This window comes from Hominimerdicola alba 8 (genome assembly GCF_000178155.2).
In the GTDB taxonomy this organism is placed as follows: Bacteria; Bacillota; Clostridia; order Oscillospirales; family Ruminococcaceae; genus Hominimerdicola; species Hominimerdicola alba_C.
Genome location: NZ_ADKM02000066.1, coordinates 1 through 57,671, shown reverse-complemented (window position 1 = coordinate 57,671; position 57,671 = coordinate 1). Strand labels below are relative to the sequence as shown.

The 57,671-nt window shown below is 50.7% G+C and carries 43 protein-coding genes and 1 tRNA gene (1 of these 44 running past the window's edge); 7 read left to right on the top strand and 37 right to left on the bottom strand.

What is annotated here, in order from left to right; translation table 11 throughout:
• The 3 genes from CUS_RS06855 to CUS_RS06845 all read left to right on the top strand — a co-directional run.
• Positions 1 to 282: the 3' end of an SGNH/GDSL hydrolase family protein gene (locus tag CUS_RS06855; protein WP_080559529.1), read on the top strand. 912 nt of this gene lie to the left of the window's left edge; 282 of the gene's 1,194 nt are visible here — the last part of the coding sequence; the start codon falls outside the window, past its left edge; it ends in the stop codon at positions 280 to 282.
• A gap of 4 nt (positions 283 to 286) precedes the next feature.
• On the top strand, positions 287 to 1,114 hold the full coding sequence (locus CUS_RS06850; protein ID WP_002848847.1) for a polysaccharide deacetylase family protein: 828 nt from the start codon (positions 287 to 289) through the stop codon (positions 1,112 to 1,114).
• A 374-nt stretch (positions 1,115 to 1,488) separates the two neighbouring features.
• Positions 1,489 to 2,001 carry a hypothetical protein gene (locus CUS_RS06845; protein WP_002848732.1) on the top strand — a complete coding sequence of 171 codons (513 nt, stop codon included), beginning with the start codon at positions 1,489 to 1,491 and terminating at the stop codon, positions 1,999 to 2,001.
• Between the two features lie 81 nt (positions 2,002 to 2,082).
• On the opposite strand, the gene nadA is transcribed toward CUS_RS06845, so the two are convergent.
• The 4 genes from nadA to CUS_RS06825 all read right to left on the bottom strand — a co-directional run bounded on the left by nadA (position 2,083) and on the right by CUS_RS06825 (position 6,696).
• On the bottom strand, positions 2,083 to 3,015 hold the full coding sequence (gene nadA, locus CUS_RS06840) for a quinolinate synthase NadA (RefSeq protein ID WP_002848776.1): 933 nt from the start codon (positions 3,013 to 3,015) through the stop codon (positions 2,083 to 2,085).
• 47 nt (positions 3,016 to 3,062) lie between these two features.
• Complete coding sequence (locus CUS_RS06835) at positions 3,063 to 4,235, bottom strand: NAD(P)-dependent malic enzyme (protein WP_002848810.1); 1,173 nt, start codon at positions 4,233 to 4,235, stop codon at positions 3,063 to 3,065.
• 368 nt (positions 4,236 to 4,603) lie between these two features.
• On the bottom strand, positions 4,604 to 5,494 hold the full coding sequence (locus tag CUS_RS06830) for a PHP domain-containing protein (RefSeq protein ID WP_002848724.1): 891 nt from the start codon (positions 5,492 to 5,494) through the stop codon (positions 4,604 to 4,606).
• Positions 5,495 to 5,970: 476 nt separating this feature from the next.
• Positions 5,971 to 6,696, bottom strand: coding sequence for a M23 family metallopeptidase (locus tag CUS_RS06825; RefSeq protein WP_002848852.1), 726 nt, complete (start codon positions 6,694 to 6,696; stop codon positions 5,971 to 5,973).
• Positions 6,697 to 7,519: 823 nt separating this feature from the next.
• On the opposite strand from CUS_RS06825, the gene CUS_RS20180 reads away from it, so the two are divergent.
• Positions 7,520 to 9,778, top strand: coding sequence for a dockerin type I domain-containing protein (locus CUS_RS20180; protein WP_002848782.1), 2,259 nt, complete (start codon positions 7,520 to 7,522; stop codon positions 9,776 to 9,778).
• 316 nt (positions 9,779 to 10,094) lie between these two features.
• Here CUS_RS20180 and CUS_RS06815 read toward each other — a convergent pair whose 3' ends face one another.
• Positions 10,095 to 11,156 carry a sensor histidine kinase gene (locus CUS_RS06815; RefSeq protein ID WP_002848752.1) on the bottom strand — a complete coding sequence of 354 codons (1,062 nt, stop codon included), beginning with the start codon at positions 11,154 to 11,156 and terminating at the stop codon, positions 10,095 to 10,097.
• Between the two features lie 323 nt (positions 11,157 to 11,479).
• Between CUS_RS06815 and CUS_RS06810 the strand changes: the two genes are divergently transcribed.
• Positions 11,480 to 12,742: an SGNH/GDSL hydrolase family protein gene (locus tag CUS_RS06810; RefSeq protein ID WP_002848792.1), complete on the top strand. Its 1,263-nt coding sequence runs from the start codon at positions 11,480 to 11,482 to the stop codon at positions 12,740 to 12,742.
• A gap of 182 nt (positions 12,743 to 12,924) precedes the next feature.
• Here CUS_RS06810 and CUS_RS06805 read toward each other — a convergent pair.
• From CUS_RS06805 to CUS_RS06690, 25 genes are all read right to left on the bottom strand, one after another.
• Positions 12,925 to 12,998, bottom strand: a tRNA-Arg gene (locus CUS_RS06805).
• A 30-nt stretch (positions 12,999 to 13,028) separates the two neighbouring features.
• The gene (locus CUS_RS06800) at positions 13,029 to 13,247 is read right to left on the bottom strand and encodes a hypothetical protein (RefSeq protein WP_002848742.1); all 219 of its coding nucleotides are present in this window, start codon (positions 13,245 to 13,247) and stop codon (positions 13,029 to 13,031) included.
• Positions 13,248 to 15,233, bottom strand: a complete 1,986-nt coding sequence (gene metG / locus CUS_RS06795) for a methionine--tRNA ligase (protein WP_415753076.1) — start codon at positions 15,231 to 15,233, stop codon at positions 13,248 to 13,250.
• Between the two features lie 337 nt (positions 15,234 to 15,570).
• On the bottom strand, positions 15,571 to 18,054 hold the full coding sequence (locus CUS_RS06790; RefSeq protein WP_002848762.1) for a GH36-type glycosyl hydrolase domain-containing protein: 2,484 nt from the start codon (positions 18,052 to 18,054) through the stop codon (positions 15,571 to 15,573).
• Between the two features lie 122 nt (positions 18,055 to 18,176).
• Positions 18,177 to 19,001, bottom strand: a complete 825-nt coding sequence (locus CUS_RS06785) for a hypothetical protein (protein WP_002848739.1) — start codon at positions 18,999 to 19,001, stop codon at positions 18,177 to 18,179.
• A complete protein-coding gene (locus tag CUS_RS06780; RefSeq protein ID WP_002848712.1) occupies positions 18,971 to 19,978 on the bottom strand; it encodes an aldose 1-epimerase in 1,008 nt (335 codons plus the stop codon). The genes CUS_RS06785 and CUS_RS06780 overlap by 31 nt, the downstream gene beginning before the upstream one ends.
• Before the next feature lie 357 nt (positions 19,979 to 20,335).
• Complete coding sequence (locus CUS_RS19765) at positions 20,336 to 20,575, bottom strand: hypothetical protein (protein WP_157769505.1); 240 nt, start codon at positions 20,573 to 20,575, stop codon at positions 20,336 to 20,338.
• A gap of 103 nt (positions 20,576 to 20,678) precedes the next feature.
• The gene (locus CUS_RS06775) at positions 20,679 to 21,239 is read right to left on the bottom strand and encodes a FumA C-terminus/TtdB family hydratase beta subunit (RefSeq protein ID WP_002848788.1); all 561 of its coding nucleotides are present in this window, start codon (positions 21,237 to 21,239) and stop codon (positions 20,679 to 20,681) included.
• 1 nt (position 21,240) lies between these two features.
• Complete coding sequence (locus CUS_RS06770; protein WP_002848708.1) at positions 21,241 to 22,200, bottom strand: hypothetical protein; 960 nt, start codon at positions 22,198 to 22,200, stop codon at positions 21,241 to 21,243.
• 402 nt (positions 22,201 to 22,602) lie between these two features.
• Positions 22,603 to 23,784 (bottom strand): cell division protein FtsZ, encoded by a 1,182-nt coding sequence (gene ftsZ / locus CUS_RS06765; protein WP_002848711.1) that lies wholly within the window; start codon positions 23,782 to 23,784, stop codon positions 22,603 to 22,605.
• A 214-nt stretch (positions 23,785 to 23,998) separates the two neighbouring features.
• Entirely contained in the window at positions 23,999 to 25,219 is a 1,221-nt protein-coding gene (locus CUS_RS06760; protein WP_002848833.1) for a cell division protein FtsQ/DivIB, read from the bottom strand.
• 797 nt (positions 25,220 to 26,016) lie between these two features.
• A complete protein-coding gene (gene murA / locus CUS_RS06755) occupies positions 26,017 to 27,273 on the bottom strand; it encodes a UDP-N-acetylglucosamine 1-carboxyvinyltransferase (RefSeq protein ID WP_002848832.1) in 1,257 nt (418 codons plus the stop codon).
• 179 nt (positions 27,274 to 27,452) lie between these two features.
• Positions 27,453 to 28,397 carry a hypothetical protein gene (locus CUS_RS06750; protein WP_002848814.1) on the bottom strand — a complete coding sequence of 315 codons (945 nt, stop codon included), beginning with the start codon at positions 28,395 to 28,397 and terminating at the stop codon, positions 27,453 to 27,455.
• 541 nt (positions 28,398 to 28,938) lie between these two features.
• Positions 28,939 to 30,069 carry a UDP-N-acetylglucosamine--N-acetylmuramyl-(pentapeptide) pyrophosphoryl-undecaprenol N-acetylglucosamine transferase gene (locus tag CUS_RS06745; RefSeq protein ID WP_002848736.1) on the bottom strand — a complete coding sequence of 377 codons (1,131 nt, stop codon included), beginning with the start codon at positions 30,067 to 30,069 and terminating at the stop codon, positions 28,939 to 28,941.
• Between the two features lie 740 nt (positions 30,070 to 30,809).
• Entirely contained in the window at positions 30,810 to 32,030 is a 1,221-nt protein-coding gene (locus tag CUS_RS06740; RefSeq protein WP_002848790.1) for an FtsW/RodA/SpoVE family cell cycle protein, read from the bottom strand.
• Positions 32,031 to 32,187: 157 nt separating this feature from the next.
• A complete protein-coding gene (locus CUS_RS06735; protein WP_002848730.1) occupies positions 32,188 to 33,204 on the bottom strand; it encodes a glycosyltransferase family 4 protein in 1,017 nt (338 codons plus the stop codon).
• A complete protein-coding gene (locus tag CUS_RS06730) occupies positions 33,201 to 34,565 on the bottom strand; it encodes a UDP-N-acetylmuramoyl-tripeptide--D-alanyl-D-alanine ligase (protein WP_002848838.1) in 1,365 nt (454 codons plus the stop codon). Before CUS_RS06730 ends, CUS_RS06735 begins: the two co-directional genes overlap by 4 nt.
• A gap of 60 nt (positions 34,566 to 34,625) precedes the next feature.
• Complete coding sequence (locus CUS_RS06725) at positions 34,626 to 36,062, bottom strand: UDP-N-acetylmuramoyl-L-alanyl-D-glutamate--2,6-diaminopimelate ligase (RefSeq protein ID WP_037276817.1); 1,437 nt, start codon at positions 36,060 to 36,062, stop codon at positions 34,626 to 34,628.
• 93 nt (positions 36,063 to 36,155) lie between these two features.
• The gene (locus tag CUS_RS06720) at positions 36,156 to 38,489 is read right to left on the bottom strand and encodes a penicillin-binding transpeptidase domain-containing protein (protein WP_002848766.1); all 2,334 of its coding nucleotides are present in this window, start codon (positions 38,487 to 38,489) and stop codon (positions 36,156 to 36,158) included.
• 283 nt (positions 38,490 to 38,772) lie between these two features.
• Positions 38,773 to 39,288 carry a hypothetical protein gene (locus tag CUS_RS06715; RefSeq protein WP_002848758.1) on the bottom strand — a complete coding sequence of 172 codons (516 nt, stop codon included), beginning with the start codon at positions 39,286 to 39,288 and terminating at the stop codon, positions 38,773 to 38,775.
• A 97-nt stretch (positions 39,289 to 39,385) separates the two neighbouring features.
• Entirely contained in the window at positions 39,386 to 40,345 is a 960-nt protein-coding gene (gene rsmH / locus CUS_RS06710) for a 16S rRNA (cytosine(1402)-N(4))-methyltransferase RsmH (protein WP_002848734.1), read from the bottom strand.
• Positions 40,345 to 40,770, bottom strand: coding sequence for a division/cell wall cluster transcriptional repressor MraZ (gene mraZ, locus CUS_RS06705; protein WP_002848714.1), 426 nt, complete (start codon positions 40,768 to 40,770; stop codon positions 40,345 to 40,347). The genes rsmH and mraZ overlap by 1 nt, the downstream gene beginning before the upstream one ends.
• A gap of 767 nt (positions 40,771 to 41,537) precedes the next feature.
• On the bottom strand, positions 41,538 to 43,484 hold the full coding sequence (thrS, locus tag CUS_RS06700; RefSeq protein ID WP_002848716.1) for a threonine--tRNA ligase: 1,947 nt from the start codon (positions 43,482 to 43,484) through the stop codon (positions 41,538 to 41,540).
• Positions 43,485 to 44,246: 762 nt separating this feature from the next.
• Positions 44,247 to 44,873 (bottom strand): suppressor of fused domain protein, encoded by a 627-nt coding sequence (locus CUS_RS06695; protein ID WP_002848840.1) that lies wholly within the window; start codon positions 44,871 to 44,873, stop codon positions 44,247 to 44,249.
• Between the two features lie 13 nt (positions 44,874 to 44,886).
• Positions 44,887 to 45,276, bottom strand: coding sequence for a hypothetical protein (locus CUS_RS06690; protein WP_002848827.1), 390 nt, complete (start codon positions 45,274 to 45,276; stop codon positions 44,887 to 44,889).
• 1,056 nt (positions 45,277 to 46,332) lie between these two features.
• Between CUS_RS06690 and rny the strand changes: the two genes are divergently transcribed.
• The gene (gene rny, locus CUS_RS06685) at positions 46,333 to 47,898 is read left to right on the top strand and encodes a ribonuclease Y (RefSeq protein WP_002848764.1); all 1,566 of its coding nucleotides are present in this window, start codon (positions 46,333 to 46,335) and stop codon (positions 47,896 to 47,898) included.
• Positions 47,899 to 48,073: 175 nt separating this feature from the next.
• Positions 48,074 to 49,663, top strand: coding sequence for an O-antigen ligase family protein (locus tag CUS_RS06680; RefSeq protein ID WP_002848755.1), 1,590 nt, complete (start codon positions 48,074 to 48,076; stop codon positions 49,661 to 49,663).
• 341 nt (positions 49,664 to 50,004) lie between these two features.
• Here the strand turns inward: CUS_RS06680 and CUS_RS06675 are convergent, their stop codons facing one another.
• From CUS_RS06675 to CUS_RS06645, 7 genes are all read right to left on the bottom strand, one after another.
• Positions 50,005 to 51,294: a CapA family protein gene (locus CUS_RS06675; RefSeq protein WP_002848772.1), complete on the bottom strand. Its 1,290-nt coding sequence runs from the start codon at positions 51,292 to 51,294 to the stop codon at positions 50,005 to 50,007.
• Between the two features lie 329 nt (positions 51,295 to 51,623).
• On the bottom strand, positions 51,624 to 52,817 hold the full coding sequence (locus CUS_RS06670) for a cation:proton antiporter (protein ID WP_002848870.1): 1,194 nt from the start codon (positions 52,815 to 52,817) through the stop codon (positions 51,624 to 51,626).
• 230 nt (positions 52,818 to 53,047) lie between these two features.
• Positions 53,048 to 53,422: a RidA family protein gene (locus CUS_RS06665; RefSeq protein WP_002848773.1), complete on the bottom strand. Its 375-nt coding sequence runs from the start codon at positions 53,420 to 53,422 to the stop codon at positions 53,048 to 53,050.
• Between the two features lie 172 nt (positions 53,423 to 53,594).
• Complete coding sequence (locus CUS_RS06660; protein WP_002848861.1) at positions 53,595 to 53,999, bottom strand: DUF2809 domain-containing protein; 405 nt, start codon at positions 53,997 to 53,999, stop codon at positions 53,595 to 53,597.
• 120 nt (positions 54,000 to 54,119) lie between these two features.
• Complete coding sequence (gene imm45, locus CUS_RS06655; protein WP_002848740.1) at positions 54,120 to 54,431, bottom strand: Imm45 family immunity protein; 312 nt, start codon at positions 54,429 to 54,431, stop codon at positions 54,120 to 54,122.
• Positions 54,431 to 55,633, bottom strand: coding sequence for a threonine ammonia-lyase (gene ilvA, locus CUS_RS06650; RefSeq protein ID WP_002848883.1), 1,203 nt, complete (start codon positions 55,631 to 55,633; stop codon positions 54,431 to 54,433). The genes imm45 and ilvA overlap by 1 nt, the downstream gene beginning before the upstream one ends.
• Before the next feature lie 761 nt (positions 55,634 to 56,394).
• A partial coding sequence (locus CUS_RS06645) for an ABC transporter substrate-binding protein (protein WP_242831543.1) occupies positions 56,395 to 57,671 on the bottom strand: 1,277 nt, incomplete at its 5' end.

Below are 57,671 nucleotides of genomic sequence, written 5' to 3'. Positions count from 1 at the left end.
GAGGGCTACGCAGAGTTCCTGAAAACAGTGCGCAAGAACAATCCCGATGCGCGCATACTCTGTGTGCTGGGCATAATGGGCGACAGGCTTTACCCTTATGTTGAAGCGGCTGTAGAAAAGTACAGCACCGACACAGGTGACACGAATATCTCGGCTTTCCACCTTGAACCTCAGAACACCGCTGAGGACGGTCTGGTGGCTGACTACCACCCCACCGAAAAGACACACACCAAAGCGTCAGACGCTTTGACCGCCGAGATAAAGCGGATAATGGGGTGGTGATATCATGAGAAGATACGTCAAAGCGGCATTTGCCGCATTTCTGGGAGGTTTGATGTTTATGACAGGCTGCGGCAGTACAGGCGGGAATGATGTCAGCGAAAAGACTTCGGGCGAAAGCGCTGTGACTTCGGCAAAGACCGATACTGCGCCCCCCGAAACAAGCGTGACCCCTGCGGTGACTTCTTTCAAGTCCCCCGAAGAATACGGCAAAGTAATTGCGCTGACCTTTGATGACGGCCCCGATGCGGTCAGCACCAACATGATACTTGATGTTTTTGAAGAAAACAACGCGCGGGCAAGTTTCTTCCTGATAGGCGACAACATCGACTATTCCACCGAAGAAACGGTTAAGCGCGAAGCGGAACTGGGTTTTGAGGTCAACAGCCACTCGCGCACACACTCCTACATGGACAAGATGACGGCTGAAGAGATAAAAGCCGAGATGGACTACACCGATGAGAAGATAAAGGCTCTGACAGGTGTGACACCGAGATTTTTCCGCCCGCCTTATATCGCCGTTAACGACACTATGTTTGAGGCTATAGACAAGCCCTTTATCAACGGCCTTGGCTGTAACGACTGGGACAAGAGCGTATCGGCTGAAACGATAGCCGAAAAAGTTCTTGCGCAGGCTGAGGACGGCGCGATAATACTTCTGCATGACGGCGGGAGCAATTTCCGCACTGCGGAGGCTATAAAGACTATAGTTCCCGAATTGCAGAAGCAGGGATATGAACTGGTGACGGTATCGGAACTTTTCCATGCAAAAGGTATAGAGCCGCAGGAAGACGGCATTCTTTACAGCCGCGCCGAACAGACGAGCATGTACTGAGTGTTCCATAATTATTGGCATAAACACCGTAATGCCGACACAGAACTGCAAAACAGTCATAGCAAACGCCCGCAGGAGGTATTTCTGCGGGCGTTTTTTCATTATGACAGCAAAACATCACCTCCATGACCTTTGTGAAATCTGTTCCGCAGTACCTCGCGCAGGTTGTGCAAAACGCTGAAAAGAGAAAAATCGAACAAACGTTCTTGACAAGAACATATGTTTGATGTATAATATAGTTGCTACCTGATAAGAACATTCGTGCTCATGAAAAGCTAGTGCCAAACTGCCCGCCTGACCAAACGGAAAGTGAGGTATAGCATCGCCGCGCAAACGCGCCCATGTCAAAGCGGCAGAAAATTCGGGAGGGACATATGGAACGAAATAAACACAAAGACATTCTTGACACGATGGAAATTTATGCCTATCTTGCAGAGATAATGCGCATACCGCTGGGCAGACCGTCAGAACGGTATAATGGTGAAGAGAGCGGCGAGCGCGACCATGCCTGCACGATAGCCAGGGAGTTTGGCAGTTACCGCAGTCTATGCCTGCGTGAGAACAGCGTTCGCCGCCGTATCGAGCGAATGCTGGCTGAGTGCATCATAGCGGAAAAAACGATGTCGCCGCAGCTGCCTGTACTGCGGTCGGCACTTCGGCACGCGACCCTTGAGCTTGCTGAACTCGCCCTGCGCCGCCGCCGCATCGAAGAGCGCCGCGACAGTCTTAAGGGCGAACTGGTGAAAATGGTGGTACAGCACCGCTATTTCGATGACCTGAACAGGCGCATGCCCACATGGTCAGGTACCGCCCGCGAACTCGGCATCGCACTTAGCGGCGAAGAACTGCGCGGCTATATCTGCAAAAACTTTGAAGAAATGAGATGACAAAAAACCGCCTCAGAGTCGCTTTCACACGGCTCTGAGGCGGTTTTGGATGAATATGTTATGGTCAATGGTCAGTTTTTATCAGCCGCCCAGTCTTATCATCTCATCGATGCAAACTCTGGCTTTGCTTATCAGTTCGTCAGACATGATTATCTCTGCGGCATCATACTCGCTGTCGCCGCCGATGGCTTTTACCGTGTTCAGCACGTCCATCAGCGTAGTGGCTTTCATGTTCTGGCAGAGAAGCCGCTTAGACATATCATAGAACTTCTTTTCGGGGAACTTGTACTGCAAATGCTCCCTTATCGACACCTCAGTGCCGATGATGAATTCCTTTTCATCGCTCTTTGCGGCATACTCCATTATGCCCGATGTTGAACCTGCATAGTCAGCCATGCGGGTGACTTCGGGTCTGCATTCGGGGTGTACCAGCAATTTAGCATTCGGATGAGCCGCTTTCGCCTCACGCGCTTCGTCAGCCGTTATCGCCGCATGTACGGGACAGCCGCCGTGTAACAGCTTAACATCTTTTTCGGGACAGGCTTCTGCCACGAAAGTACCCAGATTTATATCGGGTATAAAGAGTATCTTGTCAGCGTCCATCGCCTTGACTATCTTAACAGCCGAAGAAGAAGTAACGCAGACATCGCAGACAGTTTTCAGTTCTGCGGTCGTGTTTACATAGCAAACCACCTTGCGGTCGGGGTCTTGCTTCTTCATGGCGGTTATCATCTCAGGCTCGAACTGTTCAGCCATAGGACAGCCCGCGTCCCTGTGGGCAAGGAACACCCGCTTATCGGGCGAGAGCATCTTGGCAGTTTCAGCCATGAAATGCACGCCGCACATCAGTATGTTCCTGTTCTGCACCTTAGCGGCTTCAACGCTCAGCTTATAGCTGTCACCCGTTATATCAGCGACCTCGATTATCTCAGCCGCCTGATAGCTGTGCGCCAGTATGCAGATGTCATATTCCTTTTTCAGTCTGAGTATCTCGTCCTGGATATCTCTTATCATATTATCACCTTTTTGGAATGGTTCAGGTTCTTCAGGTGTACCTGTGCTTATATCCTTGCAACTCCGCTTTCTCTTGCCGCCTTGCCTACAGCTTCCGCAACTGCAACAGGTACAGCCCTGTCAAAAGCGTCAGGCAGGATAAATTCGGGGCAGAGCTTGTCCTCAGGCACGCAGGAAGCTATTGCATAAGCCGCCGCCAGCTTCATCTCTTCATTGATATCGCTTGCACGAACTGCCAGCGCACCCTTGAAGATGCCCGGGAATGCAACAACGTTGTTTATCTGGTTCGGGAAATCCGACCTGCCTGTACCTACGATATATGCGCCTGCCGCCTTAGCAACATCGGGCATTATCTCGGGTACGGGGTTGGACATGGCGAAGATGAAAGGCTTATCGTTCATGCTCTTTACCATCTCAGCGGTAACGAGGTCGGGCTTGGAAACGCCCACGAAAACGTCAGCGCCCTTCATTGCATCAGCCAGACCGCCGCGCAGATGCTCACGGTTGGTTATCTTAGCCATCTCAGCCTGTGCAGGGTTCTTGATATCATCGCCCTCACAGATTATGCCCTTTGAGTTGAGCATGATTATATCCTTGACACCCAGACTCATCAGGAACTTTGCGATAGCACAGCCTGCCGCGCCCGCGCCGCTCATAACGACTTTCAGCGAACCTATATCTCTGCCTGTCAGCTTGCAGGCATTGAGCATAGCCGCGCCCACAACGATAGCAGTACCATGCTGGTCATCATGGAAAACAGGGATATCTACGCGCTCTTTGAGTTTTGCTTCTATCTCGAAGCATCTGGGTGCGGCGATATCCTCCAGATTTATGCCGCCGAAACTGCCTGCTATCATGGCGATGGTATTTACTATCTCATCGACATCGTTGCTCCTCACGCAGAGCGGGAAAGCGTCAACATCGGCAAACTCCTTGAACAGGGCGCACTTGCCCTCCATAACAGGCATACCTGCCTCAGGACCTATATTGCCAAGACCCAGCACAGCAGAGCCGTCAGTGATAACAGCCACGAGGTTAGCGCGGCGTGTGTATACATAGCTGAGGTCGGGGTTTTTCTCTATTTCAAGACAGGGCTGAGCAACACCCGGAGTATAGGCAAGTGTGAGGTCGCGGGCATTATTGATCTTAGCGCGCGAGATGACTTCTATCTTACCCTTCCACTGCTCATGCAGCTGCAATGATTCTTCCATAACGTTCATGTTTAGTACTTCCTTTCGCATTTTATGCTGTTTTATTATACCACACTTTACCGCCGAATGTGTTACCCTTTTGTTAATTCGACTCAAAACGCACAGCTTATCGGCGCGGACACATTTTTCAAAATAAAATATGACTATCCCTTCAGCACACAACCAAAAAATACCTTTATAACAAGGAAATACTGAGTTGATGTTATCTTTCCCCCGCCGCAGGAGGTGGAAAGATAAACGCCAACTATATTCAGTTCCCGATATAACATCTTTTATTTTGGTGTGTCAGCGGGATAACCACAAAATAAAAAGCGCGGGCGAATGTTCGTCCGCGCAGATAATATCCGGGTTCTGTAAGTCTGCCGCAGTCAGGAGAGTCATTCCTTCTCTTTGGGCTGGTTGAACGCCGCTTCGCCCGCTTTTTTGGCGGCTTTTGCATTGACATGTATCAGCTTGAAGAGTTTTTCGAGGTTCTCTTCATCTGTCGTAAATTTGCCTATATGGGTCATGGTCGAGTTATACAGGCCGTGAAAGTCCGAACCGCCCGTCACCAGCAGACCATTCTCTTCGGCAAACTTTTTGAGCGCCTGCTGCTGTGAATCGGTCGCAGATACGTGGAAACACTCAATGCCGTCCAGCTTGCCTGCCGCCGTCAGATCCTTCATAAGTTCTATATTGCCGAACATGTGCGGATGAGCCAGCACAGCCACGCCCTTTGAAGAATGTATCATATCCAGCACGAAATTGACATCGGGATATTCTCTGGTCACCAGACATTCACCGCGCGGATAGGAGAACAGCCTGTCATTGACCGAGCCGTAAAACTCGGTGGCATAGCCGTAGCTTATCAGCGCCCGCATTATGTGGGACTTGTATATGCTCTTAGACCCCTTGCAGTATTTCATCACCGCATCGCGCGGTATGGGGTAACGAGCCATCACCTTTTCTATCATCTCTTTGGCGCACTCCGTCCTTATGGTGCAGGACTTAAGGCACAGACCCTCCAGCCTGTTGGGTTTCTGCGGCGCGTAGCAAAGTATGTGTACCTTCTGACCGCGCACTTTGTCCCACGCCGAAAGTTCCACCGCCTGGATTATCTTGACACCGTAGCGTTCACCCAATATCTGGGCGCGGCTTGAAGAAGACAGCGTATCGTGGTCTGTTATCGCTAGAAAATCCAGACCTACGCGCTTAGCCTGCGCTATGACTTCCTCTATACCCATCGAGCCGTCCGACAAGGTCGTGTGGCAATGCAGATCACCGATCATATAGTGAACCTCCCATTTATCAAGACTGCCCCGACCGCACAAAAGCCTGCGGTGCGGGAAACTGAATATCACAGTTTTATTGGTTGAAGTATTGTCAGCTTGTACCGACCGTATAATTATACCACATTTTATCATATCTTGCAAGTATTTTTGAGAAATTTCCACAAAACCCCATAACAGAGTGTCATCTTGCACAAATCTGCACAGAAATATTTATAGCAAACGACATATTTATTCTTCCACCCCGCAGCAATTATCCCGCCGAACAGCTCTTGCGGGGACAAGCATAATAAAATATGACTATCCCTTTAGCACACCACCTCAAAAACCTTTATAACGAGGAAAGATGACCGACGGCTACAATTCAGTTCCCGATATAACATCGTTTATTTTGGCGTATCAGAGGGATAACCACATAATAAAAATGCGTGAACGAATATCTTCGCCCACGCATTTTACAGTAAACGTTACGCCGTTTATTTCAGCTTTTTGCCATCGATAAAGCCGATGGGGTCTATCCAGCCGTTGTTTCGCTTAAGGGCAAAATGCAGGTGCGAAAGTTCGGCGGCTTCACATTCGGCGGTGTCGCCCACAGCACCTATCACCTGCCCCGCATTGACACGTTCACCCTCAGTGACATTCACCGCCTTTGACAGCGAACAGTAATACCCTGTTATACCGCTTCCGTGATCGATGGTCACACAAAAGCCCCACAGCGGGTCTTCCTTTACTTCTGTGACCATTCCCTTGTTCATCGACTTGACGGGCGTACCCACATCAGCCTTGATATCAACGCCGTCATGGGTGCGCCACACCCCCAGCGTGCTGTCCTTGACCAGTTCGCCGTCTGAAAAGGGGTTTATTATATCGCCGTTGACAGGCATCACATTGGGCTGTGTCTTGATATCGTCCGATATCAGCGAAGAAGTTCCATCGTCCATGCGGGAGCTTTCCTCAGCCTTTGAAGAACTGCTTTCAGCGGCAGAACTTTCGGCTTTGGCGACACCTTCCGTCTTGTTGTCAGCCTGCTGTACGGCGCGCGGGGCATCGAGCACCAAGCTGTTGTCAAGTTCATCGACCGCCTTATTGTAAGCCGCCGCGCCTGCACCCGCGAGGGCGATAAGGCAAGTCCCCAGAGTGATGTAGACTCCTTTTGCGCCAAGTTTTCTGCCGAGAGATGACTCTGTGATAAAATTGCTCATTAGATCGTTCCTTTCTGCTTGAACTTTGAGATATCCTCTGAGGCTATTGTGGGCAATAAAAGCTGAAATATTCGGAAGATCTGAAAAAATCGTAAAATCTTGAGATCACAAAAAAATTACGCAAAATGCCGACACTTTTGTAATTCATAATTCATAATTCACAATTCATAATTGGTTGACATGACCGAAAGTGAGCCGTTCTTATCGCGGGTGTGTGCGGGTCGAACGGCGGGAGCGCACGCGACTGTGTCGGCGTGACCCCCGCCCTACACTATTGACAGGCTTATCCTTTGGAGCGATGACCGACCGCCGAAGACGCTTCGCTGTTCGGCTAGATGACGCGGGCAATTCGTCGCACGCACATAGTTTCTGCGGGTCGAGAATTTTGAGCACGCTCTTTTCTTTGCGAATTGCCCGCTTTTGGGTCTGCACTCCCTACGTGTAGGGCGGGGGCGTTACCCCCGCCGTGTTACACCGCCACGCCGTTGTTTACCGCCGCTTGTGGGCTTTCGCTTTGTTCGCCCAACTTGTTTTGTTTGTCGCCTTGCTTTCTGCTTCCACGATTGAGGGCTCTGCCCTCAAACTCCCGCAAGCCTGCTGGCGCGAGGCTTGACCGCGCGCTTTGACTCGCACATAGCTTTGTGTTCTTACTTCACTTTGTTGGGCGGCACAGCTCGCTTTCGGTCATGCCAATAATTATGAATTATGAATTATGAATTATCACCCGCCTTGACACTAGACCCGAAAAGTGCTATACTAAAGGGTAAGGGCGTTTTCTGCCCTTTTGGAGAAAATGAAATATATGATCTATGGAGGTATCTTAATGAGATCGAGAAGATTTCTGGCTGCTGTCGTTTCGCTGGCTTTAGCCGCAGGCTATGCAAGCGTTCCGACTTTTGCGGAAAACGCAGACAGTGTATCGGAGAGCACTGAACAGTCAGCCAATGTAACAAATGGCGGTGATGAAGTCACTTCTGACGGCGAAACTACCGCTGATAACGATTTGGGCGATGTAAACGGCGATAAAGTTATAAATATCACCGATGTGGTCAAGACCTCTGCCCATATCAAAAACATCAAACCGCTTGACGCAAAAGGCAGAAAAGCCGCCGATGTCAACTTTGACGGCAAGATAAATGTTACCGACCTGTCACTGCTGGCGGGTCATGTCAAGGGCAATGTCAATATTAAGGAATATATCGCTCCGCCAACGGTAAAAGAACCCCGCCCGAAGAGTGATAATGTCAGCCTTGTCGAGTTCAATGTGAACAAGGATACAGGCAAGGTTTCATGGAATGCCGCAGAGGGTATGAAACAGTATGTGGTCACATTCTCAAACGGTGAGAAGTCGGGCACTGTAACCACATCTGCGACTAATGCCGCTATCCCTTACGATATGTTCAAAGACGGCAGACTGACCGTCACCATCGCGCCTGTGCGCATCGCTCAGACTGAGGACGGCACCCGAGTTAAGGACTACGGCGACAGCATCGGATATCTGATGAAGATAAAGCCCGATGCCATGACAGGCGCGATAACCGTTACCGATACCAACGGCAAGGCACTGATGAAATGGGATAAAGCCGATTTCGCATCGGGCTACAGGATATATGACCTCGACCGCACCGAAACTGACGGCATGCCCCATCTGCTGGCTGATACCCAGAGCACCGAGTTCACTACGGAGTTCCCCACTGACGGCAAGGACAGGCACCTGATGATAGTGCCTTTCAACTCCAACGGCGAGAGCAACGGCATGACGGCAAAGTTATCGGGTACAGCGGTCGCTCCTCAGCCCACCCCTGTTGACCCGACACCTGTTGAACCTACCCCCGTTGACCCCACGCCTTCCATCGACAAGACACTGGCGGCACCGAATTTCGAGCTGTACAACTACTATTACAGTGATTGCAACAGCGCTACGGTATTCTGGTATTCGGTAAGCGGTGCTGAGGGCTATCAGGTGTACACAACTGTCAATGGTGAGAAAGTCGAATACTTCACCACAGGTACAAAATTCACCTTGCCGAACCTTACACAGGGCACACAGTTCGATGTTGCAGTGCGCGCATACAAGACCGTCAACGGTCAGAAGGTGTTTGGTGAGTCTGCGACCATGAAGCCCATCACCGATGCGTTGAGGAGCGTGGCGGTAAAAACGCCTATCTACGCTTCTCCCGACATATATTCGGCACAGGTATCCTCGCTTTCTACAGGCAACCTCGTCACCCAGACAGACCTGCCTGCAAACGGCTGGGTAACAGTATTCATACCGGGTTCAGGCGGACAGAAAGGCTATGTGCCGATGGCTAACTTAGCTAAATATGCAAACAGTCTGATAGGCGTGATAAATCAGGACGGCTGGCTGGGCGGCGACCCTGCTGTGCTGGGCTGTGAGGAAACTTCGCTGGCATCGGTGCTGAGAAATCAGTTTGGCATAGATGTCAGCAAGAACACACTGCTCAACTACTACATGCCCGAACAGGCATTCTCAAACGGCACGATAAACGTTGACCCCAACTACTGCTTCTGGGGTTCGCCATACCACATGGAGGGCAGTGTGGGCTACGGTGTGTACGCACCTGTCATAGCGCAGTCGGCTCACCAGTATCTCAAGTACATCGGTCAGCGTGACGATTTCAGCATAAGGCTGAACACCGACTACTACACGGGCAACAATGTGAACAAGCTGAAATTCGACCCGTCAAAGCTGGACTTAGGCGACACCAAGATAAGCGGTGGTCTTGACCTGAACGGTCTTAAGGCAGAGCTTGACAGGGGGGCTAACCCGATAGTGTGGTACTCTGAGGTGAACACATACCCTGTCTGCACGCAGGTGGTCAATGCGGGCGGTAAGCTGACAAATCCCGGTACAGGCACATACAATTTCACATGGTACGGCAGACAGCACACAGCTGTACTGATGGGCTATGATGATTCCACAGGCAAGTTCATCATCGGCAACGTTGAGAACTTTGACTCAAGCAGTTACTTCGGAGTTACCGACTATGTTGACTACGATTTCTTCATGTCAACATACACCACACTTGGCAGACAGTCGGTGGTGCTTTACAAGAAGTAATATCAGATGTTCTGATAAAAAACAAAATGCGCGGACGTTCAGATGTCCGCGCATTTTTTATTATGACTATCCCTTTAGCACACCAACTAAAAATGCGGTAAACAAAAGGATAATTGAGCGCCATACGCCAAGAACCCTATAGCAATCCGCCTTAAAATTCAGACAAAATCCAGTCACAAGACCCATAAATCCCAGCTTTTGCGACTGGATTTTGTGAATTTAAAAAGTTGGATTGCTATAAGTTCTGTATAGCCGCTGTTTTTGTGGTGTGTCAGCGGGATAACCACATTTTTTATTCATTGATGCAAGGTAACACTTATCTGCGCTGTTTGGGTATCGAAAGGAACACCCTGAATCCCTTTTCGGACGGTGTGAAAGAAATGCTCCCTCCCAGCGTTTCGGCGCGTTCGCGCATATTTTGCAGACCTATACCCGTATCTGCAATGGCAGAACAACTGCCGTTGTCTTCCACCGCAAGTTGGTAGAATGCGGGGTGTTCCTGCACCGAAACGTATATGCGGTCGCCCGATGAATGCTTTGCGGCGTTTGAAAGACTCTCCTTGATTATACCTAAAATGCACAGCTTAACATTGCCGGATGTGCTTTCGGATATGTCATAGTCCAGCCTTACCGTGAACCTGCCGTCAACGGAAGATATGGCATCATCAACGGCGCGGCGCAGGTCTATCGACTCATCATGCAGGTCATGGACGCTTTGACGTATGCCTGTCATGGCGGTGTCGAGGGTCGTGCGCAGACTTTTTATCGGCTCATTTAAGGTTTCGTCCTTATTTATCATGCCCAGCGCACCCGCCTGCAGCAGTGCGCGGGTCAGCAGATGCCCGACATTATCGTGTATCTCACGGGCGATGCGGTTGCGCTCTTTCAGGGTAGCTATGTGGATATCGCTGTCCTGTGCGCGGGTGATGGCTTCGTTGTGCTGTTTGAGCCGCAGGTTGCTCTCAGCGACTTCATCGCGCAGTTCTTTCAGGTCGGCAACAGCCTTTTCGAGCCGTGAAACTCTCAGATACATGATGACAGTCACCACACAGCCCGCCAGCGCCGCCCCTGCGACCGAAAGCGCGGGCGCAGAATTCAAAACAGTCAGCCCGAAGAGGATAAGCCACCATTTTTTTTCCCACAGGGCATCATACAGCAGCAGCGGCATCATGCAGAACATTTCGGGCAGCAGACCGCACAGCCCCGCAGAAAGTCCCAGCAGCACCCATGTCATTCGCGTGCGCGGAAAGACCTGCGCCAGCGCCGAAACGGTCACAGCCGCAAGGAAAGCCGTGACAGGTGCAGCCGCTCCGTCTGACTGCATCAGTGCAGGCAAACAGATAAGAATTATCGCCAGCTTATCAATAAAACGTTCCAATAACTCACCGCCTTTCGCATAATAATAAGTTAGTACCTGTTGTCTATTTATTCTTAGTGATGTTTTAAAGGGATAACCATATTTTATGGTTATCCCGCTGACACACCACAAAAAACAGCGATCAATTATCCTTTTGTTTACCGCATTTTTAGTTGGTATGCTAAAGGGATAGCCATATTATATTTTACACGATTTCAGGCTACAAGTCAAGCCGACACCGCAAGGCGCAATTTGCTGTTTTTTAGACTGCTACTTGATTTTCCGACCGCTTCATGCTATAATATCCAAAAGAGTTCTGACAAAAAAATGAAAGGATATCAGGTATGGAAATGAAAAAACTGACCGCGCTCTCGCTGGCACTGTCGCTCACTTTGCTGACTGCCTGCGAAAATGGAAATTCAAGCAACAGCAGTTCTGCTTCACCCGAAACAAGTTCTGCCGCCGTGACGGAAGCTCCCGAAAGCAAGGAGGAAAAACTCCCCGAAACAGATGAAGAGTGGGACGAAGCCATGATAAACACTGCCATGACTTCCTACGGCAACACCAAAATGGTGCAGGACGTTATCAAAAAGGCGCAGAACGGCGAGGAAGTCACCCTTGCGTATCTGGGCGGCTCGATAACTGAGGGCATCTCGGCGGGTGCAGACCTCTGCTATGCGAAGCTGAGTTATGAGCATTTTGCTGAAAAATTCGGCACAGGCGACAACGTGAAATACGTCAATGCGGGCATAAGCGGCACGCCCTCAAAGCTGGGGATACTCCGACTTGACCGCGATGTGCTGAACTACGACCCCGATCTGGTATTTATCGAATTCGCCGTAAATGACGGAAACGAAGCCGATTTCCAGAACGCCTACGAGTCGATAGTCAAGACACTTCTGCAAAAGAATGTGGCGGTGGTACTGCTGTTCTCGGTCACCGAAAATGACCACTCGGCGCAGGACTACATGAAACAGATAGGCGAGGCTTACCGCCTGCCGATGATATCCTACTGCGATGCACTGCGCTTCATGTTCACCAACGGCAGAATGACATGGAAAGACTTCTCCAACGACCAGTCACACCCCAACACTGAGGGTCACGCCCTAGTCGCCCGCATGATAGACCACTACTGGGACACTGTAATGGAAGTCGAGCCTGAGGGCGAACCGATGATGCCTTTTGAAGATGTTTTCCACCCCCGCGAGGTCGATGCGAAAATGGCTGAAAATAACGGCATCACTCCTGTTGAGATGGGAAGCTGGGTCGAGGGCAGTGATGTGGCGCACTTCACAAACGGCTGGTCGCACGACCCCGATCTGGGCAACGACCCGCTGGTGTTCGAGGTCGAGCCGAAGTTCCTCTACCTGATATACAAAGAGGTCAAAGGCGGCAATTACGGCGATCTGCGCGTACACATCACCCAAGACGGTGCAGAATACGCCGACCGAAACGTGACGGTCATCTCCCCCGAAGGCTGGGGCAACCCACAGCTGACCAACATAATTATGGAACCATCACCTGCGAAATACCGTGTTGAGATAAGCATGGCAGACGGCGATGAGGACAAACAGGGTCAGGTGTTGGCACTGGGGTGGACGGAATAACAGAAACATCCCGCACTTACCGATATTCGGCTGTGCGGGATATTTGTTTGTCTGCACCTATGATCTTATATCCGAACTTCATTAAAGCAACTCCCAATTTTGATGTGTATTGCTGATTGATACACAACCAAATCGGGATTCAAGCAAAATAAAGCCCCTCCGCCAATGCAGAGGGGCTTATATGCGCCCGACAGGAGTCGAACCTGCGGCCTTCAGAGTCGGAGTCTGACGCTCTATCCAGCTGAGCTACGGACGCTTATGCAGGGGGCGGGATACGCCCCCTTTTTTATATGTTAAACTTCAGCACGATCATTAGGAACGCAAAGGCAAAGCACGGAGTAAGTATGAGATAGCTCACCACTCTCAGCACCACGCCGAGATTTTTCATTCTGCGGGAATTGCCTGCCGCTCTTTTGAGTATCACAGTTCCAACTATCATCATCAGCAGTCCCATGATAAATGCCGCAAAAAGCAGCATGACCCGTATCAGTGAAAAACCCGCCATTTATCTTATCTTAGAGCCGTTTGGCAAAGTCTGGTCGGGGAATACCACCCTTGCAGAGCCGTCGGGAGCATCTGCCGCGCAGATCATGCCGTTGGACTCAACACCGCAGAGGGTAACAGGCTTAAGGTTAGCCACGATGATGACTTTCTTGCCTATCAGGTCTTCGGGCTTATACCACTGAGCGATACCGCTTACCACCTGTCTGCCGCCGAAGCCGTCATCAAGCTGCAAGCACAGCAGTTTCTTCGACTTCTTGACCTTTTCGCAAGCCTTTACCTCAGCCACTCTCAGTTCGACCTTTGCAAAGTCATCAATAGTGACCTGTTCAGCCAGCGGTGCGGGAGTGAATGTTTCTGCGGCTTCATCAGCGTTCAGCTTAGCCTTAGCCTCAGCCATGTTCTTCTCGATGATGGCATTCAGCTCGCCTATCTCTTTGTCCATATCTATTCTTGGGAAGAGTATCCTGCCCTTGTGAACGGTCACATTTGCGGGCAGTACGCCGAACTTTCCTGCATTTTCGTAGGTGCAGATATCAGCGTTTGCGCCGATCTGCTCCCATACCTCAGGCATGGTGGTGGGCATGAATGCAGACAGCAGAGTGGAGATGATACGGATAGACTCCAGCAGGTTGTACAGCACTGATGCCAGCCTGTCATACTTCGACTCGTCCTTGCCCAGTACCCAAGGCTCAGTTTCATCGATGTACTTGTTTGCGCGGTCTACCGCCACGAAGATCTCTTCCAGTGCATTTTTCAGACGTGTTTCGTCTATGCACTTATCGACCTTTTCGCGCACCGACAGCAGGCAGTCCTTAAGTGACTGATCGAAATCACCCTCAAGACGAGTTTCGGGCAGTGTGCCGCCGAAGTACTTGTCCGCCATAGCAACGGTACGTGATACCAGATTGCCGAAGCCGTTTGCAAGGTCGGAATTTATGCGGTTTATCATTATCTCGTTGGAGAATGCGCTGTCAGCGCCCAGAGCCATCTCACGCAGGATATGGTATCTGATAGCGTCAACGCCGTAGCGCTCACCCAGCATGAAGGGGTCTACCACGTTGCCCAGCGACTTAGACATCTTCTGTGCCTCGCCGTTCTTGTTCTGGAAAGTTATCCAGCCGTGAACAGCCAGATGCTTAGGCAGAGGCTCGTCCAGCGCCATCAGTATAGCAGGCCAGATTATCGCGTGGAAACGCATGATATCCTTAGCCACCATATGCACATCGGCAGGCCAGTACTTGTCATAGTCATTGTACTTGTTGTTCTTGTAGCCCAGAGCGGTGCAGTAGTTCGAGAGCGCATCGACCCACACATAAACAACGTGCTTGGGGTCAAAGGTCACGGGAATGCCCCATGTGAACGAAGTTCTCGAAACGCACAGGTCCTCAAGACCGGGCTTTATGAAGTTATTGACCAGCTCGGTAGCCCTTGTCTTCGGGCGGAGATAGTCAGTTTCGGTCAGCAGTTTCTCTATCCTGTCAGCAAACGGTGACATCTTGAAGAAGTAAGCCTCCTCAGATGCCTCCTTTACAGGACGGTGACACTCAGGGCAGCAGCCGTCAGCATCAAGCTGGCTCTCAGTCCAGAAACTCTCACAGGGAGTACAGTACTTGCCTGTATATTCGCCCTTGTAGATATAGCCCTTGTCATAAAGTTCCTTGAATATCTTCTGGACACTCTCCACATGGTAGTCATCGGTAGTTCTGATATATCTGTCGTAGCTGATATTCATATAGCTCCACAGCTTCTTGAATGTAGCCACGACCTCATCAACATACTGCTGAGGTGTTACGCCCTTATCGCGGGCTTTGTCCTCTATCTTCTGACCATGCTCGTCAGTACCGGTCAGGAACATGACATCATAGCCCTGCATTCGCTTATACCTCGCAATAGAGTCGCACGCGACTGTGGTATAGCAATGACCGATATGCGGGTCACCCGATGGGTAATATATCGGTGTAGTGATGTAAAACTTAGGCATTGTCATTACCCCTTTCAGTAAAAAATACGCCGAACATTTCAGCCGACCTTATAATTATACCTCTTTTTCCTTTCTTTGTCAAGGCAATTTTATAATTCATAATTCATAATTCATAATTCATAATTGTTGGCAGGGGCGGAAGAATGCTGTTTTTGTCGAAAAAAAATATACGCCAAGAACCTTAAGTTCTGTATAGCCGCTGTTTTTGTGGTGTGTCAGCGGGATAACAAAAAAAATAACGCGCTCACAGTAAACTCCCCGTGAGCGCGTTTATACGTTATATCAGCAAAGCCGTAATGCCTGTCAATAATTATGAATTATGAATTATAAATTATGAATTATTTCAGCCCATTACTACTTCGACTTCGTGTACCGAGCCTGCCTCGAATACGGGCATTACGATACCGTCGATCTTCTTGCCGTCAACAGTCACAGACTTGATGCCCTTGCATACGTGGTCGGGGTTCTTGACTGCGATGTTGTAGGTGTTGCCTCTGAACTTTCTTGTGATGTTGAAGCCGTCCCATGCAGCGGGTATGGAAGGATCGATCTTAAGACCGTCAAAATCAGGCTGTACACCCAGAATGTACTGGGAGATAGCTACCATGTTCCATGCAGCGGTACCTGTCAGCCATGAGTTCTTGCCCTGACCGAAGTTCTTGCCGGGTCTGCCGATATCTGAACCTGCGTCCTTACCACCGATCATCTGACCGTATACATAAGGCTCGGTCTTGTGGATATCGGAAGTTTCCTCAGTGAAAGCAGGAGCGATCTCGGAATAGTACTTGAACGCCTGATCGCCCTGACCTGCATATGCAGCAGCGCAGATGATCCATGCGTTGTTGTGTGTGAAGATACCTGCGTTCTCCTTATATCCGCCGGGATATGTGGAGATCTCACCGTACTGGATATAGTACTTGGTGAATGCGGGGTTGTTCAGCACCAGACCGAACTTGGTGTTCAGTCTTTCATCGATAGCTGCGAGGGTCTTCTTATCAGCGCCCTGCTCCTTGCCTATCTCAGACATGATAGCGAAGCCCTGAGGTTCAATGAATATCTGACCCTCTTCGCACTCCTTAGAGCCCATCTTCTTGCCCTCAGAGTCATATGCTCTTAAGAACCAGTCGCCGTCCCATGCAGAAGCCATAACGTTCTTCTTCATCTTGTCTATCTCAGCCTGTGCAGCAGCAGCCTCATCGTCCTTGCCCAGATGCTTCAGTATAGCCACGTAGTTAGGACCTGTGTAGGTGAACAGTGTAGCTACCATTACAGACTCAGCCACCTTTGAATAGCCGCCCTCAGCCGCAAACTTCGGGTTGGTGTAGGTCTGGAAGCTCTCACCGGGAGTATCGGAATAGCAGGAAAGGTTGATGCAGTCGTTCCAGTCAGCACGCATAGCCAGAGGCAGACCGTGAGGACCGAGATTGTTTACGATGTGGTAGAAAGATACTTTCAGGTGGTCGAGCATCGGCTGAGCCTTTGACTCATCGTTGTCGTAAGGCACCATCTCATCGAGAATGCCCCAGTCGCCTGTTTCCTTGATATATGCGGAAACTGACAGTATCATCCACAGCGGGTCATCGGAGAAGTCGCCGCCGATATCGGAGTTGCCCTTTTTGGTGAGGGGCTGGTACTGGTGATAGCAGCCGCCGTCGGGGAGCTGAGTGGAAGCGATGTCGATGATCCTCTCTCTTGCTCTGTCAGGTATCTGGTGAACGAAGCCCAGTATGTCCTGGTTGGAGTCACGGAAGCCCATGCCTCTGCCGATGCCCGACTCAAAGTAAGAAGCCGAACGTGAAAGGTTGAATGTTACCATGCACTGATACTGGTTCCAGATGTTTACCATACGGTCAACCTTGTCATCGGGAGTATCAACGTTCAGTATGCCCAGCAGTTTATCCCACGAAGCCTTGAGTTCAGCCAGACCTGCATCGACCTTTTCAGGAGTATCGAACTGCTCCATCATAGCCTTAGCCTTTACCTTGTTGATGGTCTTGCCGTCAGCCTCGAACTTCTGGTCAACAGGCATCTCAACATAGCCCAGTATGAAGATAAGGGTCTTGCTCTCGCCTGCGCCCAGCTTTATCTCCTTGTAGTGTGAAGCGATAGGTGACCAGCCGTCAGCAAATGAGTCGTTAGCCTTGCCTGCCATTACAGCCTGAGGATCGTTAAAGCCGTTATACAGACCGATGAAAGAATCCCTGTCGGTATCGTAGCCGTCTATGCTGTCATTTACAGAGTAGAATGCGTAGTGATCGCGTCTGTCTCTGTATTCGGTCTTGTGGTAGATAACAGAGCCGTCAACCTCAACACGACCTGTAGAGAAGTTTCTCTGGAAGTTTGTGCAGTCGTCCTGAGCGTCCCACAGACACCACTCTGCAAAAGAGAACAGCTTGAAGGTCTTCTCAGCGCCGCTCTTGTTGGTGAGGACTACCTTCTGTACTTCGCCGTTGTAGTTGTTAGGTACAAAGAATGTTACCTCAGCTTCCAGACCGTTCTTTTCACCCTTGATGATGGTGTAGCCCATACCGTGACGGCAGGTGTACGCATCAAGTTCTGTCTTTACAGGTGACCAGCCGGGATTCCATACAGTGCCGTTATCGTTTATGTAGAAATATCTGCCGCCCATATCGATAGGCACATTGTTGTAACGGTAACGGGTGATCCTTCTCAGCCTTGCGTCCTTATAGAAGCTGTAGCCGCCTGCTGTGTTGGAGATCAGTGAGAAGAACGCCTGCGAACCGAGATAGTTTATCCACGGATATGGCGTTCTGGGTTCGGTAATGACGTACTCCTTGTTAGCGTCATCGAAAAAACCGAATTTCATTTGATAAATTCCACCTTTCCTGTATTTTCCAATTTTGTTTTGGCTTGAATATATTCTATCCCCGTTTTCGGGAAATAAATAACTTTATATGATGCCCTCTGTTTTACAGAGGACAGGGCGTTTTACGACCGTTCGGGTTCTGACTCCCGCAAGTCCTCATATTCTTCGGCTTTGGGATATCTTTCGGTGATGCCGCCGTCAGTCCAGCTGACATACATCACCTCGCCGTCACGCACCGCCACGCTGAAATCTTCGCTTTTGGCGGGGTGTAGCCGTTCTTCGATATCATCTGTCACCCGCGAGCCTTCGCCCATGTGGTGCATACCGCTCCACGTTTTCTTTTCCATGTTCGCGAGGGAATTGACCGCGCATTCGTAGGCTTGCTTTGCCCGCCGCATCACTCTGCGTGAGCGCATCGCGGTACTGCCTATCTCGGTGACATATTCCACCGCCGCGCCGCCGTCACTGTCGATACTTACCAGTATATCCGCATTGACTTTGCTTTCGGGGTCATCGCGGGGCGTTACGATGACTTTCAGCGTCACCGTATACCCATAGGCATCTTTTCGCACCACTGACGGGGCGTACCTTGTTATGTCAGCCGCTTTTGGGAAATCCGTGTTGAACAGCCGCAGGTCTTCATCGACCGCCCTTATGCGGGGCGATACCAGTTCATCGGCAGACTTCGCGTCCCCCTCAGCCAGCAGACCCAGCCATTTTTCCACCAGAGCCATAGCTGTATCTTCGGCTATCTCCTCTTCGGAGGGCGTATCATCTTCCGACGAGTCTTCGCCGTCAGTGACCGCGCTTTCCTCAGCCGTCACCCTTGCGGAAGTGAACTCGCCCAGCCCATCGCCCTGACCGTCCCACGCACAGCCGACCATAGTCACAGCCGCCGCAGTGATGGTCAGCAGAGTCAGTCTTCGGTATAGAACCTCTGCCAGCATTTAAAGGTCTCACCCTTTTTAAGTTCGCGGTAGCCTGTCACCTTGCTGTCCAGCGAGAGGTTCGGAGCGTTTATCATGGCAGTCATCGGTTCGGGGCAGAAGTAGCCCTTGTCGCCGCTGTCGTTCCACATATTCCAGAACATGAATTCCTTAGAAACTTCGTTCAGCAGAGTACAGCCGCTCTTGATATCCCTGATGATGACACCGTTGAAAGGCTTGCCCTTGTAGCTGTTCATCACTGCTGTGTACATGTCGTTGTCAAGCGGCTGACCTGTAGGCACCTTGTCGCCGTCCTTATACTCCTTGTCCCAGTCGGTCAGCGGCAGAAGTTTTTCGGTGGGCAGACATCTTCTGTCCAGTTCGCACTTCTCGCCCACAGGCACGCAGAGGCGCATATCAGCTTCATTTCCGCCGTCTTTCAGCGGAGCGTTGAAGCAGGTGTGTGTGCATATCGACACAGGCAGAGCCTTGTCGCTGTTTGAGGTCAGATATATCTCCTGTGTCAGCCCGTCCTTAGAGAGGGTGAAAGTGTAGGATATCTTGAACTCAACGGGGAAATAGCGGAACATCTCGTCCTTCTCATCGTAAACGTAAGAGGTTATCAGCACGCACTTGCCGTTTTCGTCCGAGAAGCACTCTATCTCGTGGGCACGCTTGTGTACCCAGCCGTGAATGAAGTTGTCCAGCTTTTCTTCATTTATGGGGAAATTATACACCGCATCGGAGGTCTTCAGCACGCCCTTGTCGAACCTGTTGGGCAGGTACAGTGTGGGCAGACCCCATATCTCGCGCTGTTCCTCGATGGTCTTCATCGGCACGAATTTGCGGAATTTAAATATTTCCAGATCATTTTTGTCATCGCGCATCCTCAGCACAGCCGAGCCGACAGATGGGGCGATTATAGCAGTATACTTGTCCGACTGCATCTTAACGCAGTCAGTACCCTTGAACTGATAATTCAAGTCTATTTTGTTCACTTACGGTCTTCCTTTCAAGCGCTAAATTTAAACACACTCAATTATACCATATCCGCCCCGATTATTCAAGTCTTTTTAACTATTTTTGCACATTTTAATAATTTCTCCCCACCCGATTTGAACAACTTTACACTAAAACGAAAACGTTTTAGTAAATTGCACATATTAACCATTTATTAGCCTGTCTTTTTGCACAAATAAGCATGTATCCCACAGCATCCGAGCCGTTTTGTGTGCATATTTCGTGCCTGAAAATGTGCTGTCTTCCCGAACTCGCACCGATCATCTCATTTTTCACGCTCCCGAACGGTGTTTCTGTGAAAAAAAACTGTTCCACGAAAACGTTTGCGCTCACATTTATAAAAACACGCCGACAGCGTTCTGCCTGCCGCACATCACCCGACCGTCAGAACTGCGCATTATCACCCAAAAGTTTACACCGTACAGAGTGTCAGCCCGATCTGTAACACACTCACCGACCTGCCGACGGTCGCCGTGAGGGGGCGTTCGCCCGAAAACGTTTGCGTTCATATTCGTGGCAGACACTTTTCTCAGGCACTTTGCTGAAACCGTGAAATTGCCCTGTCTTAGCACCACAGATCGTTCCGCACTTTGCCGCCGCGCCGATAATTCCGACGCGAAAACGTTTAATTTAAATATCAAAAAAGCGCACAGCCATCGACTGTGCGCTATCATATCATTATTCAGCCTTGCAGAATTCCTGTCTGCCGCGCGAGAAAATATCGCCGCCATAGCAGTCATCGGCAACTATAAGCGGAAAATCCTCCACATACAGCTTTTTCACCGACTCACAGCCCAGATCATCAAATGCGATGACCTCACAGGACTTTATGCAGTTGCACGCCAGTGCCCCCGCGCCGCCAACGGCACAGAGATAGACCGCCTTGTTCCTCACAACGGCGTCCCTGACCTCCTGCGAGCGTTCGCCCTTGCCGATCATTCCGCCCAGACCCAAGTCAAGCAATCTCGGCGCAAACCTGTCCATTCTGCCCGAAGTAGTCGGTCCGCATGAACCGATGGGTTTGCCCTCAGGCGCAGGTGTGGGACCTGCGTAATATATCACAGCGCCTTCCAGCGGTATAGGCAGTTCCTTGCCCTCATCGAGCAGTGCCGCAAAACGCTTATGCGCCGCATCTCTTGCAGTGTAAACGGTGCCTGTCAGCAGTATCTTGTCGCCGCAGTGCAATTCACCGCTCCTTGCTTTCAGTTCTTCGGTGCGAAATGCCCTTATCTCGGACATATTATTCTTCCTCACCCTCGCTGACGATATCCAGACCGTCATCTATCAGATCTCTTGCAGTGTTTACTGCACCGATGCTGCTGCCATACAGGTCATTCAGCGAAGTTACCAATTTCTGAACAGTATCGCTCAGTGTAGTGAACTGCTCCTTGACAGCTGTTCTGATCTCAACGGTATCATTCTTGATAGCCGCCGCCTTAGACTTAGCATCAGCGATGACTCTCTCAGCCTCTTCCTCAGCGTCCTTCTTCACCTTATTAGCCTCAGCATAAGCGGCACCTGTTACCTGGTCAGCCTCTCTCTTAGCCTCAGCCTTAGTGTTCTCAGCGCTCTCTCTTGCAGAGGACAAAGTCTGCTCAGCCTCAGCATTAGCCTTTGTTACAGTAGCCTCAGCCTGTGCATTGGCATCATCTATAGCCTGATTTGCCTGAGCCTCAGCCTCATCAGTGATCTGCTTAGCGTCAGCCCTTGCCTTTTCGATAGCCAAGTTTGCGGTCTGCTGAGCCTGTACGAAGATCTGACCCATATCGAATGCCTGCTGTGAACCGCTGTTCTCAGCCTGCTGTGCCTTAGCCTCAGCCTGCTGTGCCTTAGTTTCAGCATCGGTCACCTTATCCTTAAGCTCTTCGATCTCAGCATTCTTCTCCTCGATCTCAGCGTCCTTATCTGCTATCTGCTGTTCATAATCAGCGATCCTGACCTTCATGGTGTCAGTGGAAGCCATCAGTTCAGCTATCTTCTGCTTTGCCTCTTCGACCTTAGCTTCCAGCTCCTTCTTTGCCTCGTCGTCGCCCTTAGAGTCGCCGCCGCCCTGCTGGAGCTGATCTATCGTTTCCTCCTGATCCTTGACCTTATTTTCAAGTTGATAGATCTTGGAAGTCAGTTCGTCAACATACTGCAGAACGTCCTGCTTATCGAAACCGCCGACTCTTACTGTTCTCAAATAACCATTACCAGCCATTTTCTATTCCCTCCTGAATATATGCTTGCATAGAATTATAAGCATTTAGTTTTAAGACTACTCTATTATACTATAAATATAAAATTATTTCAACCACTTACTTTGACGATTTTTGCCGAAAAATGAAATTTCAGTAAACTTCACAATATTCTCCGCCGATTTTGTGCAACTTTTCGCCCATTTCAGCCCACTGAACGTGCTCTCTGCCGTTTTGTGCATGTGTTCGCAGATGAAGTTCAGCTTTTGCGCCGCATAGCTGAACTTAATTCAGAAAAGCTGAACATTGCGAGTTATAGTAAACGACATTCATATTTTCGCATATTTCCATATGAAACAAGCAAAAAACGATGCCGTTCAACTATGATTCAAAGACGAGCCTGCCGACCCGCCTTTGTGAAATCCTTACTTATTCTTGAATACGTTGAAGATATCGTCGTAGAGGTCGGTCTTGTCAGCCGCCTTTACGCCCGCCTTGTACATAGCTTCAGCGTCAGCCTTTTTGTCAGCGTCAGTTCTCTGGAAAGAGAAATTTGTGGTGTTGGGCACTGCCGACACCTGCTGTGCCGCCACTGCCTGTGACTGCTGTACAGCCGCCTGAGCCTCAGCATAGCTTGCCGCCATCGGGTTGCCGTCAACGAAATCAGCCGCGATAACTGTAACGTCCATGCTGTCCTTGCTGTCGGGGTTGGTGCCGTTACCGAAGATTATCTCAGCGCCGTCATCAGCCGCATCTGCGATAGCCGCAGTCAGCTCGTCCATATCGCTTATGAGCAGATCCTCGCTCATAGTAACATTTACTATCAGTCTTCTTGCGCCTGCGATGGAAGTCTCCAGTATCTTTGAAGCTATTACCTGCTCAACGATATCCTGTACCTTATCCTTGCCCTCACCGTGACCGATAGCGATGTGCGCTCTGCCGGCGCCTTTGAGTATGGTGGTCACATCAGCGAAGTCAACATTTATCTCATCATGTCTTGTGATTATCTCAGCTATAGCGATAACATCGGTCTTCAGCACCTCATCTGCGATCTGGTAGGACTGCTTCATAGTCAGCCTCATATCACTGGTGATAAGGTTCTGGTTAGGTATAACGATCAGCGCATCAACGTGCTTTACCAGCTGTTCGATACCGCTCTCAGCCCTCTGCATCTTCTTTACGCCCTCGAACTTGAAAGGCTTTGTAACTACCGCGATGGTCAGCTTTTCAAGGCTCTGTGCTATCTCAGCAACAACAGGAGCCGCGCCTGTACCTGTACCGCCGCCCATACCTGCGGTGATGAATACCATATCAGCGTCCTTGATAGCCTCAGCTATCTCGTCCTGACTCTCCTGTGCGGAAGCCTCGCCTATCTCAGGCTTAGCGCCTGCGCCCAGACCGTGAGTCAGCTTAGCGCCTATCTGTATCTGTCTGTCTGCTCTGGACTTTTTGAGTGCCTGTATATCGGTATTTACGGCTATGTACTCAACATTGCCCTGTATACCTGCCTCTGCGATGCCGTTGAGGGCGTTTCCGCCGCCGCCGCCGACACCGATGACTTTTATGCTTGCGCCGACAACCGGCTCTTCTACAAATTCATAACTCATAGTGAACAATCCTCCTGAAAAATTTTTACTCACCTTCGGGTCCTCAGACTTCACTGTGAAGTCGGTTCGCCGTCTGTTTCTTCTGTCTTTTTACCATACGACCCGAAGAATATGATTAGATACATTAATACTATAACACAAATCCCCCGAAATGTAAAGGATTTTGCTGATATTAGGCAATTTTGATGGTTTAATTTTTTGTTAATTGGTAAAATCACCAACCATAATTACCGTTATCGTAGCCCTGACCGTAGTCGTAGGTATTATCAGACCAGCCGCCGTTATCGTACCCCTGACCGTAGTCGTAGGTATTGTCCGACCAGCCGCCGTTATCGTACCCCTGACCGTTATCGTATGTATTGTCCGACCAGCCGCCGTTGTCATAGCCCTGACCGTTATCGTATGTATTGTCAGACCAGCCGCCGTTATCATAGCCCTGACCGTTATCGTATGTATTGTCCGACCAGCCGCCGTCTGCGGTGTTATCGGTCTGCGAACTGTCGGTATCCATCTGAGCATCAGCGGGTTCGGCGTTGTTTTCGGGCTTTTCAGCGGCGCTTTCATCGGTTTTTTCGGGGTCTTTGCCGAGATTTACCTTACCGAGATACTGGTCTTTCGGAATGGCAGAAACGCCGTTCTCCGAGCCGTTATAGATAAGTGTGCCCTCATAGCCGTCAGCCAGTCTGTTCATTACCTCAGTGAAATAGCTGAGTTTATAGCCGATATCCGCCGAACTTCCCAGTTTGACATCGAGCCTGTCATCGATATTCATGATGATATCCGCGCGGGAAGTTATGTCGATAGTCTTTACATTTTCGTACTTCTGTTTTCTGAGTTCGGTCAGCAAGTCCATTATTATCTTGTCGCTGTAGCCGTCTTCCGACTGCAATTTTGCGCCTGGTGCGCGGTAGGCGAAAATTTCCTCATCGGTGAGTTCTTCGCCGTTGTCGATAAGGTCTTGCGCGGTATAGAACTTAAATCCCGTGATGACGGGGATACCGCCTGTAGGCGCTGAGTTATCTGCTTCGAGTATCCTGCCCGAAGTACTCAGCACGTAGTAGCCGCCCTCGAACTGTATATCTGCGGCTTTCTCAGCCTCGATGCAGTCTATGACGACGGTTGAGGGGTACTCCTTGCTGACCTTGACTTCATCGATATACACGAGGTTATCGGTCAGTCGTTTTTCAGCCCTTAAAACATCGGTGCGCACGAGGTTCATATCTTCATATATACCGCCCGCGTTGATTATCTGGTCATCGGTATACAGGGTAACGCCCCTTACCTCGACCTCACTGATATTAAAGAAAACTGTCATGCAGAGAACCAATATCACCACTGCCGCGATGACTGCCGCCCCCGCATAGAGCGCCCTGATATTCAGTTTACGCCTGACACGTCCCGTTGAAAAGGGATTATTCTCGAAATCACTGCTCATTTTGCTCTTCCTTTACTGTATTACTTAGGGTAGGGTGGGGGCGTGCGACCGCCTTGTTACATCGCCATACCGTGTTTACCGCCGAATTATAGGTTCATCACTGTGAGGGTTCGCCGTTTTATCGCGGGTGTGTGCGTTGAACCTTGACATGTTTTTCTTTGGAGTGCGCCCCGCCCGCCCACCCACCGGGTTTTGTGCCTTGAATCTTGACATGCTTATCCGTTGAACTGTCACGCGACTGTGTCGGCGTGTACGACCGCCGAAGACGCTGTCGCTGTTCGGCTAATTCACGCGGGCAATTCGTCGCCCGCACATGGTTTCTGCGGCTCGAAAGATTTTCGCACGCTCTGTTCTTTGCGAATTGCCCGCTCTTTGGGTCGGAAAATTTGCTGTGCTTATCCGACTTGTGGGCGGTCGCTTTGCCGTACTCTTCTTGTTTGCTTTGCATTTTGGCTTTGCGCTTCGGTGATTGAGGGCTCTGCCCTCAAACTCCCGCAAGCCCTCTGGCGGCGGGCTTGACCGACCGCTTTGGCTCGCGCATAGCTTTGTGTTCTTACTTCACTTTGTTGGGCGGCAAAGTGACCGCTGAAACAGCATTCTCGCGGTCATGCCAATAATTATGAATTATGAATTATGAATTATGAATTGACCACAACTCCCGCAAGCCTGCTGGCGCGAGGCTTGACCGCGCGCTTTGGTTCGCGCATAGCTTTGTGTTCTTATTTCACTTTGTTTGGCGGCAAAGTGACCGCTGAAACAGCATTCTTTCGCCCATGCCAATAATTATGAATTATGAATTAAGAATTGCGAACCGCTTCCGCGCCCAGTGAGGTGAAGGAACGCTCTATCTGCTCATATCCCCTGTCAATGTATTGTACACCGCTGACACAGCTTATGCCTTCTGCACCTAATGCCGCCACGACCAGTGCCGCACCGCCCCTTAATTCGTGTGCCATCACATTTGCGCCATACAAGCGCTCAACGCCCTCTATCACTGCCGTCCGTCCCGAAGTCTTTATGTTTGCGCCCATGCGCACAAGTTCGTCAACATGGCGGTATCTGCTTTCAAAAATGTTTTCTGAGATGATACTGCTCCCCCGCGCGGTGGCAAGCGAAGCCATCACGACTGCCTGCGCATCGGTGGGAAATCCCGGATAGGGCATGGTGCGTATCATTCTGACAGCCCGCAGAGGTCTTGCACAGCTGATATAGATGCTGTCAGCCGAACAGTAGACCGCCGCCCCCATTTCTTCAAAGACAGCCGTCACCGCCCGAATGTCATCACATCTGACCCCCAGCAGTCCTATCTCACCGCCTGTTGAAGCCGCCGCCGACATAAAGGTTGCCGCCGCTATCCTGTCGGGCATGACTTCAAAATCACAGCCCCGCAGTTTTTTCACCCCGTTTATGCGTATGGTACTGCACCCCGCCCCGCGGATATCTCCGCCGCATCGGTTCAGGAAGTCAGCGAGGTCACGCACTTCGGGTTCGCGTGCCGCGTTGCGTATGACAGTTTCGCCCTCACCGCAAACTGCCGCCAGCATGATGTTTTCGGTCGCCCCGACCGATGGGAAAGGCAGGTCGATGACCGCCCCGCGAATACCGCGCGGGCAGGTACAGCTTATGCGCCCGTGTTCTTCGGTTATCTTCACGCCCAGCTGTCTTAGTGCCGTTATGTGCATATCTATCGGTCGGGGACCCAGTTCACAGCCGCCTGGATAGCTGAGTTCGCACCTGCCTGTGCGCCCCAGCACCGCCCCCATAAAAACGATGGAACTGCGCATCTCGCGCATAAGTCCGTCACTTATACGGAAGCCCTCAGCCCCCGAAGTATCGGTGGTAACCACGTTCCCCCGAAAACTGCATTTACAGCCCAGTTCGTTAAGTATCCTGCATGCGGCAAAGACATCTGAAAGTTCGGGACATCGCGTGAGCGCTGTTCTGCCCTCAGCCAGCAGGCACCCCGCCAGCAGTGGCAGAGCGCTGTTTTTCGCCCCCTGAACTTTTATCTCGCCGCACAAACGTTTTCCGCCTTTTATTATAAGCCTTTGCATAAGCCCCGCCCCTTTTCAGGTAAAGTATAGCTTATCTTATGCAGGGAGCGGAGTTTTCGTTACTTTTTTACGAGAATGGCGCACGATACACCGCCGAATTATCGGGTCATCGCCGCGATGTTTCGCCGCTCGGCTTATTTTACGCTTTTTTCTGCTGATAATTATGGATCATGTATCGGCTAAGGGTCCAGTTGTACCGTTACCGCATCAGATACAAAAAGGAATGCAGGTAAACAAGGTACTTCCACACCGCGCGCTATACGTTTCTTTGCACCTGTGGTCGAAAGTATCATGCCCGTCACACATTCGTCAAGGTCTTCTTCCGTCATGTCAGCCACGTTTATCATCATCTCTATGGTGACATCTTTGCCCTCAAATCCGTTCAGCCTGTCGCCTACTACTTTGCTGACACCGTCTTTGTTCGAGGCTACGCCCGTTGATGTAACATAGCAGACTTTGTCTTTGTACTTTGCAGGAACGTGTACAGCTTCGTACTGTGGTATGGTGACCTCGAAAGGTGATGAATTCTGTAGATGCACAGTCATCTCGATGACCCTGTAATTCTCGTTGCGTTCAGAAGAAAAAGCCTCCTGACTGAATACCGAGTAGTTCGACATCGCAAACGCCTTGAACTCGGTCATGCCCATAGTTCTGAATACGTTCCTGTCATAGTCTACCCTGGCTTCTTCTGACGAACTGTTCATCAGCGGCGGCAGGAATACCAGCGCTGATGCCAGCAGTATCAGTGCCGCAGTTATCCATATGATTATCTTCTTGCGCTCGACATAGCTTGAACCTACCTTGACCCCCTGATGGAGCGCATTCCGCGCTTTATTGTTCACCATCGGTCTTGCAGTGAAGTCATTTTCGATAGTTTTGGCTTCCTCACGCCGCTGTTTCGCACGCTGTTCCGAACCTGCATAGTTCACATCAGCCGCTCCGAAGCGGGTCTTTTTGCCGTACCTGTTTTCCGCGAATATCTCGTCAGCTGCCGCATTTATGCCCGAACCGTGATAGCTTGTCCTTTCAAGCCGTGACATATCAAGGTTTTCGGGTATTTTTAAACTGTCCATCGAAGCGCCCCTGCCGGAACGCTTAGTCTGCAATGTTTTGTCTATCGCCATTTAAATCACCTATCTCAAATGGGGGTGTCCCCATGCCCCGCACCAACGGCTTTCTGCCTGCTTTTCCGCGCGGGATATCCCAACTTTTCCTATGCTGACCGTCAGTTTTGCAGTTCTGCCGCATATCCGATCTCGGCTTTCTGCCTCACCATCAGCTTTTACCTAACCTATAAAATTTTTTCCGACAATTACCCGCCTGTCAGAACTGTTTCTCTTTACTTAAACGTTTTCGCTTATTGAAATGAACATGCGAACCGACCCCATCAGCCCGCTGTTTAACGTAGGCAAAGCTGCCGCGCTTGTGGGCGGTCGTTTTGTTCGCCCAACTAATTTTGTTTGCCGCTTTGCTTTCTGCTTCCCCGATTGAGGGCTCTGCCCTCAAACTCCCGCAAGCCCTCTGGCGGCGGGCTTGACCGACCGCTTTTTCTCGCCCACAGCTTTGTGTTTTTTCCTCACTTTGTCTGCGTCATGGTTTGCGCTTTTTTCTGCTAAAACGGCATTCTCGAATGCCTGCCAACAATTATGAATTATGAATTATGAATTATGAATTGATAAGCGGTTTTAGGCAGGACATTATCCTGTCTTTGGTATCTTTTATGTGAAGAGATGCCGCTTTTTCGGAGCATTCTCTCAGCTTGTCGGGGTGGTCGAGGTAATCTTTTACCGCACCGATGAACTTTTCTTCGGTAAGGTCTTTTTCCTCGATGACAATGCCCGCGCCTGCATTTTGCAGTACCATTCCGTTGTGGTACTGGTGATTTTCAGCCACCCACGGAGAAGGTATCAGCACCGAACATCTGCCCATAGCTTCTATCTCAGCCAGCGAAGCCGCGCCGCATCTGGTGATTATCATATCGCACGCCGCCATAGCCTTTGGCATATCAACGTAGCTGTCCACCATGAAATGCTTGTCGCCCCTTATCTTTATGCCCTGTTTTTCGCAGTCTGCGATATAGTTTGCGTAGTCTTTATAAGTGCCGTAGGAATGTATATGCCAAACCTCACGACCCTCTTTCTGATACCATTTGAACAGCTTCATGATGTTCTCGTTAAGGACTTTCGAGCCAAGACTTCCGCCTGCTGACAGCACGACCTGCGCATCTTCGGGGATACCCAGTATTTTGCGAGCCTCAGCCTTAGTCATTCTGCCAAAGCCGCCCCTGACAGGCAGACCTGTCACCACGCACTTTTTGGCATCGGGGAAATTTTTGCGCGACTCTTCGACCGTCATCATGACCACATCGACTTTTTTCGAGAGTATCTTGTTTGTGACACCTGCGAAAGCGTTCTGTTCGTGGACTGCTGTATGTATGCCCATTTTAGCGGCAGTCCTGACGATAGGTCCGCTGACATAGCCGCCTGTACCTATGACGAGGTCGGGCTTGAAGCCTTTGATTATCTCCCTGCATCTTCCGCCCGATCTCAGCAGATACATGCCCGCCCTGAGATTTCGCTTGATATTCTCGGCATTTATCTGCCGCTGAAAGCCTTCTATCCTCAGCGGTTCAAAGCGGTAGCCCGCTTTCGGCACGAGTTTTGCCTCCAGCTTTTCGGGATTGCCTGCAAAGCATATCTCCGCATCGGGGTAATTCTCCTTGATTATCTCAGCGATGGCAAGTGCGGGGTTGACATGACCCGCTGTGCCGCCGCCGGCAAGCAGTACCTTCAACATATAAACAATACCTCTTTTGTATAGATTTGACTATTCTAGTATATTATATAAATTATACTCTGTTATTATTAATAAAGCAACCATATTTGGTTAACAGTTAACAATAGCTTCACAAAAACCGAAAAAAAGCGAATAGCGCTCTGCGGTCCACTATTCACCTTTCGCTGTCTGATATTCTTTTTTGGCGTGCTTTGCGGGGGTCTGCCGTTTTATCGCGGGGGTTTGACAAAATTCGGGTAGGGCGGGGGCGTTCGCGCCGACACAGTCGAGTGTGCCCCACACTACACCTTAGAATTGCGTTTCACGCCGGTGAGCGATGACCGACCGCCGAAAACGCTTCGCTGTTCGGCTGGTGGACGCGGGCAATTCGTCTTGCCCCGAAAGGACTGTGTTTGTTTTGGGTTTGTGCGCCCCACTGATTTTTTGGAGAATTGCCCGCTCTTTGGGTCGGAAAATTTGCTGTGCTTATCCGACTTGTGGGCGGTCGCTTTGCCGTACTCTTCTTGTTTGCTTTGCATTTCGGCTTTGTGCTTCGGTGATTGAGGGCGCTGCCCTCAAACTCCCGCAAGCCTGCTGGCGCGAGGCTTGACCGCGCGCTTTGGCTCGCGCATAGCTTTGTGTTCTTACTTCACTTTGTTGGGCGGCAAAGTGACCGCTGAAACAGCATTCTTTCGCCCATGCCAATAATTATGAATTATGAATTGACGAAGCGCCCCTGTCAATAATTATGAATTATGAATTCATTTCTTGATGTTTCCCTGACGCGAAATGTTCAGTAGTATGCCCATCTCTGCCAGCTGTATGATGAGTGCTGTTCCGCCATAACTGAAGAAAGGTAAGGATATACCCGTGTTCGGTATCGCATTCGATGCTACCATTATGTTGAGGAATGCCTGCAATCCTATCTGTATCGTGATGCCTGCCGCTACAAGCATGCCGAAACGGTCTTTCGCATTAGCCGCTATGTAAAATCCCCTCAGTACAAAAAGGACAAAAAGTACTACTACTACCAGCGCCCCCACAAAACCCAGTTCTTCACAGATGACCGCAAATACAAAGTCGTTCTGTGCTTCGGGAAGATACAGGAATTTCTGCTTCGATTCGCCAAATCCCAGACCGAACCAGCCGCCCGAACCTATCGCAAGCAGTGAGTTGTATGTCTGCCATGTGGAATCCTGTATGTCACCCTCAGGATTTCTCCAGCTGGTTATTCTGTCCTGTATGTACGAGAACTTGCCTATCAGCGTAAGTCCCACGAATCCTATAACCGCCACCAGTGCCAGTATGCCCATGAATTTCCAGAAAGTTTTCGCAGGCATGCCGCTCACGAACATCATGCTAACACCGATAACGCCTATTATCATTACTGCCGAAAGGTGTCGCTGTAACGTCAGCACCACCACCGTCAGACCCATTATCACAGTGAACGGTATCACGCAGTATTTCCAGTGGTCGAATTTCGGGAAGTTCACCGCCATTATGTACGCAAATATCATTATAAAGGCGACTTTAAGAAGTTCTGACGGCTGGAACTGCACAAATCCCAAGTCGATCCATCGGCTCGCGTCAGCCGTTGCCGACCCGAAGAATGCCGCGTAGATACACACCCCGTACATCACTATGTAGAAGATATAGCACACCCAGGTATTCTGGAAAAAGTGGTAATCCCACACAGATGCCACCAGCATGCCGACCAGCCCGATACCCGCGAAGGTAAGCTGTTTGCGCGCATAATAGTAGCCATCGCCCATGTCATTGAGTCCCCATGCGTATGATGCCGAGAACATCATCAGCACGCCAAAGCCCAGCAGTGTCAGTATCAGTATCAGAAAAGGTCTGTCAACGCCGTGTCTTATGGACTTGAAGTTCAGGTTCAGCTTTTTTCTCGCCTGAGCCACAGGCTGTCTGTGACCCAGTGTCAGACCGCCGTCGCGGTCACGGTAGATTCCTTTATCAGCCATTAATGCTGTCCCTCCGATAAAGCATTTGTTATAAGTGGTCATCCCGCTGGCTCACCACAAAAAACAGCGGTCTTACAAAACATAAAGTGGTCGGCGTATATCTATAGCCGTATCGTTATATGGTCATATCTTTGGTGAGGTAATATTGCCGCCCCTGTCAGCCGACAGCGAGTTTCGATTCGTATATGCTGTAAGCCGCCGCCCCGATGCAGAACACCGCCTGCGCCGCCGCGAACACTGCCATTATGCGGCTCTCCGTCCACCCGATGTTCCTCAGGTGCTCATGGAGCGTTGCGCCCTTGAACAACAGCTTCTTTTTTCCCACAAATACCGCCCTCTGAAGCAGATGCACAGCAAGTTCCATGACGGCGGCGGCACAGCTGAACATCACAGCGCCGTGAAGTCCCGAAAGCACCATTATCCCGCACATCGCACTGCCCAGAAACATTCCGCCCGACTGCCCCGTGTACAGCTTTGAGGGTTTCAGCCCCCATATAAGATAGCCCGCACAGCTTCCCGCCGCGCAGAGGCTAATGAGTCTCACAAGTTCCCGCCTGCCGTCACCGAAGGCGGCGAAAAGCCCTAAAAAGCCCACGAACATCACCATAGCGCAAAGCCCGTCGATGCCCGTGTCGTGTATGCCGCGCTGACAGTCTGTTATCTCCACAGCTGTTATCAGCACCGTCATTATTATCGCATTCAGCGGTATGCACGCCCAGGAAAGGTCTATATACCCCCACCGAAAAGGCAGGAGCACCACACCACAGTCATAGCCGAAAAGCCCCATCAGCGCCACAAAACCCGCGCTGACCACCAGCTTCACCGCCACGCGGTAACGGCTCTTCATACCGATGCCGCCACGCACATCGCGGTCATAGTCCTCAGCAAGACCGACCGCCGTCATAAGACCCGTGTACATCACAAAGCCGACTATGCCCCGCAGGTCAGCCGCACCAAGACCCTCAGCCGCCGCGCCCGCAAAACAGGCGAATATCAGCGACAGAAACATCACAGCGCCGCCGCCGCGCGGTTCGGAATTATCCTGCCCGAAGCGGTCACCGATGTAAACTTCAAACTTGCCCGTTTTCATCTTCCTGAAAACAGGTATCGCCAGCCGTCCGAGCATTCCCCCGACAGCCAGCTGTAAAGCAAATATTATAAAGGTCAGCTTCACGCCTGTTTTATCGCCTCGTAGACTTCCTCCAGCTTCATGCCGCGGCTGCCCTTGAACAGCACCGCATCGCCCTCCTTCAAAATGCCTTTGAGGTGTTCGGCAAGTTCTTCCCTGCTGTCAAAGTGTGCTGTATTTGCGCGGTCGAAGCCCTTGTCGCATGCGCCCTCTATATAGTAATTTGAATTTTTGCCGAAGCAGAGCAGTATATCGGTCTTTGAGTTTTTGACATACTCGCCCACAGTGCGGTGGTATCTTGTCGAACCCTTGCCAAGTTCCAGCATATCCCCCAGCACAGCTATGCGCCTGCCCCTTACGGAAACCTGCCCCAGCACCGAAAGACTTGCTTTCATCGAATCGGGAGCGGCGTTATAGCAGTCGAGTATATAGGTCACGCCGTTCTCTTCTATGATGTTCTGCCTCATGCCCTCAGGTCTGAAATCAGCCAGACCCGCGATGATATCGGCATTGTCCATGCCCAGTGCCGCGCCCACGCAGAAAGCCGCCAGCGCGTTCTTGACATTGTGTTCGCCCAGACAGTTTATCCTTGCGGGCAGTTTCTCGCGGGCATAGTGTATCGTGAAACTGATGCCCTTGCTGTCAGCGGCGATATCGGAAGCGTACACATCGCTGTCCTTTTTCGATACCGAGTAGTACCATATCTTTCTGTCGCCGTAGACCTGCACCTTTGAGAGTATCCTGTCATCGCGCGAGAGTATCAGCGGCGCATCTGCCGAAGCACCGTCGAGTATCTCCATTTTGGCTTTGAGTATGCCCTCCTGCGAACCGAGATTTTCTATATGCGAAACGCCGATGTTGGTTATCACGCAGACAGTCGGCTTACAGCTGGTAGACATTCTCGATATCTCGCCCTTGTGGTTCATGCCCATCTCTATGACAGCCGCCTGATGGGTGCTGTCAAGTTCCAGCAGAGTTTTCGGCATGCCGACCTCGTTGTTGTGGTTCGCCTCTGTTTTCAGGGTCTTGAAGCCCTTTGACATCACCGACCATATCATTTCCTTAGTGGTGGTCTTGCCCACACTGCCCGTGATGCCCACCAGCGGTATATCAAATCTGCTCCTGTAATATGAAGCCGCATCAAGAAGTGCCTGCGAAGTCGAATCGACTATCAGGCATCTTGCGCCGTCTACAGGTCTTTCGGTCACAACAGCCACCGCACCTGCCTCCATAGCCTGCGCCGCGAAGTCGTGTCCGTCAAAGTTAGCACCTTTCAGCGCTATGAACAGTGAACCTTCGGTTATCGTCCTTGTATCGGTGGAGATATCTTTCACCTCCACATCAGCGGGATAGCCGTAACTGCCGCGCACCGCCTGTATTATCTCTGAAAGCATCAATTTTTCCATTGCTAAACCACCCTTTGCTGTCCTTACTTCAGAACTTCCTCCATTTTGCCGTGAAGTCCTTTATTCAAGTTCTCTGAGCGCTTCTGCAACTACCTCGCGCTCGTCAAAATGTATCTTCACGCCGCCTGCAAGTATCTGGTAATCCTCATGACCCTTGCCTGCCAGCACGATAATGTCGTCTTTTTCGGCGTTCTTCACCGCCCAGTGTATCGCTTCGCGCCTGTCGGTTATGCGCACATAAGGCGTATCCTTGCCCTTAAGACCCTCCATCACATCGTTGATTATCTCATCGGGGTCTTCATTGCGCGGGTTATCCGATGTAACTATCAGGAAGTCCGCGTGTTCAGCTGCCGCAGCCGCCATCGGCGCACGCTTTGTGCGGTCGCGGTTGCCGCCGCACCCGAAGAGGCATTTCACCTTGCCCTTCGCGCCCTCCTTTATGGCTGAGAGCACGTTTATCAGCGCATCGGGAGTATGTGCGTAGTCGCATATCACCGTGAAATCACGACCTGTGGGAACTATCTCAGCCCTGCCGCGAACGCCCTGTATCTTCTCGAACTCCCTGATGGTCTGACATGGCGTATAGCCCAGCACCTCCATGCAGGCGATGACCGCCAGCGAGTTTGACACATTGAACAGTCCCGGCATGTTGAAGCTGACATTCTTCTTCACCCTGCCGTCATCGAAGACATACTTTACCCCCGCAGTGCCCAGCATAACGTCCTGCGCCATGAAGTCTGCACTGCCGTTCACCGAATAACTCTTATACGGACAGGGTATCTCCTTAGCATAGCGCCTGCCGTACTCGTCATCTATATTGATTATAGCGCTGTCGGATATATCGAACAGCATTTTCTTCGCCTGATAGTAGTTCTCCATCGTGCCGTGAACATCGAGGTGATCCTGTGTCAGGTTGGTGAACACGCCCACCTTGAAATGACAGCCCTGCACTCTCTTCTGTTCAAGCCCCTGTGAGGAAACTTCCATCACCGTGTACTTACAGCCCGCGTCAGCCATTCTGCGGAACAGTTCAAACAGGTCATAGGGTTCGGGAGTCGTCCTCGCGGTGGGTATTATCTCCTCGCCTATCTCGTTCTGGCAGGTGCCTATAAGTCCCACCTTGCACCCGAAGCCGCTCAGCACCTTCTTTATGACGGTGGTGATGGTGGTCTTGCCGTTTGTGCCTGTAACGCCTATCAGTTCCAGTTCCCTTTCGGGGTGACCGAACCATGCCGCGCACAGCATCGGGAAAGCCGCCCTTGTATCGCTCACCACTATCTGTCTTTCAAGACCTAAGTCCCTCTCACAGACTACCACAGCACAGCCCTTGTCGAGCATCTGCTGTGCCGCATCATGCCCGTCAAAGGTCTTGCCCTTTATGCAGACGAACATTCCGCCCGCCTTGACTTCCGCCCTTGTGTCGGAAGTTATGCCGCTTATCTCCATATCGGGCAGTGAAGTTTCAGCCACGCCCTTTATCAACTCATAAAGTTTCATAAAACCATTCCCTATCATTTTCTCACGCCGACAGCCCCCGCCGTCAGCCGATGTTACACATTTTACTTTTCCATGTCATCACGCCGGAGCCGCTTACTGCGAAGCTATGCCGTTCGGTGAGAATGTCACCGTGACCGCTGTGCCGAGCGGTACGCTGGTACCCGCCTCGTAACTCTGGTCGCCCGCCGCATAACTGCCTTCTTCCGAAGCCGCTGTGCCCTCAGCGATGAGGTTAAGACCATACATGTCAAGCGTTGCCTTAGCCTGCTGTCTTGTAAGCCCCTGTATGCTGGGCACTGTTACCTTTTCTACCTCAGCTCTCTGGTCGGTATACAGCACCACCGAGCCGCCGTGTTCTATCTTGACTGCCGCAGGCATCTGCCTCAGCACCGTTTCGCCCTCGCCCTTTATCTTGACCACGAAGCCAAGTTCTTCAAGGGTCTTCTGCGCCTCTTCGACAGTGTAGTACTGAACGTTCGGCACATTTATCGAAACAGTCTGCAATTCTTCTTCTGTGTAGTTGGGGAACAGACCCATGTAAGGCAGTACTTCCGCCAGCACTTCCTGACAGATAGGTGCCGCCACCTGGCTTCCGTAGAACTCTTCACCTGTGGGGTGGTCTACCATTACCAGCATGATGACCTGCGGGTCTTCAGCAGGTGCGAAAGCGCAGTAGGAACCCACATATGTATCGCCCTTTACGTTTTCGTCCAGCTTCTGCGAAGTACCCGATTTTCCGCCGATGCTGTAGCCGGGTATATAGCAGTTTGAACTCTTGTTCGTTTCAACGACGCCTTTGAGTATCTCGCGCATCTGTGCCGAAGTTTCCTCAGAGATTATCTGCCTTTTTACTTCTTTCTCATTTTTCTTGACGATATTGCCGTTCTGGTCGGTGACAGTGTCCACCACGCGGGGCGTGAGCACGTAGCCGCCGTTTATCGATGCCGCCACAGCGGTTATCATCTGTATCGGTGTTACCTTGTTGGTCTGACCGAATGCCGATGTCGCCAGTTCGACAGGACCCAGCCAGTTGAGTACATGTATGTTGTAAGAATTGACTTCGCCGGGCAGGTCGATGCCTGTCAGTTCGTTGTAGCCGAAGCCGTCAAAGTACTTTACGAACTTGTCAGCCCCCAGCTTAAGACCTATCTGCACGAACGCGGGGTTGCAGGAGTTCGCCATAGCTTCCGCCAGATTCTGCGAACCGTGATCGCCTGTAGTCCAGCAGGAGATATCTCTGTCCTCAACGGTTATATGGCTGTTGCAGGTGAAAGTATCCTCCATAGTGATAGCTTTTTCTTCCAGCGCCGCCGAACCTGTGATTATCTTGAATACCGAACCGGGAAAATACAGTTCCGATACGCACTTGTCCTTCCACTGGACGCTCCATGCGTCCTGCCTTGCAGTTTCATACTTGTCGGTATTTTTAAGTGCCGCCAGATCAGCAGCCACCTGCTGATCCGATATCACCGAAGGGTCATTGGGGTCATAGCTGTAGGCAGTAGCCTCAGCGTATATGCGCCCTGTCTTCGGATCCATGATAATGCCGCACACCCTGTCGGTGGGCAGGTTTTTCTCATACGCCTCCTGAAGACCTTTTTCGAGCATGTACTGTATGTTTATGTCGATGTTCAGGTTGAGGTCGTTGCCGTTCTGCACATCATAGCTTTGCTTATAGCGGTAGGGAATGTCCTTGCCGTCCTTGTCCTTAGCGGTTATGACTCTGCCGTCAACGCCCTTGAGGTAGTCGTCATAATAGGCTTCAAGACCGTAAACGCCGTCATTTTCGGCATTGATGTAGCCCAGTATATGCGCCGCCAGCGACTCCTGCGGGTAGACCCTCTTTGTCTGGGGCTCGCCCCTTATGCCGTCTACATGCAGTTCGGTCAGTTTGGCTTCTATCTCATCACGGAGGGTCTTCTCTATCTCCTCCTGCAAAACGATATACTGGCTCGCGGTATTGCCCAGCTTGGCGCGTACATCTGCGATATCCATATTGAGTTTCTGTGCGATGAAGTCAGCCAGTTCGTCAAAGGTCTGGGTACTTGTCTTGGCATTCAGCAGTTCCTCCTGATACTTTGCCAGCGTATCGGGGTCTTTCTCTTTGGCTATCGCCGCTTTCAGGTCATCGATGCGCTTATCTCTCAGCTTGCACTGCTGTTCGAGCATCACGGGGTCAACGTATATCTTGTATACTGTTGCGCTCTGCGCCAGCACATTGCCTTTCGCATCGTACATATTTCCGCGCGAAGCCGTCACCACTGTGGATTTGAGCTGCTGCGAGCTTGCCAGTTCCCGCCACTTTTCGCCCTCTTTTATTGAAACTTTCCATATGCCCCATATCATGTATACGAGTATCGCCAGCACAGGCAGGCACAGCCATATGGTCAGCCTTGTTTTCATTTTAAGACTCGGCTTATCGGTCATTAAAAGCATTCCTCCGTCCGATAAAAACTTTCCTTATTTACAACACAGCACGCCGCCGACCTCCCCGAAATATCGGGTCTGCCGACGTGCCGACTGCGTTATCCGGATTTTCCGTGCCGTCCGCAGGCGTGACGATCGCGGCTAAAGCATAGAACAAGAAAGCCAAGCGCTTCGGGCACGCCCGAAAACTCCCGCAGAACAGCCCTCAGAGCGCTCCGCCCCGACTGCTGTTTATCCGCGCGGACGAGTCCCCCGCACTTAACTTTCTTCTATAGTTTATGTTTTAAAGTCCCAGATATTCCGCCAGCGAATTGAACCATCTCTTCACGCGGGCGAAAGCATCTTCGCCGCCGTCAGCCTTCACCTCAGCCACCGACGGTGTTTCGACCTCTATGTATTCTATCTGTGATCTGTCCAGCTTTTGCAGACCAAGTTCCGACTGCGCATACTGTTCGACTTTTGTCATGTTCATGCGCTCGGCTATCTCAGACTGCATGCTCAGATTCTCATTTTGCAGGCGGGTCAGTTCGGTGTCCAGTTCTGCCCTTTCATTGTAGAGCCTTGATATCTCGACTCTGCCGTAGATAAGGCTTCCCATCAGCGTCACCGCCACTATCAGCAGCACGCCCCAAGCCACCTTAGCGGGTATGCTCATCGCAGGCGCAGACTTCTTCTTTGCTTTCTTCTCTTCCTCTGCGCGTACTGTTTCGTTTTCTTTTTCGTTTCTCTCCTGTGCCGTTTCCTCATACGGCATCTCCAGTTCATGGGCAAGATTGCCGTTATCGTTATACTTCACCATATATACACACCTCTGTAGATCGGGAAAATTTTTACACAAACTTTTTTCTCTCGTCCGCCGCGCAGTCCGTTATCTGCCGCGTGACAGTGCCTTTCGGCTATATCCCGTCCGCCGTGACGTTCGGGTCTTTTTCTTCTTTTATCTTCTCTATTATCCTCAGCTTTGCGCTGTGCGCACGCTTGTTCTCTGTATTCTCTCTCTCGGTGGGTTCGATGGGTTTTCTGGTGACCAGTCTGCCGCGCGGAGTCCTTCCGCACACGCACACAGGGAAATCAGGCGGGCATACACACCCCTGACAGAAGCCCCGAAAGCGCTGTTTCACCAGCCTGTCCTCCAGCGAATGGAAAGTTATTATGCAAAGCCTGCCGCCCACATTCAGCAGGTCAAATGCCTTGTCCAGCGCCACGCTGAGGTGTTCCAGTTCGGCATTGACTTCTATGCGTATCGCCTGAAATGTCTTCTTGCATGGATTTTTCTCACGCCTTACCTTCTGCGGAACGCCTGTCTTTATTATCTCTGCCAGTTCCAGCGTGGTCTCTATGGGTCTGACCTGACGCGCCTCGACTATCCTGCGCGCTATACTGCGCGAGTATTTTTCTTCGCCGTACTCGAATATTATCCGCGCCAGCGTCTTTTCATCGTAGCCGTTGACCACATCTCTTGCCGACAGTCCCTCGCTGCTCATGCGCATATCCAGCGGAGCATCTGCGTGGTAAGAAAAGCCCCTTTCCGCATTATCCAGCTGATACGATGACACGCCCAGGTCCATCAGTATGCCGTCAGCCCCCGAAAGACCCAGCCGTTCAAATATCTCGTCCAGTTCAGAATAATTGCCGCGCACCACTGTTGCGGGAAGACCCGCCAGCCGTTCTGTGGCAACAGCCACCGCTTCGGGGTCGCGGTCTACCGATATCAGCCGACCTGTAGTCAGCCGCTTCGCTATCTCTTTAGAATGCCCCGCACCGCCCGCAGTACCATCGCAGTAGATGCCGTCGGGCTTTATATCCAGCCCCTCGATGCACTCTTCAAGAAGCACAGGCACATGCCGAAACTCCATCAGATACCAACTCCCTCGATAGCCGTCAGAAGTGCCTCTTCGTCCAGCTGTTTGTCACGTTCTTCCAGCTTTGCCCTGTCCCATATCTCACAGCGGTCGCCAAGCCCCATGACAGAAACTTCCTTTTCAAGCCCTGCCCAGTCCCTCAGGGTCTGCGGGATAAGTATCCTGCCCTGCTTGTCCGCCTCAGCTTCAACGGCACTGCCCGTGAAGAACCTTATGATATCGCGCCCCTGCGCCAGCGGCATCTCGCGGAACTTATCATTCAGCCTGCCGAAAGCATCGGGTGAGAACACCAGCAGACAGTGGTCGATGCCTTTTGTGACGATGACGCGCTCGCCCATTATCTCACGGAATTTCACAGGGAAGCTCATTCGCCCCTTAACGTCCATGCTCTGGTTGCATGTACCCATCAGAAAATCCAAGCGCTCACCCCTCTCACTGACACCTTTTACACAACTCAGTCGAAAATTGACACCAAATCGCACTTTTTACCACTACATCTATTATACAGTATAATGAAAAAAATTGCAATTGTTATTTTTCCCGAAATATCAGCGAAACAGGGAATATTATTGTACCTGCCAACCCGTTTTTGGCGCGTGAACGGCGCTGTTTGTAACTTTTAGGGGGTCATCTGTAACTTTTCCGTAATTTGTAAATTTTTCGTGAACGACAGCCACATACAACATCTGGTCTTCTGTCACCAAAAATTTTCAGATATCTAGTTGTCACAGACCGACAAAAAATCAGGACAGTCACCGTCCCCGAATGTCGATCTTGCCCCGCAGAACTTCTTTACAGATACATTGTACCACAATACTTGGTGCCCGTCAATAGCTTTCGCTGAAAAATAATACTATATGCAGACATTTCACAAACCTTTCACTTTATCGGGCAGGACATTCGTGCCACACTTTGCTGAGTTTCCGCAAAAGGTTACAAATTCTTTCGTTAAATACATTAATTATTACAAAGACCGACACTGCCTTCTCCCGACAAAATTTTCGCACTGCCTCGACCTCCGCCCGACCTCACAGAACATTTCAGCCATCAGCCGCTTTAACGGCGGCTCATTTTCCGTCATTCTGCACAATCGTGCCGTCACAGACTGCATCAGGGCATAAAAAATGCGCCCGCAGGAAACTTCCCGCGGGCGCACAAAACTCCGACATGTGCCGAACGTGATAAATTACTTAGCCTTAGTGTCTATCTCCTCTTTCAGCTTAGCGATAGCATCAGCCACAGGCATAGCGGGCAGTTCGCCCTCTTTTCTCGAACGAACGGTAACAGTCCTGTCCTTCACCTCATTGTCACCGATGATGAACATGTAAGGCACTCTGTCAAAGCGTGCCTGCTTTATCTTAGGACCGATGTTGTCGTCCTCGCCGTCAACTTCGACTCTCATGCCCAGATCGCGCATTTCCTCTGCCAGTTCATAAGCATAGTCGTTATGTTCGGGCTTGATGGGCAGTATGCGCACCTGTTCGGGGGCGAGCCACAGCGGGAGTACGCCTGCATACTTCTCTATCAGCAGAGCGAGAGTTCTCTCGTAGCAGCCGACAGAAGTTCTGTGTATGATGTAAGGCATCTTCATCTTGCCGTCCTTGTCAACATACTCCATGCCGAACTTCTTGGCGATCTGCATATCTATCTGTATGGTGATAAGTGTATCTTCCTTGCCGAACACGTTCTTTATCTGGATATCCAGCTTAGGACCGTAGAAAGCGGCTTCATCGATACCTATCTCGTAATCAAGACCGATATCGTCCAGTATCTTCTTCATAGCGCCCTGTGCTTCTTCCCACTGTTCGGCAGTACCCTCGTACTTGTTGTTGGGGTTAGCGGGATCCCACTGGCTGAAGCGGTAGCTTACATCTTCTGCCAGACCGATAGTCTCAAGGCAGTACTTAGCCAGTGCCAGACAGCCCTTGAACTCATCTTCCAGCTGTTCGGGTCTGATGATAAGGTGACCTTCGGATATAGTGAACTGTCTTACTCTGATAAGACCGTGCATCTCACCGCTGTCCTCTTTGCGGAACAGTGTGGAAGTTTCGCCCAGACGCATCGGCAGGTCACGGTAGGAGCGCTTTCTGTTCAGGAAGACCTGATACTGGAAAGGACAAGTCATCGGGCGCAGAGCGAAGCATTCTTTAGTTTCGTCATCGGGGTCGCCCAGTATGAACATTCCGTCACGGTAGTGATCCCAGTGACCGCTTATCTTATACAGTTCTCTCTTTGACATGAAAGGAGTCTTTGTCAGCTGGTAGCCGCGTCTGTACTCTTCGTCCTCTATCCAGCGCTGGAGAGTCTGTATGACCTTAGCGCCCTTAGGAAGCAGTATCGGAAGACCCTGACCGATATAGTCAACAGTTGTGAAGTAGTCAAGTTCACGTCCCAGCTTGTTGTGGTCGCGCAGTTTAGCTTCTTCCATCTGCTTGAGGTGTTCTTCCAGCATGGAAGCCTTAGGGTAAGCGGTGCCGTAGATACGCGACATCTGTATGCCGTCCTCAACCTTGCCCCAGTAAGCGCCTGTACACTGTGTCAGCTTTACCGCCTTGATGGGAGCGACACTCATTATGTGGGGACCTGCGCAGAGGTCAACGAAATCGCCCTGCCTGTAGAAGCTGAGTTTTTCGCCCTTGCTGTCGTGCTTCTCGATAAGTTCCAGCTTGAAATCCTCGTTCTTTTCCTGCATCAGCTTTACAGCTTCATCATGGGAGAGTTCAAATCTTTCGAGTTCATAGCCCTCTTTAGCGAGACGCTTCATTTCAGCCTGTATCTTTTCGAGGTCAGCGGGAGCGAAAGGCTTTTCCACCTGGAAATCGTAGTAGAAGCCGTTCTCGGTAGCAGGACCTCTGCCGAGTTTAGCATCGGGGTAGAGGTTCTTTACAGCCTGCGCCATCAGGTGCGAAGCGGTATGCCAGAAAGTTTCCTTGCCCTGTTTGGAGTCAAAAGTCAGCACCTCGAACTCGCAGTCGCTGTCTATGACAGTTCTGAGGTCTTTGACCTCACCGTTTATCTTTACCACGCATGCCGCCTTATACAGGCCCATGCCGATGCCCTTGATTATCTCGCTCGCGGGCATTGCCTGCTCTATCTCTTTAACAGAGCCGTCTTTTAATGTGAGCTTTATCATAATATTTCCGCCTTTCGTAAAAATTTTCTATTGTATACCGCCACTGGCAGACCGTTTTCGCGGTGAGCCATCGGCTTTTATCGTTGTGTTGTGTGCGGCTTTCCGTGAAGACCGCGCTGTTTGTGCAGTGTGTCGGCGTGACCCCCGCCGTGTTGCACCGCCGTGAGGTTTTGCCGAATTATCGCGGGTGTGCGCGTTGAACCTTGACATGCTTTTCTTTGGAGTGCGCCCGCCCACCCGCCCACCGGGTTTTGTGCCTTGAACTATTGACAGGCTTATCCTTTGGAGCTATGACCGACCGCCGCGAGGGTTTGCCGTTTTATCGCGGGGGACTGCGCCACGACCGCCGAAGACGCTGTCGCTGTTCGGCTGGTGGACGCGGGCAATTCGTCTTGCCACGAAAGGACTGCGTTTGTCGGAGGTTTGTGCGCCCCGCTGATTTCTTGCGAATTGCCCGCTTTTTGGTCTGCACTCCCTACGTGTAGGGCGGGGGCTTGCTCCCGCCGTGTTTACCGCCACGCCGTTGTTTACCGCCGCTTGTGGACGGTCACTTTGTTCGCCCAACTAATTTTGTTTGTCGCTTTGCTTTCTGCTTCCCAGATTGAGGGCTCTGCCCTCAAACTCCCGCAAGCCTGCTGGCGCGAGGCTTGACCGCGCGCTTTGGTTCGCACATAGCTTTGTGTTCTTGCTTTACTTTGTTGGGCGGCATGGCATTCTTTCGCCCATGCCAATAATTATGAATTATGAATTATGAATTATGAATTAAAAAAGCGGTTTTCTCTTGTAGTCGGTTATGTCACTGCCTAAACGTGCATATATCTCAGCTACACTGTCGTGTGAACCCAGCGTCTTGAGTTCCGCATCTGTCATGCCGATGAGTTCAATGAATTTTACCCTGCCGTTCGGCGTTTCTAAGGTGTTCACTGTCGGGTCGTTGATGCAGATAAAGCCTGTCAGTGCCGACTTCTGCTTCGCATCTATGCCCGTAGTCTGACCAGTGTAAATGTATTCATTGTTTTGGAAAATGTCGCCGTTTTTAAAGGTTATCCTGGCTATCGACTGCATTATCCCGCAAACGCAGGCAAGTTCGTCCTCCAGATCGTCAGGGTCGAAACAGTCTTTCTTCAGCTTGAATGTCAGTTCAAACCCAAAACCGCTCCACTCTTTGTCATTGTTTTCTTTCTCGTAAAGCTCGGTAAGACCGTAGCTTACAAAGTGCCAGAAATCCCCGCCGTCATAGATGCTTATGCCCCTCAGCGGGTCGTTGCCGCCCAGTTCCCATGAAAGTATGGTGCCGTAGTGCAAAGGCTTCGTCTGACCGGGATAAACTCTCTCAAATTCAGCGGTTATCGCATCCCAGCCGCTTGTGTTCAGTTCTTCATTCGCCATGATGTCCCTCCGTTCATATGTTCTCAGTTATACTTATTGAAGCCGCCGTGTTTTTCAGCGGGTCACTGTTCTTATCCGCCGCCGCAGGCATGACCTTGAAGATGTAAAGGTACACCCAGAAACATAAAAGCAGTATGCTCAGCACATTCACCAGAGCGCTCAGCGTCTTCGTAACGCTCTTTTTTACAATGTACTTCACCTTTTTGCCCCGCTTCTCACGGCTCAAAGCATTGAAAAAGGTCAAAAACCAGAACGCGCCTATCCATATCGGCACGAACAGCCAGAAACCGTAGGCACAGCTTATCTTCTCCCTCATCGCCATAAGCGACACTGCCCCTGCCGCCAGACATGCGGCGGCGCTGACGGTATAGCAAATGATCGCAAGAGTCTTTCTTGCTCTCATAGTATGAACACCTCCCATTGTTCTTATCAGGCGGAGATAGCCGCCCTATAGCAATCCGCCTTAAAATTCAGACAAAATCCAGTCACAAAATCCATAGATCCGAGCTTTTGCGACCGGATTTTGTAAATTTAAACGTGGTTATCCCGCTGACACACCACCAAAACAGCGGCTATACAGAACTTAAGGTTCTTGGCGTATATCTTTCCCCCGCCGCAGGCGGGGGAAAGATATACAACGCTCAATTATCCTTTTGTTCACCGCATTTTTAGTTGGTGTGCTAAAGGGATAGTCATAAATTTAAATAGTTGGATTGCTATAACACAAATAAAAAGCCCCATGCGAGAATAATCTCACATGGGACGTTAAAAACGTGGTTCCACCCGTATTTATACAGAGAAGCATGCCGCCGCGAACTGCCCATATAAGCACCCCGCAAACTCACAAACGCCAATGCGGAACACCCGCACTCACGCAGACCGCCGACCGTTCACCGCGAACCGACTCGCACTCACATGCGCCGACCGCTCACTCGCGATGCCGCACCAGCCAAAAGCTGCCGCCCTGTAACTCGTTGATGCCTTTAACGCAGGCTTGCGGCGTGGATTGGACGCACTCAGGGGTGGTGTCCGATAAGGCTACGCTTCCATGCCGCTTTCAGCTTGCGCGGCACTCTCTGTATCAGCATTTTTGCCAAACGGCTTCCCCGTCATAGATTTGCTTTATAACAGGCACTTTTGCGGTGCCTTGTTTACATGATACCACTATCGGGTGCTTTTGTCAAGTGTAAACTTTCGCGCCAAATATAAAATTTTTGTTTTTTTGGTAGAATAACTAAAAAACAACTTGACATTTTACGTGTTTTGTTATACAATAATATTGTGCATTTTATTTTTTATCGGTCTGCCGAAGCGAGGGGTGCTTACGGCGGCTTGTCATAAAATAAATTTTGCTATATGTATCTTTACAATTTAATATCGGGCAGAGGGTTTCCCGATCGATGCGCAGGCGCATGAAAGGGAAAAACTCTGTACTTTCAAGAAGGAGGAATGCTATACAATGAGTGTCGGATTGGTAATAGCACTTTGTGTAGCGGCTCTTGTTCTTGGCGCAGCCATCAGCGGCTACATCTGTTTTAAGAAGGGTATCGACTACCGCAAGGAAACTGCCGAAGCAGCCATCGGTTCAGCAGAGGCAGAGGCGGAAAAGATAGTCGAGGAAGCGAAGAAAAACGCCGAAACTCTTAAGAAATCCGCGTTGGTGGAGGCAAAGGACGAAATACATAAGTCCCGCCAGGAAACCGAAAAAGAGCTGAAAGAGAGAAGAAGTGAAGTATCCAGACAGGAAAGACGTATCCAGCAGAAGGAAGAGAGCATCGACAAGAAGCTGGACAATCTGGAGAAGAAGGAGGAAACACTTCAGAAGAAGCTGAAGTCCGCCGACGAGAAGGTGGCTGAGGCAGAGCGCATCAAGCATTCACAGCTTGATATGCTGGAGAAGATCTCAGGGCTGACAGTTGACCAGGCTAAGGAATACCTGCTGAGCCAGCTGGAGGGTGATCTTGTCCACGAAAAGGCAGTGAAGATCGCGAATTACGAGGCGCAGATCAAGGACGAGTGCGACGCTAAGGCAAGGCAGTACATCTCACTGGCTATCGCCAGATGTGCGGCAGATCAGGTGTCTGAAACGGCTGTATCCGTTGTGGCACTGCCGAACGATGAGATGAAGGGCAGGATAATCGGTCGTGAAGGTCGAAATATCCGCACCATCGAAACGCTCACAGGCGTTGACCTTATCATTGATGACACACCTGAGGCTATCACTATCTCATGTTTCGATCAGGTAAGGCGCGAGGTCGCAAGGATCGCACTGGAAAAGCTGATACAGGACGGCCGTATACACCCCACCCGTATCGAAGAGATGGTAGAAAAGGCAAAGCGCGAAGTAGAGCTGAAGATCAAGCAGGAAGGCGAAAGGGCTGTGCTTGAAACCAACGTTCACGGTCTTAACCACGAACTTATCAAACTGCTGGGCAGACTGAGGTTCAGAACAAGCTACCGCCAGAACGTGCTCAACCACTCTATCGAGGTCGCACATCTTGCAGGCATGATGGCTTCGGAACTGGGCGTTGACGCTAATCTCGCAAGAAGAGCGGGTCTGCTCCACGATATAGGCAAGGCGCTGAGTTACGAGATCGAGGGTTCGCATGTACAGATAGGTGTAGATGTATGTAAGAAGTACAAGGAAAGCCCCGACGTTATCCACGCGATCGAGGCACATCACGGCGATGTTGAAACAAGGACAGTCGTTGCGGCACTGGTACAGGCGGCAGATGCAATTTCTGCGGCAAGACCCGGTGCAAGAAGCGAAAACTACGAAAACTACATCAAGAGGCTGCAAAAACTCGAAGAGATCTGCACTTCCTATGACGGCGTAGAGAAATCCTACGCTATACAGGCGGGCAGAGAGGTAAGGATAATGATACAGCCCGACAAGATCAACGATGAAAAGATGGTGCTTGTCGCAAGGGAGATCGCAAAGAGGATAGAAACAGAGATGGACTATCCCGGTCAGATCAAGGTAAACCTTATCAGAGAGAGCCGAGTAGTGGAGTATGCCAAGTAAGGCTCAACAATGACGGCGGACAGGGCAGACCTGTCCGCCTTTTTTATATCATGGATAATATAAGAATTATAAGGAATTATGAAAACAAATACCCCGCGCGGCAGTCGGAAAAATTCGGCAAAGACCGACTTTGCGCATCGCGGCGGCAGAAAGGGAATCTATTCGGAGGCTAGATATGGCTAAAAAAGAAAAAAGGGTCGATGTGCCCAATCAGGGTCACAGACACCTGTTCGGTTCGACCGAAAAATCGGATTTTATACTGAATATGGACTTTAACGGCGCACAGAAGATGTGCAGCCGCTTCTGTATGCTGGCTATAGCTATAGTCACGCTGATACTTATACCCGCATATTACACACAGAATACCCTGATGTATGTGGAGGATGATATGCCCCACTACCTCAGCGACAACTTCATATTCTACGCCGCATCTATGGTCATGCTTACGGGCGGCGTGGGTTATCTGGTGTTCAATGTGGCAAGGCAAAAGGGTCTGGTTGACCTGAAAGGCAACAAACTGCTGACACTGCCTGTCATCTGCATGCTTACCACGCTGATATCTTCGCTGACAGCCGCAAGCCTGCATGACTCGATGCTGGGCTTCATGGGCAGGCATGACGGCTTTTTGATGACATTCGGCTGTTTCGGACTTTTTGCTGTGGCGGCGGCGCTGAATGACAAAGACCGCAAAAAACAGCTTGCCGACTTCATCGTGGGTGCAGGCGTTTTGCAGTCGGCTGCGGGCATACTTGAAGTAATACCCGCAACATCGGGGGCTATGTGCAATTTCTTTGACAGGCTGTATCAGCGTCCGGGTCTGGCTGAGGACGCTGACTCTTCGCTGGGCGAACTGTTCGTTTCGCCCGAAGAAAGCCCTACATCATGGGGCATATACAGCGACACTAAAGCGGCGAGCGGTTTTCTGACCTCGCCCCACGCGCTGGCTGTCATACTGGCTGTCGCTTTCCCGATAGCACTGGCAGGCATCGCATTTGACAAAAACAAAACGCGCAGAGTGCTGTACTGTATAGCCGCACCGATAATGGCGGCGGCGGCATGTCTCACAAAGGTATGGTCGGGCGCTGTCTGCATAGCGGCGGCGGCGTTCTTCGTGACGATATTCGCGGTCATCAAGGCGGCAAAAGGCGAAAAGTCGGCACTGGCTGTACTGATACCCGTTGCATGTTCGGGCATTATCGCGGGTGCGCTCTTCGGTACGGGCGCGGTGAAGTTCGCAGATGAGCAGATAATCTTCACCGACAGCTATGTAAACCGCATGATAGGCTATGAGCGCAGGAGAGACTACATCAACCAAGTTACCGACCCTGCCACCGATGACAGAAGCATATACGACTATCTGTTCGGTGACGGCGAGAACATCATGATGAAGTACCCTGCATTCGGCGTGGGTCCCGACAACGTTCCATACCACTATCCTGAATTCACACTGACCCTTGACCGCACCTACAACGAATTTACCGACACAGGCGCACAGAAAGGCATCATCACGCTGGTGATATACGCGGCGTTCCTGATAGTAACGGCGGTAAAGGGCTTCAAACTGCTGAACAAGTTCGTCAAGGGCAAGGGCGACTGGGTATCAGCCGCCGCACTCGCCGCTGTGCTGACCTACGTGGCACAGTCATGGTTCAACACCACATGGTTCAGTGCGACCTACATGTTCTTCATAGCGGCAGGTCTTTGCTGGGATATCTCGGTAAAAAACAAAGAGAACAAAGCCGTTGAAGACAGCGCTGCAAGCTGAACAGATACATGTATCACAATAAAAGAAAATGCGCAGGCGAAAGTTCGCCCGCGCATTTTTTGATATGACTATCCCTTTAGCACACCAACTATAGCAATCCAACTTTTTAAATTCACAAAATCCGGTCGCAAAAGCTGGGATTTATGGGTTTTGTGACTGGATTTTGTCTGAATTTTAAGGCGGATTGCTATAAAAATGCGGTAAACAAAAGGATAATTGAGCATTGTATATTTTCCCCCCGCCTGCGGCGGGGGAAAAATATACGCCAGGAACCTTAAGTTCTGTATAGCCGTTGTTTTTGTGGTGTGTCAGCGGGATAACCACATTTTTATGCCGAAATATCACTCGTATGCCAGAAATTCTTCGGGAATGTATGACAGATAGTGGGCAAGGGTATCCCTGTTGACACCGACCTGCTGATACATCATGTGCCGCGATAACATTTCATCGGTGTAGTCGCCGTATGGGTAGACCGCACAGTTGTACCACATGCTGTCCCAGCTTACGCCCTCATAATGGGAGATAACGGGTATCGCCTTGACATTCTCAAAAGTCACCGCGCCGCCGTTGTCGAAGTCCTTCACTATGTCCAGCTTGCCGAATATTCCCAGTATCGCCCTGCCGTACCAGCCATCGGGGTTGTCGGCATCGTACATGGTATTCAGGAAATTTCCCAGCCCGTAGTAGACGAACGCTCTGCCGCCGTCGGGCTTGTCGATAAATCCACAGGTCGAAAGCGCATGCGCCTGTGTGCCGATGATGAGGTCAGCGCCCCATTCTACCAGCTGAGGTGCAAATTCCATCTGCATAGCGTTAAGGTCATTCTGCACCTCTGTGCCGAAATGACAGGAAACTACCACCACATCAGCCATTTCGTCAGCCGCCCTCACCTGACGCTCTATGCGCTCGCGCTCTTCGATATATACCACTTCTCCCGGTTCGTCATCGCTGAGGAAAAAGCCGTTGGTGTGTTCCATATAGCCCAGAAACGCGAAAGTTATGCCGTTTACCTCCATCGTCCTGATGTTTTCGGCATCGGCTTCATCACGGTAAGCGCCGTAGTGTACCACATCTTTGGTATCCCAGTAGTCGAGAGAAGCTATAAGCCCGTCAGAGCCTTTGTCAAGCACATGGTTGTTTGACATCGAAATGACATTGAACCCGAAGTCCACCACTGCATCGCCGTCCTCTGTCGGGGTAGAGAACAGCGGAAAAGTCGATGGCTCGAACATATCGTTCACCAGCGTTTCCTGATTGAGTACCGCCACATCGGTATCTTCTATCAGCTTTTTGCAGGGGGCGTAGCACTTGCTGAAATCATAACTGCCGTCATCGTTCTGCGCTTCTAAATAGATATTATCATGTATCAGGTTATCGCCTGCACAGGCAAACCTCACCACAGTTTTGCCTGTACGTGTTTCCTGCGGTTTTTCGGTTTCGGGGGACTGAGAGTCTGTATCTTCGGGGGACTGTCCGTCGGGTATGCTTTCGTTGTCAGATACTTCCCTATTGTCAGCGGTGGTTTTGGCAGACTGTTTTTCAGCCGCAGGATCGCTCTCAACCGAAACGCCGCAGGAAGCAGTGAGCATAACAGCCGCTAAGACAGGTACAAAGAATTTCATTTTCATCATCAATATACTCCTTTCGCGGTAAAACACTGCCTTTATTATACCATCATTTGAGTTATCTGTCACTGATATATCGGAAAGTTTGTAAGAAACGACAAAAACAGCACCCCAGCCCCTCCGCTCAGTCATCACTTCAAAGGATAAGAACGGCATCAGCTTGCATCGGTGCGCATATCTCCGCGTGATAACAGCAAAAAAAACAGCCCCCGCTCATGCGGGGACTGTCCCTATAGCAATCCGCCTTAAAATTCAGACAAAATCCGGTCACAAAATCCATAGATCCGAGCTTTTGCGACTGGATTTTGTGAATTTAAATAGTTGGATTGCTATAGCTATGCCGTTTCTTCTGATTTTTCGGGGTGCTTAGTGTACAGATATTTCAGGAATATCGGCGTGACTATACTGCTGACGATTATAAGCAGTATGACTGCTGTAGATGCGTTCGGTTCAAGTACGCCCATGCTAAGACCCTTGTTGGTGATTATCAGCGCAACTTCGCCCCTTGTCATCATGCCCGCACCTATCTTCACACAGTCGTGTGTGTCAAACTTGAAGCATTTCGCTGCAAGACCACAGCCTATCAGCTTCGATAACATTGCTACCGCCACGAATGCCAGCGCAAACAGGACAGTTTCACCGCCCATGCCCTTGAAACTCGTCTTTAATCCGATGCCGACAAAGAATATCGGGGCGAAAAACATGTAGCCGTTCACGTTCACCTTGCGGTCGATGTAGTCAGCATCACGCACGTTGCACAGGATTATGCCCGCGATGTATGCGCCCGTGATGTCCGCTATGCCGAAATATTCCTCTGCCACATAAGCCAGTATGAAGCACAGGCTCAGCGCGATTATCGGTATCCTCCTCGTGTGAGGATATTTCTCGTCCACTACCTTGAATACCTTGTATATCAGATATCCCAGTATGAACGATGCCGCCAGAAATCCCACAACTTTCAGCGATACCTTGCCGATGCTGTTGGAAGGGTCTTTCATGCTGAGCACAAATGTCAGCACCACTATGCCGATGATGTCATCTATTATCGCCGCCGAAAGTATCGTCTGACCGACCCTGCCTTTGAGATAGCCCATCTCTTTCAGCGCCTCGACCGTTATGCCCACCGATGTCGCCGTCATTATACAGCCGATGAACAGCCCGTGGAAGAATTTCTCGGTGCCAAAGCCGTCAAATCCGTAGAACGCCCCGTACAGCGCCGCACCGCAGATAAGCGGCACGAACACGCCCACGCAGGCTATCACCAGCGCTATGCCGCCCGACTTCTTGAGTTCCTGCAAATTCGTTTCAAGCCCCGCCGAGAACATTATCAGTATAACGCCTATCTCGGCAAACACGTTTATGTACTCTGAGGGCTGTACCAGTCCCGAATAAAAACACGGTCCTATCAGTATGCCAGCGATTATCTCGCCCACTACCATCGGCGCTTTTACCTTGCGCGCCGCCAGACCCATGAGCTTCGCACTTATCAGTATCAGCGCGATATCCATAAGTATCTCATATGCTTTCATTTTTACTTCCCCTTATTTTATGACTATCCCTTTGGCACAACGGCTGAAAATGCTGTAAAACCGCCGTTTTTGTGGTGTGTCAGCGGGATAACCACGTTTTATTTTTACGCAAAAGCACTCCCCCGCCCAAAGGCGAGGGAGAACTCTGCATTTTCATTATATCAGAACATGTACGGCTATGTGTCAACGTTCTGCAACGATTTTGTTAATTAAAGAGGTCTTATGCCGCATCATACCTCAGCTATTACTTCTACCTCTACCAGAACGTCCTTGGGAAGTTCCTTTACAGCCACACAGCTTCTTGCGGGCTTTGAAGAGAAATACTCGCCGTAAACGCCGTTAAAAGCGCCGAAATCGCTCATATTCTTAAGGAAGCATACAGTCTTCACAGCCTTGTCCAGACCGCTTCCCGCCTCTTCCAGAACAGCTTTCAGATTTTTGCATACCTGATGTGTCTGCTCCTCGATGGTAGCTGCCTCAACATTGCCTGTTGCGGGATCAATAGCTATCTGACCCGATGTGAATATCAGTCCGCCTACTTTCTTAGCCTGCGAATAAGGACCTATCGCATCAGGTGCGTTCTTTGTGTAAATTGTTTCTGCCATTTTGATCTACTCCTTTAAATAATATTATTGGCTATCTATAGCAATCCAACTATTTAAATTCACAAAATCCAGTCGCAAAAGCTCGGATCTATGGATTTTGTGACTGGATTTTGTCTGAATTTTAAGGCGGATTGCTATAAAACACGGTTTCTGCCGCGTTTTTATACTGTAATTATATTTTCCCGTCAGTTGTGTTCTGGGAAGAGCCCCTGCCCGCGACAGCGGCAATAACGTTCAGCACACTGCCCGCCGCGTATGCCGCAAGGTCGCCCCACGCAAAGCCCGTACCGATGATTATGGCAGGCAGACTTCCGCGTGCGAAGCCGAGTACCTTGTAAAGCCCGAAATACTGTGAAACTTCCACCGCACATGCAAAGATAAACAGTATCAGCGGAAGTGTGCGCGGAAAACTGTCAGTGAATATGCGCACCAGAAAATACATGGCGGGCATGACAAGGACATCACCGAAGTATTCGCGTACAAAGCCGTGAGCGTACTTCCCTATCAGTATCTCAGTTATAAGCATAACGGCAAAAAGCGCCGAATATACCAACCTTCGTTTTGTTGTCCTTTTCATGTTTTCTCCTTGATGAAACGCCCGCCTGTCATATCACTTGTCTGCCGATCCCGATCTGTACCGCTTCCTCAGCTTTCGGCTTGGTAAGCAATATACAGCAGTTTCATTTATTCAACAGGTTCAGAGCAGTACGGTAACGTTCTCTGCACTGCACCCGTTATATACCTTTTTCTGCCAGTTCTCAGCGAGCCATTTTGTACTTATCGCCCGCGCTTCCTCTGCCTGCGCTTCCTGCGGGAAAACATATTCAAGACTGCCCGCATGGTAGCCCGACACGCAGTACAGCGCAAAGTTACACCGTCCCGCGCCCGCCGCAGGATAATCGCATATCATAAAGTCAACAGGTTCGGCATCAAAGGGATATTCCCCGACAAAGCGCAGTTTCGCGCCCGCACAGAGATATCCCCCGCTGTGATCTGTCAGCCTTGTCATCACTTATTGACTATCTTGAAGCCCTTAGCAGTCAGCGCCGCGCGTATCTCACGGATATGGCTGTAATCTCTGGTTTCCAGCACCAGACGGAGCAGACATTCGGTGATGTCGCTGTCCTCGCTCGCCCTCTCGTGGTGGATAGATACCACATTCGCGCCCAGATCTGCGATAATTGCCGAAACATCTTTCAGCTGACCCGGCTTGTCGTCCAGCTGAATGGTCAGCGTATCAGACCTGCCCGACTTCAGCAGACCTCTCTTGATGACCCTCGAAAGTATGGTAACATCGATATTGCCGCCCGACACCAGACAAACAACGTTCTTGCCCTTAAGGTCAGGTATCTTGTTGAACATAACAGCCGCCACCGAAACAGCGCCAGCGCCCTCAGCTATTAACTTCTGCTTTTCGATAAGGTGCAGTATAGCTGAACTTACCTCGTCATCGGTGACAGTCACTATGCCGTCAACATACTGCTTGCAGTACTCAAATGTATTCTCGCCAGGTTCTTTTACCTGAATGCCGTCTGCGATGGTGTGTACGCTGTCAAGGCATACTATCTTGTCCTCAGATATGGACTTCACCATAGAAGGCGCACCCTCAGCCTGCACGCCGTAGACTTTCACGCGGGGGTTCAGCTGTTTTACCGCAAAAGCCACGCCCGAAATAAGTCCGCCGCCGCCCACAGGCACGACGATCACATTTGCATTAGCCACCTGATTGAGTATCTCCAGACCGATAGTACCCTGACCTGCGATGACATTTTCATCATCAAACGGGTGAATGAAAGTATATCCGTACTCATCACGCTGACGTATAGCCTCAGCGTAAGCGTCATCATAAACGCCGGGTACAAGGCATATCTCAGCGCCGTAGCTTCTTGTAGCCTCTACCTTTGAGATAGGCGCACCATCGGGCAGGCAGATTATGGATCTTATGCCGTTCTTAGCCGCCGCCAGCGCCACGCCCTGTGCATGGTTGCCCGCAGAACATGCGATAACGCCGTGTGCCTTTTCCTCATCGGAAAGCTGGGATATCCTGTAATAAGCGCCTCTCACCTTAAACGAACCTGTTATCTGCAAATTCTCGGTCTTGAGAAAAACGTTGCAGTCGGGGTTCACATTGGGTGCGGCTATACAGTCGGTAGACCTGATGACCTCTTTGAGTACATTTGATGCGTCGAACACCTTATCCAGTGTAAGCATTGTGATTGACCTCTTTTCAAGAATAAAAATTTTTGCCGTAAGACCTATACCTTAGATTATACCACTCCCCGCCGCAAAAGTCAACGGGGGATTGTAATTCATAATTCATAATTCATAATTCATAATTATTGGCAGGGACGAAAGAATGTTGTTTCAGCGAAGAAAGCGCAAACTAAGCCGCCCAACAAAGCCGAGTAAGAACACAAAGCTATGCGCGAACCAAAGCGCGCGGTCAAGCCTCGCGCCAGCAGGCTTGCGGGAGTTTGAGGGCAGCGCCCTCAATCGGGGAAGAAGTCCACAAGCGACAAACAAAATTAGTTGGGCGAACAAAGCAACAACGGTAAGAGGTCAAAGCATTCGACCAAAGCAAGGCAAAAGCGGGCAATTCTCATAGAAAAGAGCGTGCTCAAAATTCTCGACCCGCAGAAACCATGTGCGTGCGACGAATTGCCCGCGACGTCCAGCCGAACAGCGACAGCGTCTTCGGCGGTCGGTCATCTCTCCAAAGGATAAGCCTGTCAATAGTGTAGGACGGGGGCGTTCGCGACTGTGTCGGCGTTACTCTCGCCGTTTGATTATCGCCATGCGTGTTACATTACTATACCGTGTTACACCGCCGAATTATCGGGGCATGGGCGCGTGAATGCCGTTTTAGCGAAAGAAATCGCGAACCATTGTTAATGCCTGCTGAAAGGCTGTTCGGTACGGTTTGTCGGCAAAAAATGCGCCCGCATATCTCCGCGGACGCACTTCACCTTATATCATAATTTCACGCCGATCATCTTGTCCCACGCCCTGTCTGCGGCTGTGGGAACGGTTATGTGCTTGTTGTAGTACACACCGTTGAGGGCATCTGCGTAAATATCTATCAGTTCGCTGTTCTCCATCAATGGACTCATGGTCATCAGGCGCGGTTCATTCATCATCATGCGGTTGGCTTCGTACTCAACGCCCTCCAGCATGCCATGCGCTTCAAGGGCTTCCTCCGCCGCCCTGCTGACAGGCACGCCCTTAGTCATGCCCAGACTTGCCGCCATGTCAGCGCTGTTTATAAGATAATCGACCAGTTCGCCTGCCGCCTGCGGTTCTTCGGTGTCCTGCCTTATGGCGTAAAGACCTGTCGGCTTCTCGTACCACCCGAAGCTGTCGAACTCCTTAGTGGTCAGGTAAGGACCCACCGCCAGTTCCATCTTAAGTTCTGCCGCCGTTGTTTCAAAATATCCGGGATCGGAAGTCCATGACACAGTGCCCGCCATTCTCAGCATCGAGAAATCACGCCTGTCATACTCACTGCCCAGTTCAGTCACCTTTTCGTCAAGCATCTTTTTGCTGAATGCCAGCATTATGCGCACATCATCACTGCTCAGCGCCAGTTTGCCGTCCTCATCAAATACCTTGTGACCTGTGGACTGTTCCAGATATGCGCAGGCAGTCAGCCAGAAAAACTTATCCGTCAGCGAAAGCACATACACACCGTCACGCCGCAGTACCGCCGCCGCCTCGAACAGTTCGTCCCAAGTTTCGGGTATACTCAGGCCATAGCTGTCCAGCAGTGTCTTGTTATACACAAATGTCAGCGCGTTGAAGCCGTATGGTATCGCCTGCAATTTGCCGTTTGCCCAGCCGCAGGCAAGTGACATCTCAGGGTAGGTCGAAAGGTCTATCTCCTCCAGCGTGCTGAGGTCGTAGAACTCTTCCCCGTTCTGCGTGTACTGATAAAGCCAGTCGTAGTTCAGCTGTACCACATCAGCTTCAGTACCCGAATATATCTCAGTATCCATCTTTGACTTGAAACCGCTGAACTCGGCATACTTCGGTCTTACAGTAACGCCCGTTTCCTCCGTGAAGCCTTTCAGACCGTTCAGCGTCCGCTCGTTGCGGTCATCATTGCCCCACCACGAGAAACTTATCTCTGTGCGCTCGTCATCATCGGTCAAAGTCCTCTCATGACAGCCGCACAGCCCCGCCGTCATGACTGCCGCAGTCACCAGAGCCGCAGTCCTCTTTAATACATTTCTTACCATCTGTGTGCCTTTCT

Bases quoted from the DNA above. Each gene is read 5' to 3' on its own strand.
- CUS_RS06715 (WP_002848758.1), bottom strand. From the start codon at position 39,288: ATGGTGAAGTATAACGATAACGGCAATCTTGCCCATGAACTGGAGATG.
- CUS_RS06740 (WP_002848790.1), bottom strand. From the start codon at position 32,030: ATGGCTGATAAAGGAATCTACCGTGACCGCGACGGCGGTCTGACACTG.
- CUS_RS06680 (WP_002848755.1), top strand. From the start codon at position 48,074: ATGGCTAAAAAAGAAAAAAGGGTCGATGTGCCCAATCAGGGTCACAGA.
- CUS_RS06690 (WP_002848827.1), bottom strand. From the start codon at position 45,276: ATGAGAGCAAGAAAGACTCTTGCGATCATTTGCTATACCGTCAGCGCC.
- CUS_RS06670 (WP_002848870.1), bottom strand. From the start codon at position 52,817: ATGAAAGCATATGAGATACTTATGGATATCGCGCTGATACTGATAAGT.
- CUS_RS06785 (WP_002848739.1), bottom strand. From the start codon at position 19,001: ATGCTGGCAGAGGTTCTATACCGAAGACTGACTCTGCTGACCATCACT.
- ftsZ (WP_002848711.1), bottom strand. From the start codon at position 23,784: ATGAGTTATGAATTTGTAGAAGAGCCGGTTGTCGGCGCAAGCATAAAA.
- thrS (WP_002848716.1), bottom strand. From the start codon at position 43,484: ATGATAAAGCTCACATTAAAAGACGGCTCTGTTAAAGAGATAGAGCAG.
- CUS_RS06845 (WP_002848732.1), top strand. From the start codon at position 1,489: ATGGAACGAAATAAACACAAAGACATTCTTGACACGATGGAAATTTAT.
- CUS_RS06810 (WP_002848792.1), top strand. From the start codon at position 11,480: ATGGAAATGAAAAAACTGACCGCGCTCTCGCTGGCACTGTCGCTCACT.
- murA (WP_002848832.1), bottom strand. From the start codon at position 27,273: ATGCAAAGGCTTATAATAAAAGGCGGAAAACGTTTGTGCGGCGAGATA.
- metG (WP_415753076.1), bottom strand. From the start codon at position 15,233: ATGACAATGCCTAAGTTTTACATCACTACACCGATATATTACCCATCG.
- CUS_RS06850 (WP_002848847.1), top strand. From the start codon at position 287: ATGAGAAGATACGTCAAAGCGGCATTTGCCGCATTTCTGGGAGGTTTG.
- ilvA (WP_002848883.1), bottom strand. From the start codon at position 55,633: ATGCTTACACTGGATAAGGTGTTCGACGCATCAAATGTACTCAAAGAG.
- CUS_RS06660 (WP_002848861.1), bottom strand. From the start codon at position 53,999: ATGAAAAGGACAACAAAACGAAGGTTGGTATATTCGGCGCTTTTTGCC.
- imm45 (WP_002848740.1), bottom strand. From the start codon at position 54,431: ATGACAAGGCTGACAGATCACAGCGGGGGATATCTCTGTGCGGGCGCG.
- CUS_RS06750 (WP_002848814.1), bottom strand. From the start codon at position 28,397: ATGGCGATAGACAAAACATTGCAGACTAAGCGTTCCGGCAGGGGCGCT.
- nadA (WP_002848776.1), bottom strand. From the start codon at position 3,015: ATGATAAGAGATATCCAGGACGAGATACTCAGACTGAAAAAGGAATAT.
- CUS_RS06675 (WP_002848772.1), bottom strand. From the start codon at position 51,294: ATGATGAAAATGAAATTCTTTGTACCTGTCTTAGCGGCTGTTATGCTC.
- CUS_RS06665 (WP_002848773.1), bottom strand. From the start codon at position 53,422: ATGGCAGAAACAATTTACACAAAGAACGCACCTGATGCGATAGGTCCT.
- CUS_RS06745 (WP_002848736.1), bottom strand. From the start codon at position 30,069: ATGTTGAAGGTACTGCTTGCCGGCGGCGGCACAGCGGGTCATGTCAAC.
- CUS_RS20180 (WP_002848782.1), top strand. From the start codon at position 7,520: ATGAGATCGAGAAGATTTCTGGCTGCTGTCGTTTCGCTGGCTTTAGCC.
- CUS_RS06800 (WP_002848742.1), bottom strand. From the start codon at position 13,247: ATGGCGGGTTTTTCACTGATACGGGTCATGCTGCTTTTTGCGGCATTT.
- CUS_RS06695 (WP_002848840.1), bottom strand. From the start codon at position 44,873: ATGGCGAATGAAGAACTGAACACAAGCGGCTGGGATGCGATAACCGCT.
- CUS_RS06825 (WP_002848852.1), bottom strand. From the start codon at position 6,696: ATGAGCAATTTTATCACAGAGTCATCTCTCGGCAGAAAACTTGGCGCA.
- CUS_RS06720 (WP_002848766.1), bottom strand. From the start codon at position 38,489: ATGACCGATAAGCCGAGTCTTAAAATGAAAACAAGGCTGACCATATGG.
- CUS_RS06730 (WP_002848838.1), bottom strand. From the start codon at position 34,565: ATGGAAAAATTGATGCTTTCAGAGATAATACAGGCGGTGCGCGGCAGT.
- CUS_RS06770 (WP_002848708.1), bottom strand. From the start codon at position 22,200: ATGGCTGGTAATGGTTATTTGAGAACAGTAAGAGTCGGCGGTTTCGAT.
- CUS_RS06835 (WP_002848810.1), bottom strand. From the start codon at position 4,235: ATGAACGTTATGGAAGAATCATTGCAGCTGCATGAGCAGTGGAAGGGT.
- CUS_RS06760 (WP_002848833.1), bottom strand. From the start codon at position 25,219: ATGAGCAGTGATTTCGAGAATAATCCCTTTTCAACGGGACGTGTCAGG.
- rny (WP_002848764.1), top strand. From the start codon at position 46,333: ATGAGTGTCGGATTGGTAATAGCACTTTGTGTAGCGGCTCTTGTTCTT.
- CUS_RS06775 (WP_002848788.1), bottom strand. From the start codon at position 21,239: ATGTCCGAGATAAGGGCATTTCGCACCGAAGAACTGAAAGCAAGGAGC.
- CUS_RS06725 (WP_037276817.1), bottom strand. From the start codon at position 36,062: ATGAAACTTTATGAGTTGATAAAGGGCGTGGCTGAAACTTCACTGCCC.
- CUS_RS06790 (WP_002848762.1), bottom strand. From the start codon at position 18,054: ATGAAATTCGGTTTTTTCGATGACGCTAACAAGGAGTACGTCATTACC.
- CUS_RS06830 (WP_002848724.1), bottom strand. From the start codon at position 5,494: ATGATCGGTGATCTGCATTGCCACACGACCTTGTCGGACGGCTCGATG.
- rsmH (WP_002848734.1), bottom strand. From the start codon at position 40,345: ATGGAGTTTCGGCATGTGCCTGTGCTTCTTGAAGAGTGCATCGAGGGG.